The organism is Acetobacter tropicalis (assembly GCF_030644465.1).
Classification (GTDB): domain Bacteria; phylum Pseudomonadota; class Alphaproteobacteria; order Acetobacterales; family Acetobacteraceae; genus Acetobacter; species Acetobacter tropicalis.
The window spans coordinates 1,721,662-1,779,332 of sequence record NZ_JAUYUW010000001.1; the positions used below are offsets into that span (position 1 = coordinate 1,721,662).

At 56.8% G+C, this 57,671-nt stretch carries 52 protein-coding genes and 2 tRNA genes (2 of these 54 only partly in view); 27 read left to right on the forward strand and 27 right to left on the reverse strand.

The features are described from left to right. On the reverse strand, positions 1-689 hold the 5' portion of the coding sequence (locus QWU00_RS07675; protein ID WP_035381519.1) for a tyrosine-type recombinase/integrase. The gene continues 646 nt to the left of window position 1, outside the view; 689 of the gene's 1,335 nt are visible here — the first part of the coding sequence; the start codon lies at positions 687-689; its stop codon lies beyond the left edge, outside the window. A gap of 991 nt (positions 690-1,680) precedes the next feature. On the opposite strand from QWU00_RS07675, the gene QWU00_RS07680 reads away from it, so the two are divergent. Next, positions 1,681-2,376, forward strand: coding sequence for a glutathione S-transferase (locus QWU00_RS07680; protein WP_035381521.1), 696 nt, complete (start codon positions 1,681-1,683; stop codon positions 2,374-2,376). Between the two features lie 334 nt (positions 2,377-2,710). Next, positions 2,711-3,169, forward strand: a complete 459-nt coding sequence (locus QWU00_RS07685) for a DUF4186 domain-containing protein (RefSeq protein ID WP_045541838.1) — start codon at positions 2,711-2,713, stop codon at positions 3,167-3,169. 117 nt (positions 3,170-3,286) lie between these two features. On the opposite strand, the gene ubiM is transcribed toward QWU00_RS07685, so the two are convergent. The 9 genes from ubiM to QWU00_RS07730 all read right to left on the reverse strand — a co-directional run bounded on the left by ubiM (position 3,287) and on the right by QWU00_RS07730 (position 11,626). Then, on the reverse strand, positions 3,287-4,480 hold the full coding sequence (gene ubiM / locus QWU00_RS07690) for a 5-demethoxyubiquinol-8 5-hydroxylase UbiM (RefSeq protein WP_035382514.1): 1,194 nt from the start codon (positions 4,478-4,480) through the stop codon (positions 3,287-3,289). A gap of 5 nt (positions 4,481-4,485) precedes the next feature. Further along, positions 4,486-5,076: a nitroreductase family protein gene (locus QWU00_RS07695; protein WP_035382522.1), complete on the reverse strand. Its 591-nt coding sequence runs from the start codon at positions 5,074-5,076 to the stop codon at positions 4,486-4,488. A gap of 41 nt (positions 5,077-5,117) precedes the next feature. Further along, on the reverse strand, positions 5,118-5,492 hold the full coding sequence (locus tag QWU00_RS07700; RefSeq protein WP_035382524.1) for a histidine triad nucleotide-binding protein: 375 nt from the start codon (positions 5,490-5,492) through the stop codon (positions 5,118-5,120). Further along, positions 5,492-5,977, reverse strand: a complete 486-nt coding sequence (locus QWU00_RS07705; RefSeq protein WP_035382526.1) for a phosphoribosyl-ATP diphosphatase — start codon at positions 5,975-5,977, stop codon at positions 5,492-5,494. The genes QWU00_RS07700 and QWU00_RS07705 overlap by 1 nt, the downstream gene beginning before the upstream one ends. Continuing rightward, the gene (gene hisF / locus QWU00_RS07710; RefSeq protein ID WP_035382528.1) at positions 5,974-6,762 is read right to left on the reverse strand and encodes an imidazole glycerol phosphate synthase subunit HisF; all 789 of its coding nucleotides are present in this window, start codon (positions 6,760-6,762) and stop codon (positions 5,974-5,976) included. Before hisF ends, QWU00_RS07705 begins: the two co-directional genes overlap by 4 nt. Continuing rightward, positions 6,762-8,096 (reverse strand): 1-(5-phosphoribosyl)-5-[(5-phosphoribosylamino)methylideneamino]imidazole-4-carboxamide isomerase, encoded by a 1,335-nt coding sequence (hisA, locus tag QWU00_RS07715; protein WP_035382530.1) that lies wholly within the window; start codon positions 8,094-8,096, stop codon positions 6,762-6,764. The genes hisF and hisA overlap by 1 nt, the downstream gene beginning before the upstream one ends. Continuing rightward, entirely contained in the window at positions 8,096-8,758 is a 663-nt protein-coding gene (gene hisH, locus QWU00_RS07720; RefSeq protein ID WP_035382532.1) for an imidazole glycerol phosphate synthase subunit HisH, read from the reverse strand. Before hisH ends, hisA begins: the two co-directional genes overlap by 1 nt. Positions 8,759-8,883: 125 nt before the next feature. Then, entirely contained in the window at positions 8,884-9,480 is a 597-nt protein-coding gene (gene hisB / locus QWU00_RS07725; RefSeq protein WP_035382652.1) for an imidazoleglycerol-phosphate dehydratase HisB, read from the reverse strand. A 64-nt stretch (positions 9,481-9,544) separates the two neighbouring features. Continuing rightward, a complete protein-coding gene (locus QWU00_RS07730) occupies positions 9,545-11,626 on the reverse strand; it encodes an NAD(+) synthase (RefSeq protein WP_052051585.1) in 2,082 nt (693 codons plus the stop codon). Between the two features lie 160 nt (positions 11,627-11,786). Here QWU00_RS07730 and QWU00_RS07735 point away from each other — a divergent pair. Beyond that, positions 11,787-11,861: transfer RNA gene (locus tag QWU00_RS07735), tRNA-Gly, on the forward strand. Positions 11,862-12,085: 224 nt separating this feature from the next. Here the strand turns inward: QWU00_RS07735 and QWU00_RS07740 are convergent. Further along, positions 12,086-14,542, reverse strand: a complete 2,457-nt coding sequence (locus QWU00_RS07740; protein WP_052051586.1) for a glycosyltransferase — start codon at positions 14,540-14,542, stop codon at positions 12,086-12,088. Positions 14,543-14,724: 182 nt separating this feature from the next. Here QWU00_RS07740 and QWU00_RS07745 point away from each other — a divergent pair, with 182 nt between their 5' ends. Together QWU00_RS07745 and QWU00_RS07750 are read left to right on the forward strand one after the other, a co-directional pair. Continuing rightward, complete coding sequence (locus tag QWU00_RS07745) at positions 14,725-17,601, forward strand: glycosyltransferase (RefSeq protein ID WP_035382536.1); 2,877 nt, start codon at positions 14,725-14,727, stop codon at positions 17,599-17,601. 374 nt (positions 17,602-17,975) lie between these two features. Then, positions 17,976-19,409, forward strand: a complete 1,434-nt coding sequence (locus QWU00_RS07750; RefSeq protein WP_035382538.1) for a beta strand repeat-containing protein — start codon at positions 17,976-17,978, stop codon at positions 19,407-19,409. A 193-nt stretch (positions 19,410-19,602) separates the two neighbouring features. Here QWU00_RS07750 and QWU00_RS07755 read toward each other — a convergent pair whose 3' ends face one another. Next, positions 19,603-20,529 carry a rhamnan synthesis F family protein gene (locus tag QWU00_RS07755; RefSeq protein WP_052051587.1) on the reverse strand — a complete coding sequence of 309 codons (927 nt, stop codon included), beginning with the start codon at positions 20,527-20,529 and terminating at the stop codon, positions 19,603-19,605. Positions 20,530-20,642: 113 nt separating this feature from the next. Between QWU00_RS07755 and QWU00_RS07760 the strand changes: the two genes are divergently transcribed. Beyond that, a complete protein-coding gene (locus tag QWU00_RS07760; RefSeq protein ID WP_006557723.1) occupies positions 20,643-20,912 on the forward strand; it encodes an HU family DNA-binding protein in 270 nt (89 codons plus the stop codon). 133 nt (positions 20,913-21,045) lie between these two features. On the opposite strand, the gene QWU00_RS07765 is transcribed toward QWU00_RS07760, so the two are convergent. From QWU00_RS07765 to QWU00_RS07780, 4 genes are all read right to left on the reverse strand, one after another. Next, the gene (locus QWU00_RS07765; RefSeq protein WP_035382540.1) at positions 21,046-22,296 is read right to left on the reverse strand and encodes an MFS transporter; all 1,251 of its coding nucleotides are present in this window, start codon (positions 22,294-22,296) and stop codon (positions 21,046-21,048) included. A gap of 50 nt (positions 22,297-22,346) precedes the next feature. Then, positions 22,347-23,279: a methylisocitrate lyase gene (gene prpB, locus QWU00_RS07770; RefSeq protein WP_035382543.1), complete on the reverse strand. Its 933-nt coding sequence runs from the start codon at positions 23,277-23,279 to the stop codon at positions 22,347-22,349. Beyond that, the gene (gene prpC / locus QWU00_RS07775; protein ID WP_006557720.1) at positions 23,276-24,448 is read right to left on the reverse strand and encodes a bifunctional 2-methylcitrate synthase/citrate synthase; all 1,173 of its coding nucleotides are present in this window, start codon (positions 24,446-24,448) and stop codon (positions 23,276-23,278) included. Before prpC ends, prpB begins: the two co-directional genes overlap by 4 nt. A gap of 79 nt (positions 24,449-24,527) precedes the next feature. Further along, positions 24,528-26,108: an MmgE/PrpD family protein gene (locus tag QWU00_RS07780; protein ID WP_035382545.1), complete on the reverse strand. Its 1,581-nt coding sequence runs from the start codon at positions 26,106-26,108 to the stop codon at positions 24,528-24,530. A gap of 119 nt (positions 26,109-26,227) precedes the next feature. Between QWU00_RS07780 and QWU00_RS07785 the strand changes: the two genes are divergently transcribed. Beyond that, entirely contained in the window at positions 26,228-27,646 is a 1,419-nt protein-coding gene (locus QWU00_RS07785) for a helix-turn-helix transcriptional regulator (protein WP_035382547.1), read from the forward strand. A gap of 28 nt (positions 27,647-27,674) precedes the next feature. Here the strand turns inward: QWU00_RS07785 and QWU00_RS07790 are convergent. The 5 genes from QWU00_RS07790 to QWU00_RS07810 all read right to left on the reverse strand — a co-directional run bounded on the left by QWU00_RS07790 (position 27,675) and on the right by QWU00_RS07810 (position 30,274). Next, positions 27,675-27,749, reverse strand: a tRNA-Gln gene (locus QWU00_RS07790). Positions 27,750-27,823: 74 nt separating this feature from the next. Beyond that, on the reverse strand, positions 27,824-28,468 hold the full coding sequence (locus tag QWU00_RS07795; protein WP_035382548.1) for a TetR family transcriptional regulator: 645 nt from the start codon (positions 28,466-28,468) through the stop codon (positions 27,824-27,826). A 100-nt stretch (positions 28,469-28,568) separates the two neighbouring features. Further along, positions 28,569-29,390: a pyrroline-5-carboxylate reductase gene (gene proC, locus QWU00_RS07800; protein WP_035382549.1), complete on the reverse strand. Its 822-nt coding sequence runs from the start codon at positions 29,388-29,390 to the stop codon at positions 28,569-28,571. Continuing rightward, entirely contained in the window at positions 29,390-29,890 is a 501-nt protein-coding gene (locus QWU00_RS07805) for a type III secretion system chaperone family protein (protein WP_035382550.1), read from the reverse strand. Before QWU00_RS07805 ends, proC begins: the two co-directional genes overlap by 1 nt. Before the next feature lie 93 nt (positions 29,891-29,983). Beyond that, positions 29,984-30,274, reverse strand: coding sequence for an accessory factor UbiK family protein (locus tag QWU00_RS07810; RefSeq protein WP_035382658.1), 291 nt, complete (start codon positions 30,272-30,274; stop codon positions 29,984-29,986). 428 nt (positions 30,275-30,702) lie between these two features. Here QWU00_RS07810 and QWU00_RS07815 point away from each other — a divergent pair, with 428 nt between their 5' ends. Further along, positions 30,703-30,846, forward strand: a complete 144-nt coding sequence (locus tag QWU00_RS07815; protein WP_166443814.1) for a hypothetical protein — start codon at positions 30,703-30,705, stop codon at positions 30,844-30,846. Beyond that, entirely contained in the window at positions 30,843-31,772 is a 930-nt protein-coding gene (locus tag QWU00_RS07820; protein WP_035382554.1) for a DnaJ C-terminal domain-containing protein, read from the forward strand. Before QWU00_RS07815 ends, QWU00_RS07820 begins: the two co-directional genes overlap by 4 nt. A gap of 100 nt (positions 31,773-31,872) precedes the next feature. Here the strand turns inward: QWU00_RS07820 and QWU00_RS07825 are convergent, their stop codons facing one another. Then, a complete protein-coding gene (locus QWU00_RS07825) occupies positions 31,873-32,289 on the reverse strand; it encodes a hypothetical protein (RefSeq protein ID WP_145912797.1) in 417 nt (138 codons plus the stop codon). A 179-nt stretch (positions 32,290-32,468) separates the two neighbouring features. On the opposite strand from QWU00_RS07825, the gene QWU00_RS07830 reads away from it, so the two are divergent. Further along, a complete protein-coding gene (locus QWU00_RS07830; protein WP_035382558.1) occupies positions 32,469-32,765 on the forward strand; it encodes a hypothetical protein in 297 nt (98 codons plus the stop codon). A 109-nt stretch (positions 32,766-32,874) separates the two neighbouring features. Here QWU00_RS07830 and QWU00_RS07835 read toward each other — a convergent pair whose 3' ends face one another. The 5 genes from QWU00_RS07835 to QWU00_RS07855 all read right to left on the reverse strand — a co-directional run bounded on the left by QWU00_RS07835 (position 32,875) and on the right by QWU00_RS07855 (position 39,306). Further along, positions 32,875-33,633 (reverse strand): 2OG-Fe dioxygenase family protein, encoded by a 759-nt coding sequence (locus QWU00_RS07835; protein WP_035382560.1) that lies wholly within the window; start codon positions 33,631-33,633, stop codon positions 32,875-32,877. Further along, positions 33,626-36,280 carry a mechanosensitive ion channel domain-containing protein gene (locus QWU00_RS07840; RefSeq protein WP_392388304.1) on the reverse strand — a complete coding sequence of 885 codons (2,655 nt, stop codon included), beginning with the start codon at positions 36,278-36,280 and terminating at the stop codon, positions 33,626-33,628. The genes QWU00_RS07835 and QWU00_RS07840 overlap by 8 nt, the downstream gene beginning before the upstream one ends. 33 nt (positions 36,281-36,313) lie before the next feature. Further along, entirely contained in the window at positions 36,314-36,958 is a 645-nt protein-coding gene (locus QWU00_RS07845; protein WP_035382562.1) for an RDD family protein, read from the reverse strand. 68 nt (positions 36,959-37,026) lie between these two features. Next, positions 37,027-38,274 (reverse strand): bifunctional glutamate N-acetyltransferase/amino-acid acetyltransferase ArgJ, encoded by a 1,248-nt coding sequence (gene argJ, locus QWU00_RS07850; protein WP_035382564.1) that lies wholly within the window; start codon positions 38,272-38,274, stop codon positions 37,027-37,029. A 75-nt stretch (positions 38,275-38,349) separates the two neighbouring features. Beyond that, on the reverse strand, positions 38,350-39,306 hold the full coding sequence (locus QWU00_RS07855) for a peptidylprolyl isomerase (protein WP_035382566.1): 957 nt from the start codon (positions 39,304-39,306) through the stop codon (positions 38,350-38,352). Positions 39,307-39,542: 236 nt separating this feature from the next. On the opposite strand from QWU00_RS07855, the gene secA reads away from it, so the two are divergent. The 17 genes from secA to thiD form a co-directional block, all read left to right on the forward strand. After that, complete coding sequence (gene secA, locus QWU00_RS07860) at positions 39,543-42,266, forward strand: preprotein translocase subunit SecA (RefSeq protein ID WP_035382567.1); 2,724 nt, start codon at positions 39,543-39,545, stop codon at positions 42,264-42,266. Between the two features lie 39 nt (positions 42,267-42,305). Then, a complete protein-coding gene (locus tag QWU00_RS07865; RefSeq protein ID WP_035382568.1) occupies positions 42,306-43,055 on the forward strand; it encodes a YebC/PmpR family DNA-binding transcriptional regulator in 750 nt (249 codons plus the stop codon). A gap of 2 nt (positions 43,056-43,057) precedes the next feature. Beyond that, complete coding sequence (gene ruvC / locus QWU00_RS07870) at positions 43,058-43,564, forward strand: crossover junction endodeoxyribonuclease RuvC (protein ID WP_035382570.1); 507 nt, start codon at positions 43,058-43,060, stop codon at positions 43,562-43,564. Further along, positions 43,561-44,169, forward strand: a complete 609-nt coding sequence (gene ruvA / locus QWU00_RS07875; RefSeq protein WP_006557694.1) for a Holliday junction branch migration protein RuvA — start codon at positions 43,561-43,563, stop codon at positions 44,167-44,169. Before ruvC ends, ruvA begins: the two co-directional genes overlap by 4 nt. Further along, positions 44,166-45,245, forward strand: coding sequence for a Holliday junction branch migration DNA helicase RuvB (ruvB, locus tag QWU00_RS07880; RefSeq protein WP_006557693.1), 1,080 nt, complete (start codon positions 44,166-44,168; stop codon positions 45,243-45,245). The genes ruvA and ruvB overlap by 4 nt, the downstream gene beginning before the upstream one ends. Further along, the gene (gene ybgC, locus QWU00_RS07885; protein WP_035382572.1) at positions 45,242-45,655 is read left to right on the forward strand and encodes a tol-pal system-associated acyl-CoA thioesterase; all 414 of its coding nucleotides are present in this window, start codon (positions 45,242-45,244) and stop codon (positions 45,653-45,655) included. Before ruvB ends, ybgC begins: the two co-directional genes overlap by 4 nt. 95 nt (positions 45,656-45,750) lie before the next feature. Next, the gene (tolQ, locus tag QWU00_RS07890; protein ID WP_176364784.1) at positions 45,751-46,491 is read left to right on the forward strand and encodes a protein TolQ; all 741 of its coding nucleotides are present in this window, start codon (positions 45,751-45,753) and stop codon (positions 46,489-46,491) included. 3 nt (positions 46,492-46,494) lie between these two features. Next, positions 46,495-46,926 (forward strand): protein TolR, encoded by a 432-nt coding sequence (gene tolR, locus QWU00_RS07895; protein WP_035382576.1) that lies wholly within the window; start codon positions 46,495-46,497, stop codon positions 46,924-46,926. A 27-nt stretch (positions 46,927-46,953) separates the two neighbouring features. Next, on the forward strand, positions 46,954-47,946 hold the full coding sequence (locus tag QWU00_RS07900; protein ID WP_035382578.1) for a hypothetical protein: 993 nt from the start codon (positions 46,954-46,956) through the stop codon (positions 47,944-47,946). Between the two features lie 25 nt (positions 47,947-47,971). After that, positions 47,972-49,336: a Tol-Pal system beta propeller repeat protein TolB gene (gene tolB, locus QWU00_RS07905; protein ID WP_006559844.1), complete on the forward strand. Its 1,365-nt coding sequence runs from the start codon at positions 47,972-47,974 to the stop codon at positions 49,334-49,336. A gap of 437 nt (positions 49,337-49,773) precedes the next feature. Beyond that, positions 49,774-50,250 (forward strand): peptidoglycan-associated lipoprotein Pal, encoded by a 477-nt coding sequence (pal, locus tag QWU00_RS07910; RefSeq protein ID WP_035382583.1) that lies wholly within the window; start codon positions 49,774-49,776, stop codon positions 50,248-50,250. Between the two features lie 152 nt (positions 50,251-50,402). Next, complete coding sequence (locus QWU00_RS07915; RefSeq protein ID WP_052051597.1) at positions 50,403-51,275, forward strand: tol-pal system YbgF family protein; 873 nt, start codon at positions 50,403-50,405, stop codon at positions 51,273-51,275. Between the two features lie 89 nt (positions 51,276-51,364). After that, complete coding sequence (gene tilS, locus QWU00_RS07920; RefSeq protein WP_081939164.1) at positions 51,365-52,594, forward strand: tRNA lysidine(34) synthetase TilS; 1,230 nt, start codon at positions 51,365-51,367, stop codon at positions 52,592-52,594. A gap of 177 nt (positions 52,595-52,771) precedes the next feature. Then, positions 52,772-54,718 (forward strand): ATP-dependent zinc metalloprotease FtsH, encoded by a 1,947-nt coding sequence (gene ftsH, locus QWU00_RS07925; RefSeq protein WP_035382664.1) that lies wholly within the window; start codon positions 52,772-52,774, stop codon positions 54,716-54,718. Between the two features lie 70 nt (positions 54,719-54,788). After that, positions 54,789-55,823: a dihydropteroate synthase gene (folP, locus tag QWU00_RS07930; RefSeq protein ID WP_035382666.1), complete on the forward strand. Its 1,035-nt coding sequence runs from the start codon at positions 54,789-54,791 to the stop codon at positions 55,821-55,823. Positions 55,824-55,958: 135 nt separating this feature from the next. Further along, positions 55,959-57,317 carry a phosphoglucosamine mutase gene (gene glmM, locus QWU00_RS07935; RefSeq protein WP_035382668.1) on the forward strand — a complete coding sequence of 453 codons (1,359 nt, stop codon included), beginning with the start codon at positions 55,959-55,961 and terminating at the stop codon, positions 57,315-57,317. A 5-nt stretch (positions 57,318-57,322) separates the two neighbouring features. Continuing rightward, positions 57,323-57,671, forward strand: the 5' end (the start) of a protein-coding gene (thiD, locus tag QWU00_RS07940) for a bifunctional hydroxymethylpyrimidine kinase/phosphomethylpyrimidine kinase (protein ID WP_052051590.1). Its footprint extends 497 nt past the window's final position; 349 of the gene's 846 nt are visible here — the first part of the coding sequence; it begins with the start codon at positions 57,323-57,325; its stop codon lies beyond the right edge, outside the window.

The window sequence follows — 57,671 nt, forward strand, 5'->3', positions numbered from 1 at the left end:
CAGGCGGCTCGCCATACCGCGCCCAATTCAGCATCGGTCAGCACCCGGTCACGGGAGACTTCGCGGCCTTCTATTACCACATTGGTAAACGGGTTTTCCTCAACCAACTGCCGTTTAACGGCCCAGCCGTACATGGCACGGCCATATGCCTGTAGGCGGCGGGCCGTGGTGGGGTGTTTTTCCGCGACTTCATCCAGCCGGTTCTGCACCTCAGCCACGGTCAGGGCATGGGCAGGGCGGTCCAGCATGTCCGCAAAATTGAAGCGCAGGCGGCGTGGAGCCTCCGTGCTGTGGCTTTCGCTGCTGTCTCGGAGGGCGTTGCTGGCCCAGCGTTCCGTGAGCACCTGAAAAGTGAGGGCATTAACAGCGGCCTGTTTGGCTTCCTCAATCGCCTGTTGCTGGAAAGCGTGTGCGGCTGCTTTTTTGTCCCCGGCAGGGTCGCCCCCGGCCAGAACCTTCCCGCGTGCTGCTTCTGCCAGTTTGCGGGCTTGAGCCAAGGTTAATTCGCCATACTGCCCAAATATCAGACGCCGGGGCTTACCGGCAAAGCGGTAGTTAAACAGAAAAGTTTTGCTGCCCGTGGCGTTCACCCGAATGGCAAAGCCTTTTACCTCGCTATCCGTGAACATGACATCCCGCTTTCCCGGCGGGCAGGTGAGGGCGTCTATTCCCGGCTTGGTAAACTTCATGCCACGGCTCCTATACACCTTATACACCTCACAGAACCGTGAGGTGTATAGTCTGGAGCGGCGAAAAACCCAATAAAATCAGTAATATATCTATGTGTTATACACCTATACACCTTATACACCCTGTTTTGGTGTATCCCCCGCTGCCATTTTCCCATCATCACCCCCTGACCGAGTTTTCCGGAGTCAATCCGGAGTCATTTGGAATAGTAATCCGTGCATCTTCATGCGTCACGCTGCGCGAAGCCACCCTCTAGTCACTAGGAAATATAAGGGGTTTTGCGTCTCTATGCATTTCCGTGCGTCTTGAGTGTACATTGGCTGCACTGTCTCTTAATCAGCGGGTCCAAGGTTCGAGCCCTTGTGCGCCCACCAATTTTTTCAAAAAATCAGGTGGTTTAAAGACTTTAGGGTCATTCATCCTTATGGCGTTCTAGAGTCATCTGAACGCTGCTTTTAGGTTCGTAGGGTAGTTTCTACCTACACCGATACCGGCTCTTGGGGGCCAGTCGTTCCTCACAATCCTTTATTTTGCGTAGATATAGCTTTTCTCGGCAATTTCGCAGGTATGATTTACCTTTGGCGCGGTCCGGGTGGCATGGTCGCTAGAGACTTTAGACCATCCCTAAAGCGTAAAAATAGACCAGCCAGAACCTGCATCGGCGGGAGGCTAATTGAGCGTCTGGTTCGTTTTGGGTTGATGGACATTCAAAAGCTGCTCGTTGATCTCTTGGCGCTTTTAGACCTTAAATTTTCTATGCTTTCACCCAAGATAGCAGGCAGAAAACGCAGATCATACCCGCAGGATAACGGGAGAGTTCTGCCTGTAGTCGGCCGGTGTGCCGTTTTGGTATGTGGAACCAAAGAGTGCGTGACGTCCTTTAGCTGGTATCAACGCCGCCCAAAGTGTCTCCGGCATAGGCTGTCTGCCAAGGCAGGTAAGTAAGGTCGGGCGGGGTCTTCATACCTGTTGGAGGAAGGAGCTCATCTTATGATTACCGTGCATCATCTGGATAATTCCCGTTCACAGCGGGTTTTGTGGCTGCTGGAAGAACTGGAACTTCCCTATGACATCCAGTTTTACAAGCGTGACCCTAAAACCATGATGGCCCCAAAATCTCTGCAGGCCATTCACCCACTGGGCAAGTCTCCAGTAATAACTGACACGGACGGGAACGTGACGCTGGCAGAAAGCGGGGCGATTATGGAATATCTTATCAATAAATACGGCAATGGCCGACTGGCTCCAGCGCGCGACACTCCCGAATATGTTCGCTTCATATACTGGCTGCATTATGCAGAAGGATCAGCCATGCCTCCGCTATTGCTCAAACTGATATTCGGGATGCTGCCAAAACAGGCTCCTTTGCCTTTTCGTCCTTTTGCTTTCCTGATTTCAAAAGGAGCACAGACGGGGTTCATAAATCCACAGGTCAAACTGCATATGGATTATTGGGAACGTAGGCTGTCGGAAAGCGAATGGTTTGCAGGGAGTGATTTTACCGCAGCAGATATTCAGATGAGCTTCCCTCTTGAAGCGGCGGCGGCACGTGCGGGGGCAACGGATAATCGGCCGCATGTCAGAGCATTCCTGCGCTGTATTCATGGCCGTCCAGCCTATCAGCGCGCTCTGCAGCGCGGTGGGGCATATGTTTACGCCAGTGAGGGCCGCACCTCCTCATCCTGAGTTATGAGGGGACATGTGTTCTCATGCTATGAGTATGACCGTACAGGCGGAAAGAATCGCCCTGATATATTTGTGGAATACGGAGTGGGAACGAATTTCTGGATGAGGCAAAAACCTCACTCTGCTCAAAAAATAGATAGGGTAACAAAGGACAGAACCATCACTCATGGTCGGCTAAGTCTAAAATCCGACCATCAGGGGTTTACACAACGGTTTTCTATCCCTCTTGAGTCGAGGTCTTGTATGCCTATCCTTTTTCAGACTAAAAATTGAGTATTCTTTTTTAAGAGAAGCATGATCTGTTTTGTCTGGGTTTTCAGAAAAAATGACGTCTGTGTCTCAAGGGGATCTGTTTCCTCTTGCGCTTGATCTACCGGAGGTTGACCCTACGCTATGGCAGAAACTGGCGCGCTCTGCGTTTCGGCAGCAGTTTCATTTAAATACATCTGATCGGGCATATTTGGAAAAAAAGGGGCTGACGGCTGTTCTGGAGCATGGAGCCGATTTTATTGCGAAACGGCTTGCTCCTGCTGAACCAGAGAAAGACGGTCGGCAAACACCGTGGAAGGGGCACCCAGTCTTTGTGGCTCAACATGCTACGGGAACATGTTGCAGGTCTTGCCTTGAAAAATGGCATCATTTTACCAAAGGGCTACCGTTAACCTTTGATCAGCAAATCTATATTCTGGCGGTTATAGGGGCATGGCTGGAACGGGAAGAAAAAATGCCCGTAAGTGTGGAAGAAAATGCTCCCGTCAGGCTTTACAAGCGAAAATACCGCCGCAACCTGTAGCCCTGTAGCCCTGTAGCCCTGTAGCCCTGTAGCCCTGTAGCCCTGTAGCCCTGTAGCCCTGTAGCCCTGTAGCCCTGTAGCCCTGTAGCCCTGTAGCCCTGTAGCCCTGTAGCCCTTTTAAGGGGCTGTGGTATGGCGATCCATCAGGAGAGTGGTGACGGCATTTTTAAAGGGTGTGAAGGCATCTGCCAGCCGAAGCCCGGTTTCCCGAAGATGTCGGAAAGGGGCTCCATCATGCGTGTAAAGTGTCGCAATCCCGTTGGTACCTGCAAAGAGCGGAGCGGTTGCCAGACGGTGCTTCTGTTCAAAACGGCGTAGTCCCTGTGCCAGACCAGCATCCCCGTTTGTAGAGACGTTGCGAGTGACTTCCTGAGAGAGAATTTCCTGTCCGCGTAGACCCAGATTGAAGCCGTGGGCTGTAATGGGGTGCATTCCCACAGCAGCATCTCCTACAAGGGCGAGACGGCGTGCTGTGAAGCGATGCGCATAGACTCCTTTCAGGGGATAGGCATGGCGGGTGCTGACAAGCCGCATTGTGCCCAGACGGTTGCCAATGCGCTTCATGATTTCTGCATTGAAAGCATCACGTGGGGCTTCCAGAAGGCGTTTAATATCATCTGGTGGCAGGGTGAGCACCAGAGAGGATGCCATGCCATTGACCGGCAGGAGGGCGACGGTCTGGCCTTCATCAAACCACTGCGTGGCAATGTTGTGATGAGGAGAATCATGCGCCATGCGACACACCAGCATGGTGCGCTTGAAATCATGAATAATGGCGCCAATTCCGGCACGCCGACGAGTTGGGGAGAAGCGTCCATCAGCCCCTACAACCAGTTGCGCCTGCAGTTGCCCTTTTGAATGATGCACCACGGCCTGCGCGGGATTTTGCCGGACGGTTTCAACCGTAACGCCATCAAGCAATGTAATTCCGGGGCGGGTAGCCGCAGCAGCGTACAGCGCGCGACGGATGTGATTGTTTGAAACCAGCCACCCTAGAGCATCCACCCCTCGGCCATGCGTATCAAACGTAAGGGGATGGCGAAACTTTCCTGTTTCTACACGCGCTTCCCGAAGCGGGCAGATTGCGGAGTGGGGAATATGATTCCACGCTCCGTTTTCCTGCAAAATGCGGACAGAATGATGTGTAAGGGCAATTTCCCGACCATCGAAGGACGGTTCTTCCCACACGGTTGCTGGTGCACGTTCCAGAACAGTGACGGAAAGCCCAACGCTTTCAAGAGAAAGTGCCGTGGCAAGCCCAACAGGGCCTCCACCAATAATGGCAACATCAGTCTGCTCTGCAGTCTGCATGGTGATCAGTCCTTATCTGCCGCAAAAGTAACAGGGGTGCCGGTCCAGTAGGCTGTAAAATCCGCTGGGTCTGGCCTGCGGGGAGAAATCGGTTTGCCAGAAGGTGTGCCGATAAAAAGGAAACCAGCCAGTTTATGTGGCGCAGGGAAACCGAGTTCAGCGGCAAGAACCGGATCATCCACCACATCGCCGGAAACCCACACACCCCCAAAGCCGGTAGCGTGTAGGGCGTTCAACACGTTCATGGTAGCGGCAGCAACTGCCATTTCCTGCTCCCATAACGGGATTTTGTGTTCCGGCCGGAGATGCATGCCCAAGGCAAGGATCATGGGCATGGTTGAAAACCGCTGCCGACGCTTGGTAATTTTTGCGTCAGGAACATCAGCATCAATGCGTTGCATGCTGGCGATGATCCGTTCCGCCATAAGCGGTCTGGCCTCTCCTTCAATGACAACGTAGCGCCAGGGCCGGAGTTTACCATGATCTGGCGCACGCATGGCTGCCGCCAGAATGTCAGAAAGCTGTGCTGCTGAGGGCGCAGGTTCCGCCAGATGGTCTGTGGAGGCTCGGCTGAGAAGCATTTCCATGGGGGTCATGATCGGAAACTCCAGCTTGGGGAACGGATATTTGGTTTTAATCAGACAGGAAAAGGCGGAAGGGCTTTGCCCCCAAGCAGATGCAGATGGAAGTGCGGTACTTCCTGCCCTGCATTCTGTCCTGCATTGGTGATAACACGATATCCGCTTTCTTCCAGTTTCAGGTCAGCGGCAATCTGCCCTGTGGACTGCATGACAGCGGCAATTTCATCAGCGCTGGCATTTTTGCTGAAATCAATAAAAGAGACGTACGGTTTTTTGGGAATGATGATGACATGCACGGGTGCTTTGGGTGCAATATCATGAAACGCCAGCACCCAGTCGTTTTCAAAAACCTTCTTGCATGGAATATCACCACGCAGAATTTTTGCGAAAATATTGTCCGGATTGTAGGGACCTGTTCCGTTAACAGCCATCACTTATCCTTTTTTGCAAAAGTTTCTTTAGGACGAGCTGCTTTTTCAGCAATACCGCTTACACCCTCACGGCGGCGCAGTTCAGCCCAGACTTCCTCCGGGGTAACGCCTGCATCAACCCACAGAACAACAAGGTGGTAAAGTACATCAGCACTTTCTCCAACAAGAAGGTCCTTGCGGCCTGCTACGGCTTCAATCAGACATTCAACGGCCTCTTCACCAAATTTCTGCGCAATCTTGTACGTGCCACGAGAGAGCAGACGTGCGGAGTGGCTAACGGAAGGATCTGTGTCTTTCCGGCTGAGAACCACATCATACAGTCGGTCCAGAACAGTCTTGTCAGCAGGTTCGTTCAGAAGATCATCCTGCACGATCTCTGCTTTGGTTTCCGCCTGTTTTGCTGAAGCAGCCTTTTTGGACTGACCTTTGCCAGTAGCCTTTGAAGCGGTTTTGGCGCTGGGTTTGGTGCTGACTTTCTTGATCATGCGCGTAGGTTTGCCTGAAAAGGGGAGGGAGAAGGACGAACCGGCAGTCCGGCTTCAGCCAGCGCCGTTTTAACCTGGGAAACCGTAAACTGGCCAAAATGGAAGACGCTGGCAGCCAGAAGCCCTGTGGCGCCAGCCTGAGCGCCTTCCACAAAATGTTCAAGCGCGCCAACGCCGCCAGAAGCGACAATTGGCAGGCGGACGGCCTGTGTGGCGGCTTTCAGAAGGTCAAGATCAAACCCGGAGCGTGTGCCATCACGGTCCATGGAGGTGAGCAGAATTTCTCCCGCCCCACGTTCAGCCACTTCCTTGCACCACTCTATCGCGTCACGCCCGGTGGGGGTACGGCCCCCATGGGTATAAACTTCCCATTTGCCGGGAGCGGACTGCCGGGCGTCAATGGCCACAACGACGCATTGGCTGCCAAACTTGCGGGCGGCTTCATTGATCAGTTCGGGGCGGGACACTGCGGCGGAGTTCATGGCGCATTTGTCTGCACCAGCCAGAAGCAGGCGGCGCATGTCTTCTGTGGCGCGCACACCGCCACCTACCGTCAACGGCAGGAAAATCCGCTCTGCAGTGCGGCTGACCACGTCCAGAATCGTGTCACGGTTTTCGTGGCTGGCGGTGATGTCCAGAAAAGTCAGTTCGTCAGCGCCAGCGGCATCATACAGTGCCGCCTGTTCAACCGGGTCCCCCGCATCGCGCAGGGAGACAAAATTGACGCCTTTGACAACGCGTCCGTTTTTGACATCCAGGCAGGGAATAACGCGCAGTTTGAGCATCAGGCCAGAACCTTGAGCGCTTCTGCGGGAGAAACACGGCCATCATACAGAGCACGGCCTACAATCACGCCCTCAATACCGGGAGCCTGATCGGCGGCTTTGCGCAGGGCTGCCAAATGGTCGATCGAGCCAACACCGCCGCTGGCGATAACGGGAATGGTGACCGTATTGGCCAGAGCAACCGTCTGTTCCAGATCAAGACCTTCCAGCATGCCGTCCCGGCTGATCTCCGTGAAAATAATGGCGGCAACGCCTGCTTCCTGCATGCGCAGCGCCAGTTCCGTGGCCTGCATGTCTGAAACTTCTGCCCAGCCTTCCGTGGCGACGTGGCCGGAACGGGCATCAATACCCGCCACAATGCGGCCCGGAAAGGCGCGGCATGCTTCGCGCACCAGCGCCGGATTTTTCACAGCGACCGAACCAAGAATAACGCGCGTGACGCCAGCTTCCAGCCAGGAGGCAATGGCCTTCATGTCACGCAGTCCCCCGCCAAGCTGCATGGGGACGGTTGATGCTTCCAGAATGGCCCGTACGGCAGGCACGTTGGCGGACTGCCCTGCAAAAGCGCCGTTCAGATCAACGGCATGCAGCCATTTGAACCCGGCATTACACCAGGCACGAGCCTGTGCTGCGGGATCATCTGAATAAACGGTGGCATCTTCCATCTCGCCCCGGCGCAGGCGTACGCAGGCGCCATCTTTCAGATCAATGGCGGGGTAAAGCGTCAAAGGGCGGGAATAGGAGGATGTATATTCGGCGGGAGCAACGTCTGCCTGGGTCATGCGGGGTGCTTCTGCTGTTGCGGGACGGGCGTTATCAAGAAGTTTGGTAAAGAACAGGCCAGATACGGTCTGATCGCCAATGCGGGCATAGTGTGGATGGGTACCCCACTGTTCAAAACCCGCCTTACGGAACAGATCAATGGCGGCGGTCTGGGTTTCTGGCACATCCACGTTCAGCACACGGTAGCCCATGCTGCGGGCGGCGTTTTCCACCTCCTGCAACAGGAGGGTGCCTAGCCCCTGTTTCCGGGCATAAGGCGCAACAAACAGGTGCATCAGCGTGACGCACATGGCCTGAGCCTCGTTATTGCGGGCGGCGCGGACCAGTTGCGCACAGCCGACAATCACGCCATCCAGCCGCACGGCAAACAGCATGCGTTCGGGCACCAGAAGCAGCCCTTTGAAATAGCGCGCCAGAACCTGCCGTCCCTGCGGCTGTATCCAGCCAAAACCGCCACCGTCCAGAATGGCGGCATCTACGGCTTCACACAGGGCCTGAAGATCATCTTCATCCAGTTTAAGGATACGTTGAACGGGTTTTTTCCGAGACATCAGACCGCCCAGCGTGTTTCAGGCTGCCAAGCCAGAAAATTGGCCAGAATCCGCAGCCCGACGGTCTGGCTTTTTTCAACATGGAACTGCGTGCCCGCCACATTGCCGTTGCAGACAAAGGCGGGCACGGCCCCTCCGTAATCCGTGGTGGCGATCAAGGTCTCCGGCACGGCTCCCTGCAAGGCATAGGAATGCACAAAATAACCGTGCGGAGCGGTGCCCAGTCCTTCCGTCAAGGGGTGGGGCTGGGTGAGGTTGAGTTCATTCCAGCCCATCTGTGGCAGCCGCAGGCCGGGGGCCTCCATGGGCGCAATGTCTCCCTTTATCCAGCCAAAGCCGGGGGTGACGCCGTGTTCCAGCCCGCGCTCGGCCATAAGCTGCATGCCCACGCAGATACCTAGAAAAGGCGTGCCGTTGCGTGTGGCGGTGAGCAGCGCATCCTTCAGGCCCGGCTGCGTATCCAAACCTTGCGCGCAATCCGCAAAGGCCCCCTGACCGGGCAGGATGATACGGTCGGCCTCCAGCACTGCGGAGGGTGAATTGGTAATGGTAACTGTGGCCGCAATGCCAGAGAGTTCGGCCGCGCGTGCTGCTGCGCGTGCTGCGGAAGCCAGATTGCCGCCTTCATAATCAATAACGGCAATGGAGAGAGACTGGGTCATGGGACCTCGCACTTATGGTCCTGTTTGGAAAACGGGCTGGCATACCCCGGAGGGACAGCGCCCGCTGGATCATTCTGAAACAGGCTGAGCAGGCAGCCACGGCGTGGCGCCTGACCCGGCCCTGTTTACAGCACTCCCTTGGTTGAGGGAATGGCCCCCTGCGCCCGAGGGTCCATCTCAACTGCCATGCGCAGGGCGCGGGCAAGAGCCTTGAACGCGGCTTCTGCAATATGGTGGCAATTTTTACCTGCTTTTTCCGTCAGATGCAGGGTGATCATGCTGGACATGGCAAAGGCGCGGAAAAATTCTTCCACCAGTTCGGTATCCAGTTCACCAATGCGGTCGCGGTCAAAAGTGGCGTCAAATGCCAGAAAGGGACGGCCGGAAAGGTCAACCACAGCTTCACACAGCGCTTCATCCAGCGGCACAAGCGCGTGGCCAAAGCGGCGCACACCCCGTTTGTCGCCCAGCGCCTGCCGCAATGCCTGGCCCAGTGCTATCCCGGTGTCTTCCACGGTGTGATGACCATCAATATGCAGGTCTCCCCGCACTTTTACCGTCAAATCCAGCAGGCCATGTTTGGCCAGCGCTGTCAGCATATGGTCAAAAAAACCGATGCCGGTATCAATGTCTGCCTGTCCTGATCCATCCAGATCAAGAGTGACGGCAATATCTGTCTCGCTGGTAACGCGATGAAGGGTGGCTTGGCGCGGAGTGCTCATGATGCGGAGTCTATAGCCGAAGAGTGCGGCAGATACCATCATGCATGCGGTGGGGCAGAACCTCTCAGGGAACGTTCTGTTCCAGTTCCGTCAGCCAGAGTGTGGCATTGCCATCAGACGGAGCGCGCCAGTCTCCACGGGGAGAAAGGCTGCCGCCAGCCATGATCTTCGGCCCGTTGGGCATGGCGGAGCGCTTGAACTGGCTGGTGGCGAAAAAGCGCCGTAGGAAAACGCGCAGCCAGTGTTTGATGGTGGGCAGATCATACGTCTTCCGTTCGGCCTGCGGAAAGCCGGGTGGCCACGCGCCTGCATCGGCGTCCTGCCATGCCTGTTGCGCCATGTAGGCGATACGGGAGGGGGTGAAGCCGTAGCGCAGCACGTAAAACAGGGTAAAATCATGCAGGGCGTAGGGACCAATAATGTCTTCCGTGCTCTGGATGCTTCCATCCGCGCCCGCAGGCACCAGTTCTGGGGAGATTTCCGTGGCCAGAATGGTGGAGAGCAGGGGTGTGACATCAGCCGAGAAATGGCCCGAGACGATGGCCCAGCGAATGATGTGCTGGATAAGGGTTTTTGGCAGGCCCGCATTCACATTGTAATGGGCCATCTGATCGCCTACGCCATAGGTGCACCAACCCAGTGCAAGCTCCGAAAGATCGCCGGTGCCAATCACCAGTCCATTATGCATATTGGCCAGCCGGAACAGGAAATCCGTGCGCAGTCCTGCCTGCACGTTCTCAAAAGTGATGTCATGCACGGGCTCGCCTTGGGCAAAGGGATGTTTGATTTCCTTAAGCATAAGGGTAGCTGCGGGGCGGATATCCAGAAGCTCGTTGCCTGTGCCAAGAGCCGCCATAAGGGCCTGCGCACTGGCGAGGGTTTTTTCCGTCGTGCCAAAACCGGGCATAGTGTAGCCCAGCACAGCGGAACGCGGCCAGCCGAGTTCATCTGCGGCACGCACGGCCACCAACAGCGCCTGCGTGGAATCCAGCCCCCCGGAAATGCCGATGACCATGGTTTTGGCGCCACTGGCGCGCAGGCGTTGCTTGAGGGCGGTTACCTGAATGGTAAAGGCTTCAAAACAGTCCTGCGCCAACCGCGCGGGATCACTTGGCACAAACGGAAAACGTGCAAGTGGGCGGCGTAGTCCCAGATCTGCCTGTGGTGGGGCGAGAGTGAAGGATATTCGCCGCCAGTCTGGCGCGTTGGCTGCCATGGCTTGCGCGTTGGCCGCAAAGGAGCCCATGCGCAGGCGTTCCTGCCGTAACAGCATGAGATCAATATCTGCCGTGACGGTCTGAGCCGTGGAGGGAAAGCGTTCGCTCTCGGCAAGCAGGACACCATTTTCAAAGATGGAAATCTGTCCATCCCACGCCACATCGGTTGTGGATTCGCCAGCGCCTGCGGCGGCGTAAATATAGGCCGCAACGCACCGCGCAGATTGGGACTGGCACAGAAGTGTGCGTGTCTCCGCTTTGCCGACTGTGATGTCACTGGCGGAGGGATTGGCGAGTAGCGTAGCCCCCGCCAGTGCTGCCAGCGTGCCGGGCGGGACGGGCACCCACATATCCTCGCAAATTTCCACTCCCAGACAGAACCCGGGTAGATCTGTGGCATCAAACAGCAGATCCGCGCCGAAGGGCACAACCCTGCCATCAAGAAGGATGCTTTGCCCACGGACTCCTGCACCCGGGGTAAAATGCCGGGCCTCATAAAATTCGCGGTAATTGGGCAGGAAGCTTTTGGGCACGATCCCCAGAATGGTGCCGCGATGCAGAATGACGGCACAATTATACAGGGTGTTGTTGTGGCGAAGGGGAGCACCCACAACCAGAACGGACAGGAGAGATGCTGACGCGGCGGCAAGGTCTGTCAGCGCTTTTTCCACAGCGTTGAGCAGAGCTTCCTGCTGGCGCAGATCATCAATGGCGTATCCTGACAGCCCAAGTTCGGGGAAGACGCACAAAGCGCATCCTTCTTCAGATGCTGTTTGGGCTGCGGCAAGAATACGCTGCACATTGGTGGCCGGGTCTGCCAGAGAAACAGGAACAGTACAGGCCGCCACACGGGCAAAGCCCTGATGATACAGGACGTGAAATGGGGAAACCGGCATGAACTGCCCTCCTGAACCTGAAACGGGCGTCATGATTACAGACAAGCCTTTTTAACGCCAATATGTAGGCGAACCATCCCTCCAAATGGTGATGAGGGAAGGGAGGCAGAGAGGGCTGAAACAAAAGCATAAAAAAATATCAAATACCCCCTTGCGCGTTTTCTCTTTCCCTCGTAGAAGGTGGCCATCCGATGCGGGCGTAGCTCAGGGGTAGAGCACAACCTTGCCAAGGTTGGGGTCGTGGGTTCGAATCCCATCGCCCGCTCCAGATTTTCAAAAAATCTAGGCGGTAAGCATCAAGGTCGCGAAAGCGGCCTTTTTTGCGTTTTAGGGACGTTTAAAGTGCCAGATATAGAGGTGCTGCAGGCTGTGTGGTTCCATACGTCCTGCGTGTTTGTGCCCGATGGTTCTGCATCGGGCGGCTTTTCTTTTTTTCTCACCTGTCCGAATTTTCTGTCCGTTTATTCCGTTGCTGCTCGTGTAAATGCGTTTTTATGCGGGAGCATCGTCTCTGGGGGCGGCATGCGGCGTGGTCAGGCGCAGCCAGGGGTGACGTGCTTCCAGCAATGTCACCACCCGCGGTTTATGGCTGGGTGTTTCTGTGACCCCATTGGTCATGGAGGACCCGTGGCGACGATATTCAGCTAGAATTTCCGGTACATGCACGCCTGTGAAGCCGCGTTCCGCAAAAAGGCACCACAGATCAAAATCTTCCCAACCCATGGCGTCTCGCTGCACGTAGTAGCCACCGGCTGCGGCCCACGCCCATTTGGCAACCATGGCCATGGCGTCAATATAGTTGCCGGGCATAAGGGCAAGGGGCTGAAACGGACGGTCACCCAGAACATCAGTCAGGATATGCGTTCCAAACTGTTGAATTGTTGGGTAAGCAAACGCTGCATTTTCTACCTTCATGGCGTGCAGAAGATGTTCACACGCGGCGGGTAACAGCTTGTTGTCCGCATCCAATTGCATGGCGTAAGGGGTTTCCGTTGCTGCCATGCCGATATTCCGTGCGCCGCCTAAGCCCGCATTGGCAGCGGAGCGCAAGACAAGCAGACGGTTGAAGCGATGGGTATGCTTTTCCGCCCACGCCACAATCAGGGACAGAGACCCATCGGTTGAGCCGTCATCCACGACAACAAGATCCAGTACATGCAGCGTCTGAGCGGCCACACTTTCAAGCGCTTCCAGAATGAAATGTTCATAGTTGTAGGACGTGATCACTACACTCACGTCTGCCTGGTCCAGATGGTCGTGCAGAAAAAGTGTTTCACTTTCAGGCACAACAGGAATGAGGGGCGTTGTGTCCTGGGTGCGGGCAATCAATCGGGCATTGGCCTGAGCGGACTCCGTGCCTTGCCCCATGGACAGCACAGCGTCACGAGCCAGGAAGCTCAGACGTTCAGGGCCAAAAAACCACAAGGCACAGTGAAACGCATTGCGGGCCAGTTTCTGGCGCAAAGCCGGATCCTGAATGAGCATAAGCAGGACGTTGCGCCATTCCTCCGCCGTGCTGGCAAGGAACCCGTTTTGGCCATGCTGGATAATCCGCCGGAACGGGCCGGTGGGGGAGGCTATGGAGCAGACATTCCCAAGGGCTGCTTCAAAGAACTTGATCTCGCTTTTGGCTTCACAGAACACATTGCCGGCTTCAAGTGGAATGATGGAGATATCAAACCGCGCCATTTCAGCAGGAAGATCGACAAGCGGAACAAAGGTGCGCCATTCAATCTGATCTTCCAGTCCATTCAGTTCCGGAAATTCCTCCGTAAGGAGAAGAGGAAGAGTGTCATTCAGCGTGAACAGAACAAGCCTCAGTCGGTTATCTGCGCGCAACAGGTCGGCCATTACCTGTGAGACCAGCTTGAAATCACGCTGATGCGTGCGTGAGCCTGCGGCGTATCCAATACGGATAAGGCCATCAGGCCCGATAAGCTGCTTGCGGCGGGCGGCAAGGCGGCCCCGCTGCTGGGTTTCATGGTCAAAGGTGTTGGGGAGCACCAGAATGGGGTTCACCCCGGTCCGAAAAAGCTGATCAAGCAGTTCCACGGTTGTGGTGAAAGCCATGTCGCAGTCTTCAGCAGTTTTATGAAGATCTGTGAAAATCTGGCAGGTTGTTTCTTCCGTAACGGTGGCAGCGTGCCGAATGCCGTCAATAATCTCTATTTTGGCGAGATCTGGCCGGAAGACGAGATCATCAATGTCAAAAATGGTGGGTTTTCCCTGTTCCCGGAACAGGCGCAGCATGGTGCTGACATGCGGGCTGATCCGCGCACGCCAGATAACAAGGGCATCAGCCCAAAGAACATCATCCGGTCCCACAACTGGACACTCAAGCACGCGAACCTCAACGCCAGCCGCAGCAAAGGCTGCCGCCATACGTTCACACCGATAAATACGGCCGGTTGTGTCCAATTCTCCTGCCACAAACAGGATTTTGCGTGGTCCGGTGTGAGCTGCGGGAAGAGGCAGGGACGACGGTGGTTGCGGTAGAGACGGAGGGAGGGGGGGGAGGGCTTCCAGAGCAGGTGCTTCAGGTAAGGCAGGGGAAACGGGTGGATATCGCAGGGTGCGCCAAAGGCGGCGCAGGCGGGATGGATGAGGGGTAAGCGTCCGGGTTGTTTCCAGGAGAGCCTTCTGGTGTTCGTTCAACTGGGTGGTGATGCGCTGAAAAGCGCGTTCATGTTCCCCCAGCGCCTGCTCAAGTTTTTGAATACGCCGTTCCTGCTCCACATTTTTGTGGCGGGAGGCCGCGAGTGCAGCCAAGGCATCTGCCAAGGCGATTCTGAGTGCACGGTTTTCGACCGTGCTGTTTGTCTGGGGGCTATTGGCGGGAGCCTGCGCCCGAAGAGGGAGAGAACCAGACTCTGGACGGGCAGGAAAAGGAGACGCCGTTTGCTCTGGCGGAAGGGCGGCAGAAACAGAGGCAGAGGGACGCTGAGGCATTCTCTTCTTTTCACTTTGAAAAAACGGCAAGCTGGATCTGAAATCAAACAGACCAAATATCTCAGATATATATAAATCGTCAGAGAGGTCCGTCAAAGTATGGGTTTCGGCAGGGTGGTCTGACATATTTATACGCACTCCCAGCCCGTGTGGCTGGGGTGCTACAGGCGTATCGTGTTTGTGTGGACAGTTTTGAGGAAGAACGGCATGATTCCGGCATGACAGACATAACGCACGATCCGCTTTCTTTGCAGGGTGTTAGAGAAAAGTCTCCGGAGGGGGAGGCTTCTGCCATTGATACCGCCCGGCTCCAGAAACAGCTTCAGTTGGCGGAAGATCTGGTGGTGGGCTATCGGGCGAGTGCACGACTGCATTCCCTCCGGTCAGATGGCATGTTTTCCGCTCTGGCATCCGAGCGCCATTACCGGAATCTGGAACGTACATCTCTGTCATGGAAAGTAACCATTCCCCTCCGGGCGGTCAGGTCTCTTGCGGCGGGGCGCATGCCCTCATCCGGACGTCCCGTGAAGGAGGTTGTTCAGCGTGTGCGTGAAATTGCGCGTACGGAAGGGTGGCGCGGTGTTGCGGAGCGTCTTCATGCCCGGTTGCCGGAAATGCCTCGTGTGGGGTTTTTCGGGCGGAGGTCCGAGCGCTCTCTTTCTAAAATAACTGAAAAAGAAAGCCGCAAGCGGGCGGAAGAGGTTTATCTTCACCCGCTTCCAGACCGGGTAACGGATGATTTTCAGCCGCTATTTCTGATTATTGCCGAACTTTCCATACCACAATGCGCCAAATACCGCGTGTGGCAACGTCAGGAGGAGCTGGAGAGCCTCGGTTGGCGTGTGGTTGTAGTGGAATGGTACGATATCGCACGGGCTCTTTCCCTGTTGCAGGTCTGTACCCGGGTGGTTTTTTACCGTGTGCCCGGAAACAAGGATGGCCTGCTTCTGATAGAAGAGGCGCATCGGCTTTCCCTTTCCCCATGGTGGGAAGTGGATGATCTGATTTTTGATCCTGAATCCTATGAAAAAAACACCAATCTGAAGACACTTTCTGCCTCTGAACGGCGAAATGTGCTGGAGGGTGTGGTTTATTACAGAAAAGCGCTTCTGGCATGTGGTCGGGCCATAGCGTCCACACGGGGCTTGGCAGATGCCATGCGACAGGCTGGTGTGAGCGATGTTTCTGTAATTGAGAATGCGCTGGATGGGGAAACCCTTACGGAAGCAACGGCTCTTCAGGCACAGGCTGGGCAGAAGAAGGCAGAGGCCCAGAGTAGTATTCTTGTCTTCTACGGGTCTGGCACCAAAACACATGATATGGATTTTCGGGTTGCTGCTTCCGGTATTTTGGCGGCAATGCAGACAGACCCGCGCCTGCGATTGCAGATTGTTGGTGATTTGACCCTTCCATCTGAATTTGAGGCGCTGGGAGACCGGGTGGAAAAGCTGCAAGGACGGTCTTATCCTGCCTATTTGCAGCGTCTTGCGCAGGCGGATATCGCTATAGCTCCCTTGGAGCCAGGGCTTTTTAATGATGCAAAAAGCAACATAAAATATCTGGAAGCGGCAGTGCTCGCCATTCCTTCCGTTTGTTCCCCCGCTCAGGCATTTACGGATGTTATTCAGACGGGGGAAAATGGATATCTGGCAGCCTCGCCAGAAGACTGGAAAACGGCTTTGCTGGCTTTGGCGGATGATGCGGCGCAGCGTCAGGCGATTGGCGAAAAAGCACATACGGACATCTTGGCGCGATACAGCCCTCAGGCCGTGGCGCAGCAGCAGGTTCTTCCTGTATTCGGCTCCCCGGTTCAACCGGTTTACACAAAGCCGCGGGTTATGGTGGTCAATGTGTTCTTTGCTCCCCGTTCCTTTGGGGGGGCGACACTGGTTGCAGAAGAAATGGCAAAAGCCATGCAGCAGCGTGGCATGGATGTTGCGGTTATGACGTCCCGTCCTTCTCTGGCGGGGCTGCCCAACTCTGCTCTGCGCTATCAGGTGCAAGGCATGCAGGCGCTTTCCGTTCCGGTGGAGGAAGACCCTATTTCCGGACTGGATAACCCGGCCATTGCTGAAGTTTTCAGGAGTTGGGTCAAAGCCTGGCAGCCGGATATTGTGCATTTTCATGCTACTCAGGGGCTAGGAGCCTCCGTGGTGCGGGTCTGTCAGGAACTGGGGGTGCCGTATGTTGTCACGTTGCATGATGCCTGGTGGCTGTGCGAGCGCCAGTTCATGGTGCAGAAAAACGGACGGTACTGTTTCCAGAAAACAATCGATCTTCGGGTGTGTGAAGCCTGTGTGCCCGGTGTAAGGCATCTGACGGAGCGTGCGCTCATGATGCAGGAATGCCTGAAATATGCAGCCCGCTTGCTGAGCCCCAGTCTGTCTCATCTTGAGTTGTATGCGGCAAATGGCGTGCCCCCTGATAGGCTTGTTGTGAACAGAAACGGATTCGTCTGGCCTAAACGTCCGCATCTCAAGCGTAAGCCGGGCGCTCCTCTTCGGTTCGGGTATGTTGGGGGGAATGAAGCCGTAAAAGGGTTTCCGCTCATACGGGAGGCGTTCGAGTCTCTTGAAAGAACAGATTGGGAACTCGTGCTGGTCGATAATACGCTCAAGCTCGGCTTCAAATCGATTGATACAAGTTTATGGAGAATTGGCGGCAAAGTGGATGTTATCCCGTCTTACCCATCAGACGAGAGTGATGATTTTTTTGATAGAATCGATGTCCTTCTCTTTCCCTCCCAGTGGAAGGAAAGTTTTGGCCTGACCGTGCGTGAAGCATTGGCGCGCGATGTCTGGGTTGTGACAACCTCTCCGGGCGGTCAATCGGAAGATGTGGTGGATGGCGTAAATGGCACCTTCATAGAGCTTGATGGGCGGCCAGAAGGATTGAAACACGCCATCAGCACGTTGCTTGAGAAAGCAGCCACGCTGGAAAATTATGAGAACCCTCTCAAAAGCGCTCTTCCCACTTACGAGGCTCAGGCGGATCAACTCCACAGTCTGTATCAGGCGGTTATCTCCGAGGAAAAAGCGGAGACAAAGCGCCTGTTCTGATGGGGAAAAACAGCATTCTGTAATGTTTGTAATGTGTTTAGGCCCTGATGTCGCAGTGATGAATGGATGCTGAAGGCACGTTGATGGTACTATTATTCGCGTATTCGCATCTGTTGTTTGTACAGTGAAAAAAAATAGCCCTGCATCTTGTTCCAATATTGTACACAGATGCTTTGTAACGTACGGTAAAAAAGTGCTCACCGCTGTATCTGTTGTGAGACACCAGTGTTAAAAAAGAGAATATACAGGGCAAATACTCAAAATATGCTTGCAAGCTCGCCGATGATTCGCCTAGAACCAAACATGACAGAAGTATGCCGCTGTGAAGGTAAGGGTTTTTCGCGCCGCAGCGGAGAGTGAGAAGGACGAAATAAATGGCGATTATCACCGTTGTCGGTGCGTCAGGCGGGCAGGTACAGGTTACCGTTGATGGTTCGCAGAACTCGACGTTCGTTAAGCAGGCCGAAGCTCTTTCTTCCAAGCTGAGCAGCGTTGTTGATACGCTTGATGTGCGTCATCTGACGCCAGGCACGAACAATGGCCAGGCAGGAAGCAACCAGGCTGGCTATGGGGTGATTACCTCTGCTGGTTCCTACAATGTTGCAGGCAACACCGAATGGCTGTCCGTCGGGTCTGATTCTGTTGCTCAGCCGGGTTCGGCGCTGGCAGGATGGGTGAATGTTGATCTCACCAAGGACACGGCACAGAACGTAACGGTTCTGGGCGGCACTGAAGCCGGTATCTCCTTCCGTGCAGGAAGCCAGAGCGGCACGTTCTTTGCTGGTTCCGGTGATAACCGCTTCCAGGGTAGCAACCTCAACAATGCCGGTAACTGGAACATCCTGACCGGTGACGGCAATGATGTTATCGATACGGGTGCAGGCAGCAACACGGTTGCAGCAGGCGCTGGTGATAACACCATCACACTGGGTACGGGTGTTAACTACGTCCATTCCGATGGTCAGGACACCATCACCGCAACGGCAGGCACGCAGAACATCACCCTGAATGGTGCTAGCTCTGTTGTGCAGGTGGGTGCAAACTCCCTGGTTGTTGATAACAGCGCAGATGGTGAGCAGATCACTGTTGGCGGCGGAAGCACCGTTATCGGTGGTTCCAACGGCAATGATCCGACGGTTCAGCACACTTCCATCAACCTTGCCGGTTCCACCGGAACGGTTATTGGCGGCCAGCTGAACACCATTTCTGCTGCTTATGGTGACTTTGAAGTCTCCAACACCAATGCGGCCAATGTAGATGTCAGTGGTTCTCTGACCTTTATCCGTGGCACGGGCGTTACCACCATCACGGCTGGCCAGACCACCATCTTCGGTGCAAATGGTCTGGACGCGGTTGTCAACTCTACGGCTGGCACGTCCCTGTTTGTTGCAAACGAAGGCAACGAAACGCTGGATGGCGCTTCTTCTGCATTCGGTATTCATGCATTCGGCACCACCACCGGCACGGGCAACCAGCTTTTCATCGGTGGTTCTGCTAGCGATACGCTGGTTGGCGGTGTTGGCAATGCAACCCTGCAGGGTGGTTCCGGCGCAGCAAACGTGTTCGGCTTCCGTGACGGTATTGCCGGCGCTGACTACACCATTTCTGACTTTGGTAGCGCTGCAGGCAACTCTGTGCTGCTGGTTAACTATGGTTATACAGACGCAGATCTGCAGAAGGTTCTGGATAGCGCCTCACACAAAGATGGTAACACCACCGTCACGCTGTCTGACCAGAGCCAGATTACGTTTGTTGGCGTTGATAGCCTCAACACCAGCCAGTTCAATATTGCTAACAACGTTAAATAAAATCTCAGTTGAGGTTTTGAACGTTGTAGAAACCGGGCTTAACAGCCCGGTTTTTTTGTGAGTATTTCCTGAAAATAGAAAGTTTTAGTATTATAGAAGAACGTTTTGTATTTTTTCAAAAAAGAAAAAGTTTGATGATTTTCAAATAGTTTACAAATAAAAATAAGAAAATTTTTATTCTAAAAAGAAATAATTACCTGAAATTATCGAGCATGTTCATCATTTTATAAAGTGCCCGCCCTTTCCATGTTGAGCTTTTCTGGAGGGAGCGGGGGGGATGCTGGGCAAGGTATGATTCAATCCAGTCTGGGTCAAAACCGCTTTTGGCAGGGATGAGGGAACGCCAGTTTTTTATTTCCGGCAGAGCAAAGGGATTATCGCGCAGTAATTCCTGTTTGAGAAACGGAACACGACCGGACCGAACAAAGGACCGCCAGTGAGAATGCATGGGGTTGGTGGGAAAGAGGCGTGCGAATGCATTGTTTTCATCCGTCCATAAGGCGTGATGAGACAAGCCTGCGGAGCGCAGGGCAACGGATAACCCAAGTTCCCCATGCCAGATAATTTCTTCCCGTGTCATGCTCTCATAGGGGAGAGAGAATACCCTTTGTACGGCATCCTGTTCAAACGTCGTGCGGGAAAGACCGACAAACCAGGATTGTAAGTGAGGTGTAACGGCACGGGAGGCAACAAGCCCCCATGCAGGCTGTGTATCGGCCTGCAAGGTTCGGAGGAGTGGGGGAAGAGGGGCGAGGGGCCCAAAAACACTATCATTGGCAAATAGAATATAGGGTGCTGCCCGTGTAATGCCTTTATCAATTAGAAAACGCCATGCACCAAAATCAAGCCCCCCATTCGGGCGGTGCCACACGGTAAAAGTGTGTCTGTAACAAAACTGACGTGTTTTTTCTGTTATAACTGAGCAACCCGAGAGTACAACATGCACATTCAGACCGCATAGTTTGAGATTTTTCAGGTAAAAACAGGTATATGGCGGCAAATTACCATTTGGCGCATAGGCGGCAAACAGGCACACTGAACCTGCTGGAAGAGGGGCTGAGAGAGCCCTTTCGACCTGGTTTTCGCTGATGGCTGCGGGAGAAATCGAAACTGAATGCATTTTTAAGTTGGTTTTTTCGTAAAAATATGACTACAAGCCGCGAGTGTTGTTGGTTATCCTAACCGAATAATTGTTACTCACATAGTTCTGTCTGAAAGGGAGATACGGTCTCAATGAGCAAGGCCTTTATTGCTGCGGTGATCCAGGATTCGATCAACTGCACCGGCGTGGCCGCCAATCAGGCAGCGAACGATCTGATGGACGCGATCATAGAAGAACTGAAGCGGGAAGGTGGGTTTACCCTACCTTCTTTCGGAACGTTTACTGTGCGCAAAACCAAGGCTCGCAAGGCGCTGAATCCGCGCACGGGTGAGCCTGTCAAGGTGAAAGCCGGCAAGACCGTTCGTTTCAAAGCCAGCCCCAACCTGAAAAAGGCGGTCTGAGCTTTATCCGCCGGTAATTAGGAAACAGTTTAGTTTTAGTACAATGTTTCTTGAGCGAAACAGCCTGGAGGGGAAACCTTTCAGGCTGTTTTTGTATGGGTGATCTTGATCGCGTTCGATGTGTGGATCACGGCTAGTCCGGTTTGATGTCTTCCAGCCGATCAAGTTGCCTGAGACCGGGGAACATGATCATCCACAGGCCCGTAATGGCCAATGTCCCCAAGCCTCCAATCACAACGGCAGGGACGGCGCCGATCAGGCTGGCCAGCATGCCGCTTTCGAATTCGCCAAGCTGGTTGGATGAGCCAATAAACAGCATGTTCACGGCGGAAACGCGCCCACGCATTTCATCTGGTGTGCCTAACTGAACAAGAGAACTGCGGACCATCACGCTGATAACGTCCGCCCCGCCCAGAACCGCCAGCGCCAGAACGGAGAGCGGAATGGAGCTGGAAAGGCCAAACAGAATGGTGGCAACGCCGAAGATGGCGACGGAAACAAACATCCACTGCCCAGCGTGCCGCCCCAAGGGGTAGCGGGCCAGCACAGCGGCTACGCCTAACGCCCCAATGGCAGGGGCTGCCCGCAGAAGACCCAGCCCCCATGGCCCAGCGTGCAGGATGTCCGTGGCGTAGAGAGGCAGCATGGCGGTGGCTCCCCCTAACAGCACAGCAAATAGATCAAGCGAGAGTGCACCCAGCATGGTGGGACGGCGGCGCAGGAAGGCGATACCCCCAAAAACCGCCGCCAGGCTCGCTGGTTGTCTGGCACGGGCGGGAAAGCGGAGTGTCATGGAAAAGGTGGCGAAGGCCGAGACGGCAAATCCAATGGCGCAGAGGGCGTAGCAGACGTCGGCTCCCAGCCCATAAAGCAGCCCGCCTAAAGATGGCCCCGCGATGGATGCCACCTGAAAAAGGGAGGAAGAAAGTGCTGCCGCCTTGGGGAAAACCGCCGCAGAGACCATGGAGGGCAAAAAGGTCTGCTGTGCGGGCATTTCAAAGGCGCGGCACATGCCAAACAGGGCGACCAGCCCATAAATCATGCCTGGAGCAAGATGATGGGTGAAGGAGGCCACTGCCATAAAAGCGGCTGCTATGGCTTCGATGGTCTGGCAGGTGATGACAATCCGGCGTCTGTCATGCTGGTCCGCCGCGTGGCCTGCGGGAAAAATGAACGCAACCATGGGAAGGAACTGTGCCAGCCCCACAAACCCGAGCGCAGCGGCGCTGTGAGTGAGGGCATAAATTTGCCAGCCCACGGCCACGGCCTGCACCTGAGAGGAAAAAGCAGACAACGTGCGCGCTGTCAGAACGGCTTTCAGGCCGGGTAAAGCGAGAAGAGGCGTAGAAGCCGCCGGATGATCTGTCATGATGAGGCTGTTCATAGCAGGATAACAGTGCCGGAACAGCCTCTGGCGTAAAAACGGCTGTGTGATCAGGCCGCTTTAGGAGTGCCTGCCCGTGTTTCTGGCAGGACGGTGGTGATGATGCTGGCATCCAGCGCTTCGTACTCGTGATAGCGCAGGGTTTTGTAGAGTTCTTCCCGAGTCTGCATGCGGCTCAGCATGGCTTCCGTGCTGCCGTTCTGGGCCAGTGTGGCGTACAGGTCCGCCTGCGCCTTGTTTGCGACTCGTAATGAACTGACAGGCCAGATGACCATGCGGTAGCCCATCTCCTGGAACTCCGACGCTGTGAAAAAGGGCGTGCGTCCAAATTCCGTCATGTTCGCCAGAAGGGGTACATCCGGCAGGCGGCGGGCGAATTCGCGGAACATCTCCGCCGTTGTCAGCGCTTCGGGGAAAATGGCATCTGCCCCGGCTTCATAATACAGGCGGGCGCGGGCAACGGCCCCGTCCATGCCTTCCTGTGCGGCGGCATCCGTGCGGGCAATGACCACCATGTCCCGCCGGGCTTTGGCGGCGGCGGCCACTTTCAGCGCCATATCATGCGGTGTGCTGAGCTTTTTATCGTTCAGATGGCCGCATTTCTTGGGCAGAATCTGATCTTCCACATGCACGGCGGCGGCTCCCGCTTCTTCAAAAGCCCGCACCATGTTCATCACATTCAGAATTTCCCCATAGCCCGTGTCTCCATCCACCAGCAGCGGCAGTTCCGAGGCGCGGACAATCTGGCGGATGAAGAAACAGACCTCGTCAACCGTGATAATGCCCAGATCTGGCAGGCCCATGCTGGCTGTCATGGCGGCGCCGGAGAGGTAGAGGGCATTGAACCCGGCATCCTTTGCCTGCAAGGCCGCTTGCCCGTTATGCGCACCGGGCAGTTGCAGAATGCCTGGCTGCGCCAGCAGTTGCCGGAACCGTTGGCCAGCAGGAATGGTGGGCTGCGTTTTGCCTGTCAGGTACGTCATGCTGCGTTCTCCAGTCCATCCCGTTCATGCAGGGAAGGGAATCGGCGGTTTTCGGGGCCGGTATAGGTGGCGGAGGGGCGGATGATCTTTCCGTCCTGCCGTTGTTCCAGAACATGCGCGCTCCATCCTGCTGTGCGGGCGATGACAAACAGGGGCGTGAACATGGCGGTGGGAATGCCCATGTGGCTGTAGGCCACGGCACTGAACCAATCGAGATTGGGGAACATCTTGCGCTTGTGCGCCATCACCCCCTCAATCCGTTCGGCTACATTATAGAGGCGGCGTGACCCGCTTTTCTGCGCCAGCTTCAGGGCGGCCCGCTTGATGATCTCGTTCCGGGGGTCCGAGATGGTGTAAACTGGGTGCCCGAAACCGATGATTACTTCCTTGGCGTCCAGCCTGCGGAGAATGTCGGTTTCGGCGTCTTCTGGGCTGGTGTAGCGCTGCTGGATTTCAAGCGCGACCTCGTTCGCCCCACCATGTTTGGGGCCACGAAGCGCACCGATTCCCGCCGTAATGGCGGAATAAATGTCCGATCCTGTGCCCGCCACCACACGGCAGGTAAAGGTGGAAGCGTTGAACTCATGCTCCGCATAGAGAATGAGCGAGCTGTGCATGGCGTTCACCCAGTGTTTGGGCGGCGTGCGTCCGTGCAGCAGGTGCAGGAAGTGCCCGCCAATGCTGTCATCCTCCGTTTCCACGGCAATCCGGCGGCCATGGTTGGAGAAATGGTACCAATACAGCAGCATGGACCCCAGACAGGCGATCAGCTTGTCCGCTATGGTGCGGGCTCCAGCACTTGGGGTATCCGGCCGTTCGGGCAGAACACAGCCCAAGGTGGAAACGCCCGTGCGCAGAACATCCATGGGGTGTGTTGCGGCTGGCAGGGATTCCAGAACGCGCATTACGGCATCGGGCAGGCCCCGCAGGCTGCGGAGGCGTTCTTTATAAAGCTGTAGCTCAGCACTATTGGGCAGATGCCCATGAATCAGTAGATGGGCGACTTCTTCAAAGGAACAGGCTTCGGCCAGATCCTGAATGTCATATCCCCGGTAGTGCAGATCATTCCCGCTCTGGCCGACGGAGCACAGAGCGGTGTTGCCTGCTGAAACGCCAGAAAGAGCCACGGATTTTTTCTGGCGGGGATGGAGCGTCGTGGTGTTGTCCATATCACGGGTCTCCCAAATTGCGGGTGCCTTGACGGCACTTTTGATCTTGTTGGTGGCGATGTGGTCAGGCTGATAAGGGTCAGACCGAAGTGGCCAGAGCCGGGGTTTCTCGTGCAGGTGCGTCCGATGGGTTCTGGCGCGTTGCACTTTGGCTGAAGTCAAAAATGCCGGGGTTGAGATTCCGCGAGATACGGTTGGGCGGCACCACAAGGTCCAGCGCGAGCAGATCGGCCGGTTTCAGATCAGGCAGCCTTTGCACCAGTTCCAGAAAACGTTCGGATTCGGAAGGCGAGATCAGATCTTCCGTCAAAGTCTTGAACTTGCGGATGTAGTCTGCTCGCTGCCAGGGCGTTCTACCCAGCGGATGGGCATTGGCCACAGCCTGCTCTTCTTCCAGAACGCGTCCGTCTTTCATGCGGATGATGATCTTGCCGCCAAACGCTTTTACGGCCGGGTCTTCTGCATGGTAACGCGCCGTCCATTCCGGTGTTTCCACGGTGCGGATCTTGCGCCACAGGCGCACGGTATCCGGGCGTTGAGCGCGTCCGGGCTCGTAGGAATGGACGTGGTGCCAGCGACCATCCTGCAGGGCCACTGCCACAATATACATGATGGAATGGTCGAGCGTTTCACGCGATGCCGTGGGGTCAAATTTCTGTGGGTCGTTTGAACCGGTACCGATCACATAATGGGTGTGGTGGCTGGTTTCGATCAGAATGTCTGCCACATCCTCAAAGTTTTCAATCTGCTTGCCTAGACGGAAGGCCAGATCAATCAGGGCCTGACTCTGATACTCAGCAGAATGTTCCTTGGTGAAGGAGGAGAGGATGGCCCGTTTGGGCTCGCCGGGTGCGGGGAGGGGTACGGTGTAGTGCGCGTCCTTCCCGTCCAGCATCCAGGCAATCACGCTGTCTTCCCCTTCATAGATCGGGCTTGGTGCGCCTTCCCCCCGCATGGCGCGGTCCGTGGCTTCCACGGCCATTTTTCCGGCATGGGCCGGGGCAAAGGCTTTCCAGGAGGAAATCTCGCCCTTGCGGCTCTGGCGGGTTGCGGTGGTAACGTGCAGAGCCTGCCCAATGGCCTGATAAATAACGGCGGGCGGCAGTTTGAGCAGTGTGCCAAGGCCAGACGCTACGGAGGGACCAAGATGCGCCACGTGGTCAATCTTGTGCTTATGCAGGCAGATGGCGCGGGTGAGATCAATCTGGATTTCGTAGCCGGTGGCAACGGCTCGGATCAAATCCGCACCGGAGGAGGCGCATTGTTGGGCTACCGCCAGCAGGGGAGGGATGTTGTCTCCCGGGTGGGAGTAGTCCGCTGCCAGAAAGGTATCGTGATAATCCAGTTCGCGCACGGCAGTTCCGTTGGCCCACGCGGCCCATTCTGCGTGCACGCGGATATCCGGCCCCAGTCCGAACAGGGTGGCCCCGCCGGGGTGAGCGTGTGCGACAGCCTGAGCCCGCGCACTCATGACCGGATGCCGGTTGAGAGACGCCAGAGCGACGGAGGCGTTATCAATCACGCGGTTGATGACCATTTCCGCCACCTCGGGTTCCACCGGCACAGGGTCAGCAGCAACTTCGGCAATTTTCCATGCCAGTTGTTCTGTGCGGGGCAGGCGGTCGGTTTCGGGGTGAACGGTGACATGATGAGACTGCATGGTCAGACCCTTTGATTTGTATCCTTGGCCTGAGTGTTGCAGAGTAGCCCCCCAAGAAAGAAGCTGGATAAAAGCGGAAAGAGGCGAAGAAAAACGCCCGCATTGCAAAGATTGCGAACATGAAAAAACCAGCCACAAAGCTGTTTGTAGGAAGCCGTTTGAACACCCTGCGGCAGCAGGCCGGACTGACTCAGGCCGTTCTGGCGCAGAAGCTGGGTATTTCAGCCAGCTATCTGAACCAGATAGAACGGGATCAGCGTCCATTGCCGGAGCGGCATCTGGAAGATGTATGTCGGGTGTTTGGCGTAAGCCCTGCATATTTCAGCGATATGGAAGAAGTGCGTCTGGTTCAGGCTTTGCGGGAAGTTCTGGCAGACCCCCTGTTTGACGCAGCCCGACCGAATTTTTCAGAAATGCTCACAGCCGCGCAGAAAGCACCCGCACTGGGGCATGCAGTTATGCAGCTTTACAGTGCCTACAGAAATGCACAGGAGCAGGCTGCATCTCTGGCGGATGCACCGCCGCAGCCCGTGATCGAGCCGTATGAAGCTGTGGGGGACTGGGTGCAGGCCAATCACAATTATTTTCATGCACTGGATAGTGCGGCTGAAGCCCTTTACGGCAAGCTGGCCCCGAAGGAAGGATGGTTGCACCCCGCACTGATACAGTATCTGCAGGATGAGCACCGCCTTCAGATTGTAACAGATCACGCCCTGGAGCAGCGCGGCGTGCGGTGGCGTCTGGAGCAGAAAACCAATACTCTGTTTCTGTCTCAGGATGTTTTAGCAGAAGATAGTCTGTTCTGTCTGGCGCAGGTGGTAGGGCAACTGGAGCAGGGGGCCGTGATGGACCGTATTCTGCGGCGGTCCGGCCCTAAAGGGGAGAACGCCCGCGCTCTGGCCCGGCTGTATCTGGGCAATTACTTTGCAGGAGCCCTTCTGCTGCCTTATGAATTATACAGAACGGCGGCAGTGGAAATGCAGCATGATATAGACCGGCTGCACCGTCGGTTTGGTGTCAGCTTTGAGCAGGCCTGCCACAGGCTAAGCACGTTTCAGCGCCCCGGGGCGGAGGGTATCCCGTTTTACTTCATGAAACTGGATATTGCAGGAAATATTCTGAAAAGTTTTTCAGCAAACCATTTCATGCAATCACGTTTTGGTGGTCCTTGTCCTTTGTGGAACATCTTTCGGGCCTTCACCACACCGGGGCAGGTGCAGGTACAGCTTTCCCGCATGACGGATGATGTTGTCTACCTGAACGTCGCGCGCACCGTGCGGCATAGCAGCATGTCCTACTTTGACCGTCCCCGGCAGGTTGCCGTGGTGCTGGGGTGCGATATTCGGCATGCTGGGCGGATGATTTACGCTGCCGGGCTGGATGTGGCCGACCAGCGCAACGCCGTGCCTATTGGCCCTGGTTGCCGGGCCTGCGCACGGGATGATTGCCGCCATCGTTCACTGCCGGTTTCTGGCCGAGGTATAGATGCTGGCAGCGAGGAACGCGGCGTGGTGCCTTACCGTGCAGCGCGCACGTAAATGGTAATTATGGAAATATAGGAAAAGATGGCTGGGGCGGGAGGATTCGAACCTCCGCATGGCGGAATCAAAATCCGCTGCCTTACCGCTTGGCTACGCCCCACCAGAAATGCGGTTGGCCTCTATTAAGACCAACCAGCACGGTTCGTAAAGATGCTGGATGCGCTGTTTTTGCTCTTACAGCGTATTTTCAGCATGCGGGGGCTGGGGAGGCTCGGGTTCAGCAAACTCCAGATCGGGCAGGCCGCCCTCACTCAGTCCGGTATCAGCCGGGAACAGACGGAAGCGGGCGGCCTTGTCCAGTGCCTGATCCAGTGCGGCCATGGTGGTGCCCATATCTTCACTGTCATCTTTTTCCCACGTGCGGAGGGTGTGGGTCCAGACACCCACCACCATGTTCACGCGCACAAGGCCGCCCAGCCCTGTGGTGCTGATTCCCGCAGCATCGGCCATCCAGCGCATGCTTTCCAGCGTGGCGCCACCCAGCAGAAGCGCAAGAGGGGGATCAAACGGCAGGGTGCGGAGCACAGCCTTGATTCCGTTGCGGTATTGCTGAAACACATCCAGACGGCGCATCAGCAGATCAAACAGGCGCTCCCGAGAACTGCCGGTGGCCGTATCATCCGCCAGTGCGGAATCATCGGCTATGCGGCCCAGACGCAGAAGCACAGACGCCCGAAACGGAAAGCGCTCCCGTGTTTCCGGCAGGGGCAGCCCAGCGGTGCGCGCAGCATCAAGAAGCGAAACGGAAGACCATCCACCCTGTTCTGCCTGCGCCATGGCAGCGGCCAGAAGGGTTGTATCAAAATCGTCAGTATCCATTGTGAAAGGCCTGTTAGCGGAGAAAATCAATCAGAGAGCGGCCCATTCTGTCCGGACACCATGGTGGTATGCGGGCAGAAAAGGCCAGCGGTCAGAAAAGTCAGGAAGAAAGTTCTTTGGCGCGGCGTGCCGCAGCCTGTATGGCTTTGGAAACCGTGGTAGGCCAGGCATCCGGGGCCATCAGAACAGCCAAAGCTGCAGCCGTGGTGCCTCCGGGGCTGGTGACACGTGTACGGAGTTCTGCCGCATCCAGTGGGGAGTGATCCAGCAGCGCGCCGGCTCCAAATATTGTTCGGCGTGCCAGTTTTCGAGCCGTTTCAATAGGAAGCCCCTGTTCCACGCCTGCCTTCTCCATCAGTTCAGCCAGCAGGAAAACATAGGCCGGCCCACTGCCAGAGACGGCGGTTACGGAATCGATCAGATCTTCCTGCTCCACCCATACGGTTTCTCCCACAGCCTGCAAAAGCTGGTCACAATACTGCTTTTGCTGATCTGTTACGGTGGGAGCGGCGTAGAGCCCGCTTATGCCTGCCCCAATGGCGCAGGGTGTATTGGGCATGGCGCGGATAATGGTTGGCTTGGCTGCACTGTTGGCCTCGCTGAAGCGTTGCGCCAGATTTTCAACCGTACGTCCCGCCATCACGGATAGCAGGGGCGTTGTGGGGAAGCGTTGCCCAAGTTCCCCCAGAACCTCATCGGCCTTCTGTGGCTTTACAGCCAGAATAATAATGTCTGGCGTGAAGTCTGCCGGAATATCGGCCAGTGTGCGGGCATGCTGGTGCGGCGCGGGTAGCGTGTGGTCATGACGATCCATGACCACAGAGGGAGCAAGCCCATGGCGAATCCAGCCTTCCAGCATGGCTCCGCCCATTTTGCCGCATCCAACCAGCAGTACGGATGGCAGAAGAGAACTGGTGTTCATCAGGCTTCTCCCACGCAATCCAGCATGGCGGCTGCCAGTGCGTCTGCCGGGTTCTGCCCACCCCAGAGGAAAAACTGGAATGCGGGATAAAAACGCTCACACTCTGTCAGGGCGATGTCGATCAGGTCTTCAAACATCTCTACGGAAAGGTGTGCGCCGCGCAGAAGCAGGGCGTGGCGGAACAGCAGGACGCCGTCTTCCTGATCCAGACTGAAATGCCCGATCCAGATGCGTTCATTGGCCATGCCGATCAGTTCATACAGGGTGCGTTGCTGCGGGGCCGGGGCCTTCAGATCAAACGCACACGTAAAATGAATGGCACCCAGTTCGGCCGACCATGAGAAGAACAGCCCGTAGTCACACCATTTTCCGGGTGCTTCCACGGCCATTTCTGTCAGGTTGCAGCGTTCAAAGTTCCAACCCAGGCCGCCAATAACCTGTTCCATCAGATCAAGCGGGTTGGCGGGGGACAAGGTGGTATCAGTGCTTAACGCGGGCATGGCTCACTCTCAGCTGCGGGGGGTGATGCGGGCAGATGTTCTGGCCGAATGGCAAAAGCGTGCTTTCGCCATTCCCGGAAAAAGCGGAACGGTTCAGGCCTGATGGTGAGTGTGGGTACCGTGAGCCTTGTGCTCCAGTGCTTCCACACGTGCTTCAAGGGCTGCAATGCGGCGTTCGGCTTCTTCCTGCCCGATGCGGGCCTGCGCTGCGAGTTCGCGCGCAACTTCAAATTCTTCACGGCGTACAACCTGAAGGCTGCTCAGCACTTCATCCACGCGGCTGCGCACAATGGCGTTGATTTCTTCCCGCACACCGGTCAGGGCTGAAAAAGCGCCACCGGCTACGCCGGCCAGATCATCAAAAAAGCGCGGTTTGTCAGTCATCACCGGTTCTCCACTCAAAAAGTCGCTTTGGCAGGTTGGTTTTTCTGTCAAAGCTGTTCAGTCTCCTTAGGCTTATAGTGAGTATGATGGCCTGAGGCTATTGGTTCTTTGGAAATGTCTGAATGGTCTGTTGTTCAAATACGGCATTGCCCGACAATTCCTGCGTGGTGGCGAAAGCAGTTTCCCTTCGCATCAGGCTTGTGCATGGGCAGAAAAGGTGGAGCATTTCTGGCAGGCAAGGTGAGAGTATTTGCCAACGCGGGATGAGGGGCTGGTGATCGTCCTTGTCCATTGACCATGGGGGAGCCCGTTCCCATTATTATTATCAAGATATTGAAACCATTGAAGGTACGCAAAAAAACAGGGCGCACTTTCAAAGAAGATGTGGAGAACGTGACTATATGAACACGCTATCGGCGGAGGCTTTTTTGAAACCTCGGCTAGAAGCTCTTGTTGCGGAGGCAGAGAAAGCCGGGTTTGCTCAGGATGTGACCATCGCTCTTCTGATCAGTCTGCTTGATACGGACAACTTCGCACCGGCTTCTGATACAGCACAGGGAGACAAGGCATGAGTGCGCGTGATCCGTATGAGGTGCTTGGCGTCTCAAAAACGGCCAGTCAGGATGATATCCGCAAGGCGTATCGGAATCTGGCCAAAAAATATCACCCCGATCTGAACCCCGGGGATAAAAAGGCGGAAGAGCAGTTCAAGGCCATTGGTCAGGCGAACGAGCTTTTATCTGACCCTGAAAAACGTGCCAGATTTGACCGGGGTGAAATTGATGCCTCCGGGCAGGAGCGTATGCATCCCGGTTATGGCGGTGGCGCAGGTTATCGTGATTTTGGGGAAGGCATGGGGGGCTTCCGTTATGGTGGCCCTGGCGGTCCCGGTGGGCCGGGTGCTGGTGGTTTCTCGGAAGAAGATCTGAGCGATCTGTTCGGGGGGATGTTTGGCGGGGGCGCACGGGGCCGCCGTGCTGGCCCGCGTAAGGGTGCCGATCGGTCCTATTCCCTCAAGGTCAGCTTTCTGGAAGCAGTGAATGGCGGCACGTCCCGCATTACGTTGCCAGAAGGTGCCACGCTGGATGTTAAAATCCCGCCCGGCATAGAAGACGGACAAATGCTGCGTCTACGTGGCAAAGGGGAGCCCGGAGCGCAAGGTGCGCCGCATGGGGATGCCCTGATTACCGTAACGGTGCTGCCAGATGCCCGCTACACGCGTGATGGATTTGACCTGCACGAAACATTGCCGGTGGACTTGAAAACAGCAGTATTGGGCGGCTCCATTACCGTGCCAACCCCAACAGGGGATGTGAAAATGAACGTCCCTGCCGGGTCTGACAGTGGCAGCAAGCTGCGTTTGCGCGGCAAAGGGGTGCAGGCTCATGGCTCCCGTGCAGCAGGCAATCTGTATGTCACGTTGCAGATCAAGATCGGCAAGGCAGATGCGGCATTGGAAGAGTTTTTGAAAAACTGGACACCGGAAACGGCATCCTGAGACCCCAAGCTGTTTTGAAATCTGCTCCGTCTAACCAAAAACGGCTCCCGTCTTAAAAGTAGGGGAGCCGTTTTTTTGAGGGGGCTCGGTTCTGCTGGCTTCAGTCATCGCGGTAGAGAGGGAGATCCATCTTGTGGTTGTCCTTCCCGGTAATATGGATCTGTGCGCTATTTTCTGAAATCAGGGAAAATGTGAGCGTTGCGTCCGCTGTCGTGCCTTTCCAGGATGTGCCGGACTGACGGGCGAGCGAAAAGCGATCCTGCCCAACAATTTTCTTGAGGGAATCCGGCAGTGTCACCAACAACCGGGCCGCCGGTCCAAACGCCTTGTTGGCCGCTACGGTCACAGGGCTCATGGCCATGATGGCCCATTGCCCTTCAAACAGGCTGGTGGGGTATTGCGTATGGGCATCCGCCAGCGGCGGAGGAGCATCTGCGGCATGCCCAGTGGAGGGCAGGGCGGCACTGGTGCCCAATGCAGCTACGCAGGCAAAAGACAGAGCAAACAGGCGTTTCATGGCAGGCTCTCCAAAAAGATGGCTTCCTTTCATGTGCCTGCCTGGACGCGGTTCGTCCATACCCTGAGGGTGGGAGGCGGGCGCTCACTATTTGGCAAGCGCCCTTGACGGAGGGATGATTGATCACCAGATCAGTGTGTATTACAAGTCTGTATTGCAAAAAATGAAAGGGTTTTGCCATGACAGGAACAGAGTCATCTTATGATGCATCCGTCCCCATGCAGCCCTTCACGCCGCAGCAGGAACCGAGTGCACATGACGCAGCGGTGGAAGAAACACGGAACACGGTAACGGCAGAAACCTCCGCCGAGATGGCGGACCCCGTTATTCCTGTAACACCTGCCCCCGTTCAGGCGGCCCCAGTGAAGGATCATGACGTTAGTATGAAAGAAATTGTTCAGATGGTGGGCGCAATGGCGTTTGTGTTTGGTTTTGCCGCCCTTGGCCTACACGCTATTTCTTATGTAGGATATTGATCCTGTTCTGAAGAAATAGAATCTGGATTTTACGTCAGTGCTCTCTGTGTGACGTTTCAAGTTGCTTCTTACATCCCATAAACAGTAGGCGGCTGCCTTAAACGGCACCTTATTGGTGCCGTAGAGTGACAACCAGAACATCTCGATGCGCCGGGCGGGATGCGTCAACGGGTTTCACGGGCGTTACCCCGTGATAAACCCGGCTATCATTAACAAAAGCGGTATCCAGCGGATGGGTCAGGGTAAAGCTGCCCACCGTCTTGCGATTGAGATCATGAATGGTGGTCTCCCCGCTCGCAATGTTTTCACGGCTCACCATCAGAACACACACCCAGTCCACACCGTCCCGGTGAAGTCCTTCTGGCGTTGGCTGACCGGCGGAGTCCGGGCTTGCCTCAATGCGGAACTGGTGCACTTCCGCATGCCATGCATGTGGCCGCTGTTCTGCGGGGGTGAGGTCTGAGGCAATGCGATGTGTCAGTTTCAGAATTGCCAGCAGTGCCGGGTGGTGGCCCGTTGCGGCGGTGACTGGCTTGAACCAGCGTTCAATTCCTCCATTCAGGGTATTGTAGTCTCGGCTCTGGTAATGGGGCTGGTGGGGCTTACGCAGAATCTCGTCCTGCGTGAGGGAATATGTAGCGTAACGGCGGCGGCGGTAACGCCCGCCATCCGCCATATACCGATCTACTCCCAGATGGTTCCAGCTTTCGGCAAAGTCATTCCATTGCTTCAGGCCAAACTGTTCCAGCAGGGGGCGCATGAAGGCCTCCTGCTGGTAAGTGAACCCCGTCTCAGCCAGCGGGTCTTCCAGAGTTTTGACCATTTGCAGGATGGTCTGACCAGAAGGACAGTCTGTATCATCAGGCATGAGCTGGACCTTGAGGTGAGGGTTTGCCCTGAGGCTTTTCGTCAGAAGGCGAGACGGCCTGAGTGGGCTGCGCATCCGCCAGGGAGGCGGCTGGTGCTGAGTGTGCGGCAGTTGATCCTGTGCCTTGTGGCTGGGGTGGTACCCATTCCGGCATGGCGTCCATTGCCAGATGCATGGCGTTGCCCGGCGGCGTGGTATAGTAGGACGTTGGCGTGTAGAATTTGACCCCGGCTTTGGCCATCCGATTTGCCAGACGGCGATAGAATTCGCGCTGGACCTTCCACTTCATCATGGGAGCGGTGCGGATGGTGCCGATTAGCACAGCACCGTTGCCGTCGCTGCTGTCTACGCCGAGGTCATTATAATCAGAGAAAATAATATGACGGAACGCTTCTTCTGATCGCATTTCCTTGATCACAGTGCTCATAATATAAGCCACTTTTTGAGAATCTTCCGTCAGGTCAAGTGTCTGTCGGACAATGATCTGATTAAAACCTTTGCCGGTATTGGCGATGGAGGTAACGGATGAGAACGGGATGATGTGTAGATCTCCATCAAAAGATCTGACACGAAGTGTTCGGATCGAAAGCTGTTCCACTGTGCCTGCAACACCGCTGGTTGTGACCCAGTCCCCCACCTGAATGGCGTCTTCCGCCAGCATGAAGAAGCCCGTGATCACGTCTTTCCACAAGCTCTGGGACCCGAAGGACAGGCCCACACCCAGAATTCCGGCACCTGTCAGCAGGGGTGTGACATTGATCCCGATTTGGGAGAGCGTTGTGACGGTGACAATCACCACAATAAACACCAGCAGCACGGTACGGATAATGGGCAGAATGGTGCGTAGCCGCGTGGCCCGAGCTGATTGGGAGGATGTTGTGTAACGGTCAATCTGCTTGTTCAGCAGACCGTTGATAACTTCCCACGCCACGGAGGCGATGACCAGACCCAGTGTCAGGATCACGGCGGCGCTGACCAGACGCGAGCCAAGCGGATTTTCAAAGAAGAAATGGAAGCTGGGGATGTTCCAGCTTTGCGCAATGCTGATGGCGGCGACAAAGACGATAAAGACCGTCAGCATGCGCCGCACGAAGGGATAGTAATAATCCGCCCGTTTTTGCAGACCGGGATATTCGGCCTCCACGGCATCGCTGATACGGAACAGACGATCCTGCAACCCGTAAGCCAGCACAGCGATCAGACGCGCGAGTACCAAGCAGACAAGCGTGAGCAGGGTGCCACGCAGGATCCACTGATAGCCGCCCTTCAGGTGTGCGGCCCACACAAACCACAGAGCAATATCCAGGAACAGGACGGGAATCCACCAGAAACGCGCCATGGCCCCGACAAAGGCCCAGAAGGCATTCTTACGGAGTTCAGGGGACGGCTGGAGCGAATTGGCCACAATATGGCGCACCCGCCAGATAAAGGCGGCAATGATCAGATGCTGCACCAGCACCACAGCACGGAGCATGGCTTCCGTGCCGCGGGGGGCCAGATTGAATTCGCTGCCCAGTGTGGAAAGACAGATGACCAGAGAGGGAGCAGCAACTAGTACGTTCCACCACCGGGTCAGCATCCGGGCCGTGTTGTCTTGCGCAGGGATAAGTCGGATGGCCGGAGAACGGGGGGCGAGCCCTGTTTCCAGAAGCAGGTAGAGGCCGCGTGCCACAACATAGGCGTTTGTCAGCGTGATGGTGACGGTGCGTGCCTGCGATGTGGTGGTCAGAAATTCTGCACCCAGATAACCAATGGCCAGAGCGACAACCACAGGCAGCAGTTTGAGCAGGAAGTGCAGGAAATTGTAAGGCACACGCACCAGATAGCGCATGACCTCATTCCGCCGTCTCTGATCATCCGCGCGGGTTTGGGTGTTGTCTCCATCTGGTGTGGAAGTGGCTGCCTGAACAGATTCGACTGCGGCCGAAGCTTCCTGTTTGCGTTCGCGGGCTTCCGCATGAGAGGTGACAGCGGTAAGCGGCTTTTTCAGCATCAGGCTGGTGCCGCGTTCCAGAGCCAGAGCTGCCAGCAGAATGATTGCGGCGCGGCTGAAGGCGTCCAGCAGGGTTTTCCGGGTTTCCGGATTGCTGATCTGGCTGCGGAACCATGAGCCGACAAACCCCAAATCCTTGAACAAACCGGCAAAGTTCTGAACATATCCCTGCATGGATGATGTCAGATTATCCAGCTCTGAATTGACATCGCTATCTACAACGGCTGGTGCGGAGGAGGCGGGTTTGGCTGCTGGCGCTGCGGCAGGCAGGCCTTTTGCCATCAGGGAGAGTGTGTGAGTGAAATCCTCGCGCTTTTTCGGGTCATTCAGCACGTTCAGAAGCTGTTGGGCATCATCCTTGCTGAGCGAGCCTGTTGCGCTGGAGGCTGAGGCCGGGGTCGTATCAGCCGCGTGCGCCAGAGGGGCGAAACCGGGTGCCAGACCTGCCAGAAGCAGGCAGAGGCAGCAGAGCGTAAAGAAAGATCTGCTCCATAAAGATGAAGACGAAGAAAAAGCAGATTGAGTTCTGGTCGAGCCCCGCTCCAGGCTTGTTGCCGCCATGGCGTGCCGTCTCCTTGTATTCAGCGCGATGAGAGAATGGGCGGTGAATGCCCGATAAGTGCGCTCAAGGGTAGGGGGCAATTCCGGCAGTATCAAGACCGCCGGAGGGCAGGGATGGCCGGCGTTTCAGGAACGGGGTTCGAAAGTCACAACCTGTGCAGTTTCAGACCGGATAACCAGCGTATCCGCAATCAGGTCATGCAGCGCCTGTTTGTGGCGGGTGAAAGCCACCATCAGCACCCCGATGTAAAAAAACGGGAACGAGATGAAGGCCTTTACCAGAAAACGCACCGTCGCCCGACCAATGGAAATCTGTCTGCCGCGGGTGGTGGTGACTTCCAGACGGCATAGCCGTTTGCCCGGTGTGGCGCGGAAGGAGGACGATTCAAAGAAAATGAAATACAGGGCCGGAAGCAGTGCCAAAAACAGGCTGGGCAGATGCCAGTTGCCTGCATGAATATGCGGAATAAGGACGGAAGCCGCTTCCGGCTGCACGAAGGAGGCGATATCCAGAACATCCATGGTCTGGCCGGATGCGTCGGGAATTGGGGTTTCCTCCCATTCCACTTTCAGGTCAGGCAGCATGAAGAAGCCCAGCACGCCATCCACCACGCTCAGAATGACGCTATCAATTATAAAAGCCCACACACGCCACCAGAAGCCAGCGTAAATCCACATCGGGCGGCCAATGCCCTCCTGCGGCGTATAGAAACCGTTATCCGAATGTTGCGACGGGCCTCCCCAGCCGGGCGGCAGATCAGAAGCGGACATCAGGCCTGTTCCTTAAAAACTGTTGCTGGCGAAGCAGCGAACATGAACCGTCCGTGTGGGCGGCAGGGCTAGCTGCGGTAGGAGCCGTTGATATCAATATAGCCGTGGGTCAGATCACAGCTCCAGACCTGAGCTGATCCTGTGCCAAGGCCAAGGTCAACGGCGATATCAATTTCCTGCCCCTTCATATGGGCAACCACGGGGGTTTCATCATAGTCCGCCACAACCGTGCCATCACGGGCAATGCAAACACCGCCTATGGAAACGGAAAGTGTGTCACGGTCTGCCGGTTCGCCGCATTTGCCTACGGCCATGACAACGCGGCCCCAGTTTGCGTCTTCTCCCGCAACAGCGGTTTTCACCAGCGGGGAATTGCCAATGGCCATGCCAACACGCCATGCGGACGCATCAGAGACTGCACCCGTCACCCGAATGTTCATGAGCTTGGTGGCCCCTTCTCCGTCCCGAATGACGAGAAGTGCAAGGTCATGCAGCACCGCTTTCAGGGCTGCGCGGAAATCTGCCAGTGCGGCGTCATTCAGGGCGTCAATTTCTGCTGCAACAGGCGGATTCTGCGCCGCACCTGTGGCGAACAGCAGAACCATGTCTGAGGTGGAGGTATCAGAATCGACCGTGATGCAGTTGAAGGTGGTTTTGACATCTGCTGAAAGCAGGCTTTGCAACACAGGTGCCGGAAGAGCGGCATCGGTCGCTACGAACGCCAGCATGGTGGCCATGTCTGGCGCAATCATGCCGCTGCCCTTGGCAATGCCCTGAATGGTCACAGTGGTCCCGTTCAGCGTGGCAGTGCGCACAGCGGCTTTCGGAAACGTGTCAGTGGTCATGATGCCGCGTGCTGCGGCTTCCCACCCGGTTTCGCTGAGTGCAGTGTGCAGCGCGGGCAGCGCATTTGTAATGCGCTCATGCGGAAGAATCGCCCCGATCACACCAGTGGAGGCCAGATAAACGGCATCCAGCGAACATCCTGCCAGTTTGGCTGCGGTTTCCGCCGTGGCTTCACAGGTTTCGCGGCCTGCGCGACCTGTAAAGACGTTGGCGTTCCCGGCATTGACCACCAGCGCCCCTGCCTGTCCGTGCGGTAGCACGGAGCGGCACCAGTCAACCGGTGCGCCAGCACATTTTGTCTGGGTAAAGACACCCGCCACTGTGGTGCCGGGGGTAAATTCGGCCAAAACCAGATCTGTCCGGCCTTTGTAACGGATACCTGCTTCCGCCGCGCCAAGGCGCACCCCGCGAATAACACCAAGCTCAGGAAGAGGCCGGGCGAGAGGAGAAACGGGGAGGGCGTGTGCCATAACGCTTTATGTCCTTGAAACGGCAGAACCGCCATGCAGGAGGCATGGCGGCTGGAAGAGGGTGGGCAGGTTAGATTATTTTTTGGCAGGAGCAGCCGGTGCCGCACCCGGTGTGCCGGGAGGAGGTGCATCAGGAAGCTGCTTGCCGGTTGAGGGATCAAACCGGACAATCTTGACATTACTGGTGGCTTTGCCAACGGCTTCACGCACGTATTTCTGGATCAGAGCCTGACGGATCTTGTCTTTCACGCTGTCCAGGGACGGCACGGGATCGGTGCGGGTATCAAGCACCTGAATGACATGGTAGCCATACTGGCTCTTGACCGGCGTGCTGCTGATTTCGCCTTTTTTCATGGCGAAAGCGGCGGTTGAGAAGGCCGGAATCATGTCTTCCTTCTTGAACCAGCCCAGATCACCACCGTTCTGCTTGGCGCTGCCGGTATCGGTTGAAACTTCTGCAGCCAGCTTGCCAAAGTCTGCGCCAGCTTTCAGCTTCTTGATAACATCAGTAGCTTCAGCTTCGGTCTTGAGCAGGATGTGGCGGGCATGCACTTCCTGTTCCGGCGGCTTGCCTGCGTAATTCTGCTGGTAATACTGCTCAATGGCGGCATCCGTCAGTTGCGGCGTAACCTGTTTGGACAGCCATGCATTCTGCAGCGCATTGATGGAAGCAGCATCCATCATTTTCTTGACGTCTGGCGTCTTGTCCAGACCTTCCTTGCGGGCAACAATCTGGATGGCTTTCTGATCAGCCAGCTGATTGACCAGCATCGGGAAGATCAGGTTTGGCGGCAACTGACGCATCTGCGGCGGCATGTTGGACAGGGCGTCCTGCACATCAGACACCGTGATTTTTTCACCATTCACGGTTGCGACCACGGCATTCGGGTCTACCGGCTTTGCTGGAGGAGCTGCTGGTGTGGCAGGAGCTGCTGCCGGTGCGGCAGGAGCCGCAAAAGAAGAAGCAGAAAAGGCAGTGGAGGCAAGCAGGGCCGTAGCTGCAAGAGCGAAGGCCTGTTTGGTAAACCGCATGAGGACAAACCCTAAACTAAGGACTAAACAGTGTTACCTCTATGAAGGAGGCTCCCCAGCCCTGCAAGCCCTCTTGCCGGGTGCAAGGCAAGAAACCGGGGTGATTGGTTGACCGCAGGCGGCCTCGGCCCTATTTTGCCCCCGAGCCACTCCATGCTGATGCCTTGTTCTGTCTCCGCCGGTCTGGTTCCGGATGGAAGGGGGAAGGGGTCGCGCATTGTTCCGGAAAGGTTTTCATGCTCGCAAGCTTCGTCCGCGCCCTGTTCGGCACTGCCAATGATCGGACGCTCAAGATGTTCCAGCGCCGCGTGCCGGAAATCAACGCCCTGGAACCCCAGATGCAGGCGCTGGATGACGCCGCGCTTGCAGCCAAGACGGGAGAGTTTCGTGAACGGCTGGCCCAAGGGGCCACGCTAGACAGCCTCCTGCCCGAAGCGTTTGCCGTAGCGCGTGAGGCATCCCGCCGCGTGCTGGGTATGCGGCATTTTGACGTGCAGCTTATTGGCGGCATGGTGCTGCAGGCTGGCCGTATTGCCGAAATGCGCACCGGCGAAGGCAAGACGTTGGTGGCAACGCTGGCAGTGTATCTCAGCGCTCTGGCCGGCAAAGGCGTGCATGTGGTGACGGTGAATGATTACCTCGCCTCGCGTGATGCTGCCGAGATGAGCAAGCTCTACGGTTTTCTTGGGCTGACCACGGGCACCATCGTGCCCAATATGCCTGATGAAGCCCGCCGCGCGGCCTATGCGGCAGATATTACCTACGGCACCAATAACGAATTCGGCTTCGATTACCTGCGCGATAATATGAAATATCGCCTGGAAGAGATGGTGCAACGCCCCTTCTACCACGCCATTGTGGACGAAGTGGACTCCATCCTGATTGATGAAGCCCGTACACCGCTCATTATTTCCGGCCCGGCGGAAGATAGTTCCGAATTGTATCGGGCGGTTGATGAAGTGGTGGTCCGGCTGGTGCAGGACCCCTCCACTTACGATAAGGACGAAAAATTCCGCAGCGTTGTGCTGACGGATGCCGGGTCTGACAAGGTGGAAGACCTGCTGCGGGAGGCAGGCGTGCTGGATGAAGGCGGGTTGTATGACCTGCATCATGTGGCTGTGGTTCATCACGTGCAGCAGTCTCTGCGCGCCCACACCCTGTTCTCGCGTGATGTGGATTACATCGTGCGGGGCGGCAAGGTGGTGATTATTGATGAATTCACCGGCCGCATGATGGAAGGCCGCCGGTATTCGGATGGCCTGCATCAGGCGCTGGAAGCCAAGGAACATGTTGAGGTCCAGCAGGAAAACCAGACGCTGGCCTCCATCACCTTCCAGAACTTCTTCCGTCTTTATCCCAAACTGTCTGGCATGACCGGCACGGCCATGACCGAGGCCGACGAATTTGCGGAAATCTACAAGCTGGATGTGGTGGAAATTCCCACCAACCGGCCAGTTGCCCGTAAAGATGAAGATGATGAGATCTATCTGACGGAAGCGGAGAAATTCGCGGCTGTCACGCGTCTTATCCGTGAGGTGCATGAGCGCAACCAGCCTATTCTGGTGGGCACGACCTCCATTGAGAAAAGTGAAGCGCTTTCCGCCCTGCTGAAGCAGGAAAACATTCCCCATAATGTGCTCAATGCCCGTTTCCATGAAATGGAAGCCAAGATTGTGGCGCAGGCGGGGTCTCCGGGTGCTATCACCATTGCTACCAACATGGCCGGACGTGGGACGGACATCAAGCTGGGCGGCAATGTTGACATGCTGATAGAGCAGCAGCTTGAAGGCATGGAGCCGTCACCGGAACGGGATGCGGCCGAGCAGGCCATTCGGGACCGTGTGAGCCGTGACCATGAGATTGTGAAGCAGGCCGGTGGCCTGTTTGTTATCGGCACCGAGCGGCATGAAAGCCGCCGGATTGATAACCAGTTGCGGGGTCGCGCCGGCCGTCAGGGTGATCCGGGTAATTCGCGGTTCTTTATCTCCCTGCAAGATGACCTGATGCGCATTTTCGGGTCTGACCGTATGGGCGGCATGTTCCAGAAAATGGGCATGAAAGAAGGCGAGGCCATTGTTCACCCCTGGCTGAGCAAGGCGCTGGAACGGGCGCAGAAAAAAGTTGAAGCCCGCAACTTCGACATGCGCAAGAACACGCTCAAATATGATGACGTGATGAATGACCAGCGCAAGGAAGTGTACGCCCAGCGCCGGGAATACATGTCTACCGAGGATGTGTCCTCCATCATTGCGGAAGCGCAGGAAGATGTGATTGACGCCATGGTGGCGCGCCATATTCCTGAAAAATCCTTTGCGGAACAATGGGATGTGGACGGCCTGCATGCGGCTGCAAACAAGACATTCGCACTTGATCTGCCGATTGCCGAATGGGCGAAGGAAGACGGCATGGATGCGGAGCAGGTTGCTGAGCGCATCAGTCAGGCTGCTACGCAGGCACATGCCGCCCGGGCTGCCAATCTTGGCCCGGATCTGATGCGGTTCATTGAAAAACAGGTCTTGCTGACCACCTATGATGCCGTTTGGAAAGAGCATCTGCATGCGCTTGATCAGATGCGTCAGGGCATCGGGCTGCGGGCATACGGCCAGAAAGATCCGCTGAACGAATACAAGCATGAGGCCTTCCAGCTCTTCACCATCATGCTTGAAGAAATGCGTGAACGCGTTGTGTCTCTGGTGGCGCGTGTGGAAGTGGCTCCGGCTGGCACGGTTGATCCGTTTGCGGATACAGCAGAAGTTCACGCAAACCCGGAAATTCCGGGCTTTGAGTCCGAACCTGGGCCGGGATTGTCTCCGGGTGCTGCGCCTGAAATGGCAGTACCCATCGGGGCCAGCGCCATCATGCCGGATGATCCGTCAAGCTGGGGCGAAACACCGCGTAACGCGCCATGCCCCTGTGGTTCAGGCAAAAAATATAAACATTGTCATGGCCGCCTGATCTGAGCAGGCGGGAGTGTGGACGGGACAGTTAGGTAAGGAACTATGGCGGGTCATTCCCAATTTAAGAACATCATGCACCGTAAAGGTGCGCAGGATGCCAAGCGGGCCAAACAGTTTGCCAAGGTTATTCGTGAACTGACGGTTGCTGCCCGTTCCGGCCTGCCTGACCCTGCGTCCAACCCGCGCCTGCGGGCGGCTATTGCCGCCGCGCGTGATGTGAACATGCCCAAGGACAATATTGACCGCGCCATCAAAAAGGCGACGGGCGCTGCGGGCGGTGAAGATTATGTGGAAGTGCGCTACGAAGGTTACGGCCCGGCTGGCGTTGCTGTTATTGTGGAAGCCCTGACCGATAACCGTAATCGCACGGCATCTGATGTGCGCGCGGCGTTCTCCAAATATGGTGGGTCTCTGGGGGAAACCAATTCGGTCTCCTTCATGTTCCGTCGCCTTGGTGTGATCACCTATCCGCTTTCTGTGGCATCGGAAGATGACATGCTGGAAGCCGCCATTGAAGCAGGGGCTGAAAATGTTGTGTCTTCCGACACAACGCACGAGATCACCTGTGAAGTGGAATCTTTTTTTACCGTGCGGGATTCGCTGGAAGCCAAGTTTGGTGAGCCAGAAAGCGCCAAGCTGGACTGGCGGCCGGAAAACAGCGTGACGCTGGATGAAGAAAAAGCCACCAGTGTGTTCAAGCTGCTGGACGTTCTGGAAGACAATGACGACGTGCAGAACGTTTACGCCAATTTTGATCTGCCGGATGATCTGGCCGAAAAACTGTCTTCCTGACAGTGGTGCGCCTGCTCGGCATTGATCCCGGCCTACGGTTTACCGGTTGGGGTGTGATTGATGTCGAGGGTAACCGGTTGCGGCACGTTGAAAACGGCGTGATTGCAACCAACAGCGCGGATAGCGTGCCAGACCGGCTAAAGGTGCTGCACGAAAACCTGACATTGCTGATAGACCGTCTGGCTCCGTCTGAAGCGGCGGTTGAAGAAACTTACGTCAACCGTAACGGCACAGCCACGCTCAAATTGGGATACGCGCGTGGCGTGGCCCTTCTGGCTCCGGCTTTGGCCGGGCTGGAAGTGGCGGAATACGGCGCGTTGTCTGTTAAAAAATCTGTTGTGGGCACAGGCTCTGCCGATAAGGATCAGGTGGAAATGATGGTACGCCGTCTGCTGCCTGGGGTTAAGGTTTTGCGGGCAGATGCGTCTGACGCATTGGCGGTGGCCATTTGCCATGCGCATCATCGGGCCAGCGCCCGCCACATTGCGGCCGGGGTAAGAATGGCATGATTGCGTTTCTGTGCGGGTTGGTCATTCAGGTTGAAACAGGATCGTGCGTTATTGATGTGAACGGCGTGGGATATCTGGTCTCGGCGTCCACACGCACCTTGGCGGCGCTGCCCAATCCGCCGGAAAAAGCCCGCGTGCTGATTGAAACAGTGGTGCGGGAAGATGCCATTCTTCTGTACGGCTTCATGGAAAGCGCGGAACGTGAATGGTTCCGGCTGCTGACCAGCGTGCAGGGCGTTGGGGCCAAAGTGGCCTTGGGGATTCTGTCCACACTTTCTCCGGGTGAACTGGTGGCTGCGCTTTCCACAGCGGACAAAGCCAGCCTGACCCGTGCACCGGGTGTAGGGGGGCGTCTGGCCGACCGAATCCTGACGGAACTGCGTGATAAAGCGGGTAAAATGCCCGGTGGTGGCGGTGGGATTGTGTTCCCTGCTGCGGCCACACCTGGCGGCGGGATTGAGGCAGATGCCTTGATGGCGCTGGCCGGTCTGGGGTTCCGCCGTTCGGAGGCTGTGCCGGTTGTGCGGCGCTTGCTGGACGAACGCGGCGCAGCCGCCACCCTGGATACAGTGCTGCGGGATAGCCTGAAGGAGCTGGCCCGATGAGCGGTGCTGACTTCACGCCTGAACGGGAAATCGACGCCGGCCGCCACGAGGATGATGCGGGAGAAGGGTCGCTTCGCCCGCAAACTCTGGCGGATTTTACCGGGCAACGTGCGAGTCGGGAAAATCTGGCCGTGTTTATTGCCGCTGCCCGCCAGCGGGGAGAGGCACTGGACCATGTTCTTCTGCATGGGCCACCGGGGTTGGGCAAAACCACACTGGCGCAGATTGTCTCTCGTGAACTCGGGGTCGGGTTTCGGGCAACATCTGGCCCGGTTATTCAACGGGCTGGTGACCTGGCGGCCATCCTGACCAACCTTCAACCGCGGGATGTGCTGTTTATTGATGAAATTCATCGCCTGCAGCCCGCGATCGAGGAAATTCTCTATCCCGCAATGGAAGATTTCCAGCTTGATCTGATTATTGGGGAAGGCCCGGCCGCACGGTCTGTGCGGATTGATCTGCCCCCCTTTACCTTGGTGGCGGCAACAACCCGTGCGGGCCTTTTGGCCACCCCCTTGCGGGACCGTTTTGGTATTCCGCTTCGGCTGGTGTTCTATACGCCGGATGAACTCCGGCTGATTGTGGCGCGCGGGGCGGAAAAGCTCGGCTTTGCGCTTAGCAGCGAGGGGGCGGAGGAAATTGCCCGCCGTTCCCGTGGCACACCCCGTATTGCGGGGCGTCTGCTGCGCCGGGTGCGGGATTTTGCGCTGGTAAGCGGCAAAGGCACGGCTCCCGTCAGTCGTGAGGTTGCGGATGCGGCTCTCAGTCGTCTGGAAGTGGATGCACTGGGGCTGGATGCCATGGACCGCCGTTACCTGCGCCGCATTGCGGAATATCACCATGGCGGCCCGGTTGGCGTAGAGACACTTGCTGCCGCCTTGGCTGAAGCGCGGGACACACTGGAAGACGTGATTGAGCCTTATCTGATTCAGGAAGGGCTGATTATGCGTACCAGTCGGGGGCGCATGCTTGGGGAGCGGGGCTGGCGGCATCTGGGTCTGACCCCACCGGCCAGACCGGATGAGCCGCGTTCAGCCCAGATGGATCTTCTGCCGGAAGATGAGGAGGGCGAATGACCACGCATAGCATCGATTTTCGCATTTATTATGAAGATACAGATGCAGGGGGCATTGTGTATCACGCCCGGTATCTGGCGTTTGCCGAGCGGGCGCGCACGGAGGCCATTCGCAGCCTGGGCATGCCGGCGGCCAGCCTTTTGTCAGAGTTCGGGCTGGTGTTTGTGGTGCGGGATGCCACGATCAATTACCGGGTGCCGCTCACGCTTGATGATATTGCAACTGTCACCACGCGCCTGCTTGAGCAGAAGGCGGCAAGTTGCAGGCTTGAGCAGGTTTTTACCCGCGGTAATGAATTTTGCGCGCGCGTTGACGTGGTTCTGGCCTGCGTCAAAGCAAAAGATGGTCGTCCTGCCCGATTTCCGCCGTTATGGCGTGATCTTTTACGCCGACTTGAAGCGGAAGAGTAGAGGCCCTCTTCTGCTTTCGCACGGAAGACAGTAAAAACGGTGCAGTTGGGCAGCATAGGTAAAAGCCCGAGTCGGTGACTGGTTGCCCACTATGGGTGCAGAGGCAGGAGGCGTTTTTGGATCGTGCGGTTGACGCGGCAAATCTCGGCGTAGCAGCGGCGGGAGATCTGTCGGTATGGGGCATGTTTATGAATGCCTCCTTTATGGTCAAACTGGTCATGCTGGGGCTTGTGCTGTGTAGCGTGATGGTTTGGGCCATTATTTTCGACAAGATTGTTACACTGCGGCGGATCAACAAACAGGCCTCAGCCTTTGAAGACCGGTTCTGGTCTGGCGGCAGCCTTGATGATCTGTATGAAAGTGATGGCGCCAAGCCGGTGCACCCGCTGGCTGCCGTATTTGGTGCCGCTATGGGGGAATGGCGGCGTTCTGCCCGTATCCCCGGTGTGGATCTGGTGCGCGGCGGCGTGAAGGAACGTGTTGACCGTGCCATTGGCATTACGGTGACGCGTGAAATGGATCGCCTGCGCCGTTGGGTGATTTTTCTGGCAACAGTGGCGCCCGTTGCACCGTTTGTCGGCCTGTTTGGCACGGTGTGGGGGATCATGCATTCCTTTGCGTCCATTGCCGCCATGCACAACACCAATCTGAGCGTTGTGGCCCCCGGTATTTCAGAAGCCCTGTTTGCAACGGCCATTGGCCTGCTTACGGCTGTACCTGCTTATGTGGCCTATAACGTGATCAGCAACAGCCTTGATCTGTTCCAGGACCGTCTGGAAGGGTTTGGCACGGAATTTGCGGCCATTCTTTCCCGCCAGTCCGAAGAAAGGGCCTGAGCCATGGCGATGCCGTCGGGAGGAGGAGGGCGCCGCAGGCGGCGTCCGATGGCCGAAATCAACGTGACGCCTATGGTGGACGTCATGCTGGTTCTGCTTATCATCTTCATGGTCACATCCCCCATGTTGACAAGCGGCGTGAACGTGGACCTGCCCAAGACCGATGCCCGGCCCGTTAATTCAGATACCAAACCCATAACGGTGTCCATCAAGTCTGACGGAACGCTTTATCTGGGAGATTCCGAAGTCTCGCCGGATCAGTTGGTGACGCAGCTCAAGGCTGCTGCCAATAACGATGCGGAACACCGTATTTTTGTCCGTGGTGATGCTCATATTGATTATGGGCGTGTCATGCAGGTGATGGGGCAGATCACCGAAGGCGGCTTCACCCACGTGGCCCTGCTGGCGCAGCAACCCGCCAGCAGCGGGCACTAAATTCTCCCACGCGGAGAGGACAAACTCATGGTGCGGCCACGCCGTTCCGAACAGATTCTGCTTCGGCGGTCTCTCTATCTGTCAGGCGGAGCGCACATTGCGCTTCTGTTGGCGCTTCTTCTTTCCCTGCCTGCCCCCAAGCCGCCGGAGGAACCTCCTCCGGTTGTGGAAATGCAGTTTGAAAGCGCTGACAGTGGCGGCTCCACGGCCAAGGCTGACAAGCCTTCCCCGACACCTGCGCCCGCTCCGGCCCCTGTGCCGAATGATGCGCCCCCTACGCCGGAACCGCCCAAGCCTGTTCCGAACGAGGAATCGCCACCTCCGCCACCCCCACCGCAGCCTATTCCGCCACCGCCTGTGCCAGAAGCGGAAAAGCTGCCTGATACGCCCATTCCGCCCAAAGCGGATGAGCCTTCTCCGGATGTGGTGAAAACGCCGCCGTCTCCGCCGTCGCCCCCAAAAGCGACGCCGAACGTGGCGCCGCCTTCTCCTGTGACTGAACCCACGGATACGCTGCCTGATACGCCTATTCCGTCGCATATCACGCAGCCGAACAAGGCGAAGAAAACCCAGACGGACAGCCATTCTCTGCTGGAGACACTGGATTCATTCCGGTCGGACCAGAAGCAGACGCATGCGCCCACGGCAAAGGCCAACCCCGTGCAGGGTGGTGCGCCCAATGGGGGTGGGTCACCCACCGGGGATATTACGCGCAGCCTGAGTGTGGGTGAGCAGAAGGCCATCGGGGGAGCAGTGCGGCGCTGCTATACGGAAGATACGGCCGCAAAGAATTACGCGACCTTTGTGGCGCACCTGATTGTGACGGTGGATGCCACAGGGGAGGCGCGTATTGTGCAGTTTGCTCCGCAGACACAGGCACAGATGAACGCTGATCCTTCCTATCGTGCTCTGGCGGAACGGGCGCGGGCGGCGGTTTTGAGCCCTACCTGTTCCAAGCTGCCAATTCCCAAAAACCTTCTGGGTCAGACCCGGCAGTTGAAATTTATATTCAGGCCTTGATTCAGGCCACAGGGAGAAAAAACGTATGCTGACGAATACCCGGCCGATTATTTCTGACCAGGATGCCGACAACCTGAAGTCTTTTCTGGGCCGCCGTACCGTGATGGGAGCCGGGCTGGCAGCCGGGGGGCTGCTGGCAACCCCGCTTTCCGCCATGGCTGCCGCTGCCGCGGCACCAGAAGCGGAAATTACCGTTGATCAGGCCCGCACGGCACCGATCCCCATTATCCTGCCCAATTTTGGCGGTGGATTGGGTGCTCAGATTGCAGAAGTGCTGAGCAATGATCTGACCAATACAGGCCTGTTCAAGGTTCTGCCGGGTGGGGCCTCCACGGGCGCGCCAGATTTCTCTACCGCAAAAGCAACCGGTGCACGGGCGCTGGTAACAGGTACAGTTTCCGGCAGCGGGTCCGTCCGGGTGGAAATGCGTCTGTGGGATGTACTGACACAGCAGCAGATTCAGGGCACGGCCTACACAACCTCTTCCGCCAACTGGCGGCGGATCGCCCACATTGTGGGGGATGTGATCTATGAGCGCATGCTGGGTGAAAAAGGGTACTTTGATACCCGTATCGCCTTCATTTCCCGCTCTGGCGCGCGGGCCCATCAGCGTACACGCCTTGCCATCATGGATCAGGACGGTGCGAACGCCCGCATGTTGACGGCAGGCAACTGGCTGACCCTGACACCGCGCTTCAGCCCGGTGAAGGATCAGGTGGCCTTCATGTCCTACGCCAATAATCGTCCGCGGGTGTATCTGTTTGACCTCGGCAGTGGCCGCCAGCAGATTCTGGGTGAGTTTGCGGGGATTTCCTTCGCGCCCCGTTTCTCTCCAGATGGTCGCTCCGTTGTTCTGTCCGTTACCCGTAATGGTGGGTCAGACCTGTTTGTGGTTGATCTGGCCTCTGGCTCGCGTCGCCAGATCACGGCATCCGGCGCCATTGACACCAGCCCCAGCTACAGCCCCGATGGCTCACAGATTGTTTTCAACTCTGACCGTGGCGGCAGCCCGCAGTTGTACATCATGAGTGCGTCTGGCGGCGGGGCACGCCGTATTTCTTACGGCAATGGCACGTATGGGTCTCCGGTATGGTCTCCGCGTGGGGATCTGATTGCCTTTACCCGCATTGCCAATGGCAGCTTCTCTCTGGGGGTCATGAACCCGGATGGCACGGGTGAACGGATCATGACTGAAGGCTTTACAGTGGAAAGCCCGAGTTTCTGCCCCAACGGTCGTGTTCTCGCCTATTGCCGCCAGACCCGTGCGGGTGCCGGGGGCGCAGGTTTTAATTCAACCATCGGTATGGTGGACATTACGGGCTTCAATGATCGCGTCCTGCCAACACCCGGTCAGGCGTCTGATCCAGCATGGTCACCCCTTAACGGGTAACGGTTCGGGTTTGCGCCATTAAGGCACGAGCCAAAGCCAATGAAGGCGGACGGGAAAAAACCCCGCTCCGCCTTTTTTATGCCGTATTGAGGCGGATAATAGGAAAGTGACGGTTCCGACTCCCCAAAGAGAAGGGAGCGTCTTTCTAAATAAAAATCCAGATTTGCGATTCGATTACTTCGCATGCTTAGTAAACTGCTGCCTTTGATGCCATTATGTGGCTATTTGGCATCGGTTTGCGAATGGCTGTCATCTAAATCTGAGATGTCGCTTGACCGGAAGAATAAGCTATGGCTTAGGGCAAGGTGGTCTCCAAAATTCGTCGGCTCTTCGAAGGCTTCGGAGAGGAGCAGAAGAATACGCGGGGATGCAAGCACTTAAGTTTGTTTTTTCTCTCCGAATAGTTCTCATATTGAACTAATCTCAGGATCCGACACATGAGACTGAAGTTTATCGCTGCACTTGGTATGGTTGCCCTTCTTTCTGCCTGTGCGCATGAAAAGGCCGATACCGGTGCGTCCACGGGTGCAGCAACGGCACAGCCGAGCGGCCCTGTTCCCGGTAGTGAAGCCGATCTGGTCGCCAACGTTGGGGACCGCGTGTTCTTTGATCTGAACAAGAGCGGCCTGACCTCTGACGCCCAGACCACCCTGCAGAAGCAGGCCTCCTGGCTGGCTCAGTACCCGCAGGTCAACGTTGAAGTTGCTGGCAACTGCGATGACCGTGGCACGGAAGAATACAACATTGCTCTGGGTCAGCGTCGTGCCAATGCGGCACGTGACTTCCTGGTTGCCAAAGGTGTTGCATCTTCCCGCATTTCCACCATCTCCTACGGTAAGGACCGCCCGACCGCAGTTGGTGATGATGAAAGCGCATGGGCCCAGAACCGTAACGCGATTACTTCTGTCAAATAAGTTTCGAGTTCGTTCATATTTGGTCTGAAAAAGCAGGCTGGGTGGTTTTCGCCCAGCCTGTTTTTGCGTTCAGGCTCTTGTTTTCCGGGCTGGAATGATGAAATCCTTGCCCGCTTTTTTAAAAGGGTGAGGTCTTTATGAAACGCCTGGTGATGACATCAGTTTCCGCCTGCGGGCGCATGGCCGTGCTGGGTCTTCCGTTGGCTGCCGTGCTGGCCGCCAGCACACCGCTTGCGCATGCGCAGGAGGTTTCCAGCCGTGAAGGGCTTGCTCTGCAAAACCAGATCATGGCGCTTCAGCAGCAGTTGAGCCAGATCCAGTCTTCAGGGGGAAGTGGCGCACTGCCTGCGCCATCCGCTACCCCCGCGCCGTCATCCGGTGGCGGTGGGGATCTCACAGCCCAGCTTCTGGAACGTGTGAACACGCTGGAACAGCAGCAGCGTGAAATGCGGGGTGAGATCGATCAGCTTACCAATGATCTGCAAAAGCAGACAGCCGCGCTTTCCAAACAGGTAGCGGATGCACAGTTTGCCGCGCAGAACGGCGGCGGCGGGGCTGCTGCTGGTGCCGCAGCGGGGGCGGCAACTGCTGCGACCGCGTCCGCAGCAAGCGGAAGTGGAGCGGATGCTGCGGCCAAGCCGACAACGCCTGACGCCATGCTGGCCGCTGGGAAAGCTGCCTTGCAGAAGCGTGATTACGCAACCGCTCACGAGAACGCCGAGGGCGCTTTGAAAAACGCCAAAGGCAGCTTCAAGGTCGATGCCCAGTTCCTGCTGGCACAGTCTCTGGCCGGGGAAAAGCAATACCGCCAGTCTGCGGTAGCGTATTATGACGCGTACCGTCAGGCTCCCAAAAGTGCACGTGCGCCGGATGCCCTGCTGGGTGTTACGGCTTCCCTGCTGGCGTTGGGGGACAAAAAGGCGGCGTGTCAGGCGCTGGGAAAACTGAAGTCAGAGTTTCCCTCACCAACACAGCGCGTTTCTCATGCTGCTGAAATTTATGCCGGTCGGGGCGGCTGCCAGTAATTTCTGGACTGACCGCCTTTGAAGGGGAGGGACTCCGGCAAGCCGATGGTGCTCTGGCTCCTCCTTCTCCTTTTTCTGACACTCCTGTTTTGCCCGCGCAGTTTCAGGCCATTATCACACGCCTTGGGCCATGGATGCCGGATGATCCCTCCTTTCCACCCATCGCACTTGCGGTATCTGGCGGGGGGGATAGTCTTTGTCTGGCGTGGCTGGCATCGCGCTGGCGCAAGCGACTTATTGCGTTTGTGGTTGACCATGGATTGCGCCCCGAATCCGCAGAAGAAGCCCGTTTAACGGTAAGTCGTCTGGCGAATCTGGGCGTGCGCGGACGTATCCTGACCCTGACAGATCTGGCAAAAGGCCCGCGCATGGCAGAGCGTGCCCGGCAGGCGCGCTATGCGGCGCTGGCACACGCATGCCGGGAGATGGGCTGCCTTGATCTCCTCTTGGGGCATCAGGCGGATGATCAGGCCGAAACTGTTGCCATGCGGCAACGTGCAGGCAGCGGTCCAACAGGGCTGGCGGGGATGGGGTGGAGCACGGTGCTGCCCGATATGCGGCTGGTGCGTCCTCTGCTGGGGTTTTCTCGCGCGGCGTTGCGCAACACATTGCGGCAGGCCGGTGTAGCGTGGGTGGATGATCCCTCCAACGAGGATACCAAAGCGGAACGGGTCCGTGTCCGGCAGGCTTTGCTCACCGGAGATAGGCGAGACACCTTGTGGCAAGAAGCCATCCGCTATGGTCGGGCGCGCATGCAGCAGGAAGCGGATTACACGCAGTATCTGGCGCAGAACGCAGCGTTTCTACCGGAAGGGTGGGTGTGTCTGGGGTCTACCTTGCCGAAGCCAGCGCTGCTTTCTCCCCTTATCCGGAGCGTGGGCGGATTGCCTTATCCTCCATCTCCCTCTGCCGCCGCGCGCCTGTGTGAGGAAGCGCAACCAGCTACGCTGGCGGGGGTACAGATGCTTCGGCATAAAGGGCAATGGATTTTACTGCGTGAGGCAGCAGCCATGCAGGGTCGTGTGATCGCACAGAATGGAAGCCTATGGGATAACCGTTTTGTGTTGCACCTGCCTTCAGAGCTTGAGGCGGAAGGATTACGGGTGGGTGCGGCAGGGATAGGCGTGCCCCGCGCCAGCCGCGCCGGGTGGCCCGCGCGCTTATGTGCAACCCTGCCAGCCCTGTGGCGCGAGGGGCAGCGTGTTGCTGTGCCTCATTTAAATATATGGGAAGATCCGGCCCTGTGTGGAGCACGGTTTACGTTCCGGCCACCTGTTCCGGTTTCCGGCAGCGGTGTGTATGGAGAGTTGCCAGAGTAGGGCAGGAGAAAAAAGCGCTGCGCAGGTCCCCAAACAGGCAGAAAAAACTGTTTGCGGGGTAGGAATATCCGTACAGCGTCCCATTTATAACAGCAGAGGTTGCATTTTCCGGCATCTGCCGCTCAGATTGGGGGCTCTCCGGCGCTCTCGCACGATAAGTATGGAAACACAGCCAAGATGAACAATTTAGGCCGCAATTTGGCTCTCTGGGTCAGCATCATCGTGCTGCTGCTTTTGCTGGTGGATGTTTTCCAGCCGGGGAGCACACAGCATGCGGCCCAGCAGCTTGCCTATTCAGATTTCGTGGCAGACGTGGATTCAGGCCATGTCCGCTCCGTTGTGATGCAGAATCACAATATCTCCGGCACTCTGACCGACGGGACCGCCTTTGAGACGTTTGCGCCGCAGGATCCTTCACTTGTCAGCCGTATGGTCGGCAAGGGAGTTGAGGTTGTGGCCAAGCCGCTTGATCAGGAAGGCAGCCCGCTGCTGCGCTACTTCCTGAACTCTCTGCCCATTATCCTGCTGGTGGGGGCATGGCTGTTCATGATGCGCCAGATGCAGGGCGGCGGCGGTCGGGCCATGGGCTTTGGCAAATCCCGCGCCAAGATGCTGACGGAAAAGCATGGTCGCGTCACGTTTGAGGATGTGGCCGGCATTGATGAAGCCAAGAGCGAGTTGCAGGAAATTGTCGATTTCCTTAAAGACCCGCAGAAATTCACCCGTCTGGGCGGTAAAATCCCTAAAGGGGTTCTGCTGTGTGGTCCTCCGGGCACAGGTAAGACGCTGCTGGCGCGCGCTATTGCGGGTGAAGCCAATGTGCCGTTCTTCACCATTTCCGGCTCTGACTTTGTGGAAATGTTCGTAGGTGTGGGTGCTTCCCGCGTGCGTGACATGTTCGAGCAGGGCAAGAAAGCTGCACCGTGCATTATCTTCATTGACGAAATTGACGCCGTAGGCCGCCACCGTGGGGCTGGCATGGGCGGCGGTAACGATGAACGCGAACAGACACTCAACCAGATGCTGGTTGAAATGGACGGCTTTGAAAGTAACGAAGGCGTTATTCTGATTGCGGCCACCAACCGTCCTGACGTGTTGGACCCGGCTCTGCTGCGTCCCGGCCGGTTTGATCGTCAGGTTGTGGTGCCGAACCCGGATGTGTCTGGCCGTGAAAAAATCCTGCGTGTTCACATGCGCAAGGTTCCGCTGGCATCTGATGTGGACCCTCGCATTATTGCCCGTGGCACGCCCGGTTTCTCCGGGGCTGATCTTGCCAATCTGGTGAACGAGGCCGCTTTGGCTGCTGCCCGTCTGGGCAAGCGCACGGTTGCCATGCGTGAGTTTGAAGACGCCAAGGACAAGGTGCTGATGGGTGCTGAGCGTCGTTCCCTTGTCATGAGTGATGAGGAAAAGAAGCGCACGGCGTATCATGAAGCTGGCCATGCCATTACGGCTGTGCTGGTGCCGGAAAGTGAACCCATTCACAAGGCGACCATTATTCCGCGTGGGCGGGCACTGGGTATGGTGATGCGTCTGCCTGAAGGTGATCGCCTGTCCATGAGCAAAAAGAACTGTATTGCTCATCTGGTGGTGGCCATGGGTGGCCGCGTGGCAGAGGAAGTTGTTTACGGCAAGGACAACATCTGCAACGGCGCGATGGGTGATATCCAGATGGCGACCCGTGTTGCCCGCAGCATGGTGACCGAATGGGGCATGAGCGAAAAGGTTGGCATGATCGCCTTTGCCAATGATGATCAGGGTGGTGGCATGGGCTTCTTTGGTGGGGCTGCCAAGAATTTCTCTGAACATACGGCCAAGGAAATTGATGCTGAAATCAAGCGCCTGATTGATGAGGCTTATGATCAGGCCCGCAACTACATGCACGATCACGTGGATGAACTGCACCGTCTGGCCGAAGCCCTGCTGGAGTTTGAAACGCTGACAGGCGAGGAAATTCGCCAGATCATGCGTGGACAGCCGATTGAACGGGTGGAGATTGATGACTCTGCTCCCGTGAACCGTCGGTCTTCCGTGCCTCAGGTTTCTGGGCCGGACATCACACCGCCCGGTTCCAAGCCGGAAGGGGATGAGGGTGGCATGACACCCGTGCCTCAGCCGGGCTAAGAGCAGGATGAGCTATGGTTAAGGGAAGGCGGCAGCAATGCCGCCTTCTTTGCGTTTCGGGGGGAGAGTCATGGATTTCAGGCGGTTGGTGGAGCCCGCAGGGCTGCTCTATGGTGTTGCCGCGCAGGAAGCGGTGGAACGAGGAGATGCCTTACCACTTGCGGGTGGTCCCGCAGCGTTTACCTGTGTGGATCTGATAGAAGATAATACCCGCAGCGGCTTTATGCCTGTTGCTGCCGTCCCTGCCGGGTGGGAGAAAGAACTGGTGTGGGTTGCCCAAAGGCCCGTCAGTGGAAAATTACCCGAGAGGCCTTTGGTCATGGGTATCCTTAACCTCACACCGGACAGTTTCAGTGATGGTGGAACCCACCTTGAAACCAGCAAGGCTGTAGAGGCGGGGCAGGCAATGGTTCGCGCCGGGGCCGATGTGCTTGATCTGGGGGGAGAAAGCACACGTCCGGGGTCCTTGCCTGTCACTCCGCAGCAGGAATGGAACCGGATAGGCCCCGCCCTCCGCGCACTAAGGAAGCAGTCTCCAGATGTGGTTCTCTCTGTGGATACCCGTAATAGCTTTGTGATGGAGCAGGCTCTGGCCGTTGGGGCCGATGTGATCAACGATGTTTCAGCTCTGGCGTACGATCCAGATGCTTTGCCGCTTCTAGCCGAGCACGAGTGTGGTGTGGTGCTGATGCATATGCGTGGTGTTCCAGAAACCATGGCGCAGCATGCGGTGTATGAGGATGTAGGTTACGAGGTGGTGCGGGAGTTGGGCCAGAGAGTGCAGGCTGCCTTGGATGCGGGCATTGCACGCGAACGTCTGGTGATTGACCCCGGTCTGGGGTTTGCCAAAACGACCGAGCAGAACCGGGAAATGCTGGCACGTCTTCCCCTGCTGGCTAATCTGGGGTGCAGGGTGCTGCTAGGTCTTTCCCGCAAACGTATGATCGGGGAATTGACGGGGGTATCAGACCCGGCACGGCGAGACCCTGCCACTCAAACGGCTACGCTGGAGGCCTTGCCTTTGGGGAATAGTATTTTGCGTGTGCATGAGGTGGAGGGCATGGTGCAGGCCGTCACGGTGTGGCGGGCTGTGCATGTCGCTTGAAAAAAGAAGGTCGGTGCAGGTCTTCGCGGTTTCTTCAGACCCTGAATCGTTTTAGGGAGAAGAGAAGAAGGAAAAAAGCCATTTTTGGGCGTCACATCGTCTGCAAAATGGCCCGACGGCATGGAGAGAGATGACATGAGCAGGACAAGACGTCTTTTCGGAACAGATGGCATCCGGGGGACTGCGAACATTGCTCCCATGACCGTGGAAACTGCTCAAAGGCTGGGGCAGGCTGCCGGACTGCGCTTTACACGCGGTGATCATCGGCACAGCGTTCTTCTTGGTAAGGATACGCGTCTGTCCGGCTACATGATTGAAAGCGCACTGGTTGCTGGTTTTCTGTCTGCCGGAATGGATGTAACGCTCGTTGGTCCGCTCCCCACACCGGCCATTGCCATGCTGACCCGTTCGCTCCGTGCTGATCTGGGTGTCATGATCTCGGCGTCTCACAATCCGTTTGGAGACAATGGTATCAAGTTGTTTGGCCCAGATGGTTTTAAACTGTCCGATCATGATGAAACGGATATTGAAGACCTGATGGAGGCTGATCTGACTGGGCGCCTGGCAACGCCGGAGAAGATTGGCCGTGCCTCCCGTCTGAATGACGCTGCCGGACGGTACGTGGAGAGTGCGAAAGCTTCCTTTCCGCGTAAACTGCGGCTGGATGGCATGAAAATTGTGATTGATTGCGCCAATGGCTCGGCCTACCGGGTGGCTCCGACGGCCTTGTGGGAACTGGGAGCGGAAGTCATCCGGATCGGGTGTACGCCTGATGGGGTGAACATTAATGAAGGATGTGGCTCCACGCATCCGGAGGCGCTGTGTAAAGCCGTGGTCCAGCATAAGGCGAATCTGGGCATCGCGCTGGATGGCGATGCAGACCGCGTTCTGATTGCGGATGAAACGGGCCGTCTGATTGATGGTGACCAGATTCTAGCCTTGATTGCGCAGTCCTGGGCACGGGAAGGGCGACTGATTGGCGAGTCGGTTGTGGCCACAGTCATGTCCAACATGGGCTTGGAGCGTTTTCTGAACACGCTGAATGTAGGTCTGGAGCGTACGGCGGTTGGAGATCGCTACGTTGTGGAACGTATGCGGGAACTGGGCAGCAATATTGGCGGTGAACAATCTGGCCATATGGTGCTGACAGATTTTGCAACCACTGGAGACGGCCTGATTGCTGCTCTGCAAATTCTGGCCGTGCTGGTGCAAGATGGACGCTCCGCCAGCGAAGTCTGCCGGATGTTCAACCCATTCCCTCAGAAGTTGCAGAATGTGCGTTTTACGGGCGGCAGCCCGCTTGAAGCGGACAGCGTTCTGGCCAAACAGAAGGAAGTAGAGCAGAAACTCTCAGGCCGTGGACGGTTGGTTCTGCGCAAGAGCGGCACGGAACCGTTGGTGCGCGTGATGGCGGAAGCTGAGGATGCAGCGCTGGTGGATGAGGTTGTCACCCAGATGTGTGACGCGCTTCAGGCTGTGAGCGAACCCGCCTGAGTACGATGACGGTACCAGAACCCTTGATCACCGGATCGCAGCAACGCGCTCCGGCGCGGGTACTGTCCATTGCGGGAAGTGATTCGGGCGGCGGAGCCGGTATTCAGGCGGATATCAAAGCTATTACGGCTTTGGGTGGTTACGCCATGACAGCCATTACGGCTTTGACCGCCCAGAATACTTTAGGTGTGCAGGGAATTTACCCTGTAGATCCGGACTTTCTGCGCCTCCAGATTCGGAGCGTTCTGAATGATCTGGGCACAGATGCGTTCAAAACCGGTATGGTGGGTGGTCCGGCTGAAATCCGTGTGGTGGCGCAGGAAATTACGGCCTATCGCCAGCAGAACGTCCAGA

Bases quoted from the DNA above. Each gene is read 5' to 3' on its own strand.
- QWU00_RS07680 (WP_035381521.1), top strand. From the start codon at position 1,681: ATGATTACCGTGCATCATCTGGATAATTCCCGTTCACAGCGGGTTTTG.
- ubiM (WP_035382514.1), bottom strand. From the start codon at position 4,480: ATGCAGACTGCAGAGCAGACTGATGTTGCCATTATTGGTGGAGGCCCT.
- QWU00_RS07695 (WP_035382522.1), bottom strand. From the start codon at position 5,076: ATGACCCCCATGGAAATGCTTCTCAGCCGAGCCTCCACAGACCATCTG.
- QWU00_RS07700 (WP_035382524.1), bottom strand. From the start codon at position 5,492: ATGGCTGTTAACGGAACAGGTCCCTACAATCCGGACAATATTTTCGCA.
- QWU00_RS07705 (WP_035382526.1), bottom strand. From the start codon at position 5,977: ATGATCAAGAAAGTCAGCACCAAACCCAGCGCCAAAACCGCTTCAAAG.
- hisF (WP_035382528.1), bottom strand. From the start codon at position 6,762: ATGCTCAAACTGCGCGTTATTCCCTGCCTGGATGTCAAAAACGGACGC.
- hisA (WP_035382530.1), bottom strand. From the start codon at position 8,096: ATGTCTCGGAAAAAACCCGTTCAACGTATCCTTAAACTGGATGAAGAT.
- hisH (WP_035382532.1), bottom strand. From the start codon at position 8,758: ATGACCCAGTCTCTCTCCATTGCCGTTATTGATTATGAAGGCGGCAAT.
- hisB (WP_035382652.1), bottom strand. From the start codon at position 9,480: ATGAGCACTCCGCGCCAAGCCACCCTTCATCGCGTTACCAGCGAGACA.
- QWU00_RS07730 (WP_052051585.1), bottom strand. From the start codon at position 11,626: ATGACGCCCGTTTCAGGTTCAGGAGGGCAGTTCATGCCGGTTTCCCCA.
- QWU00_RS07740 (WP_052051586.1), bottom strand. From the start codon at position 14,542: ATGCCTCAGCGTCCCTCTGCCTCTGTTTCTGCCGCCCTTCCGCCAGAG.
- QWU00_RS07750 (WP_035382538.1), top strand. From the start codon at position 17,976: ATGGCGATTATCACCGTTGTCGGTGCGTCAGGCGGGCAGGTACAGGTT.
- QWU00_RS07755 (WP_052051587.1), bottom strand. From the start codon at position 20,529: ATGCATTCAGTTTCGATTTCTCCCGCAGCCATCAGCGAAAACCAGGTC.
- QWU00_RS07760 (WP_006557723.1), top strand. From the start codon at position 20,643: ATGAGCAAGGCCTTTATTGCTGCGGTGATCCAGGATTCGATCAACTGC.
- QWU00_RS07765 (WP_035382540.1), bottom strand. From the start codon at position 22,296: ATGAACAGCCTCATCATGACAGATCATCCGGCGGCTTCTACGCCTCTT.
- prpB (WP_035382543.1), bottom strand. From the start codon at position 23,279: ATGACGTACCTGACAGGCAAAACGCAGCCCACCATTCCTGCTGGCCAA.
- prpC (WP_006557720.1), bottom strand. From the start codon at position 24,448: ATGGACAACACCACGACGCTCCATCCCCGCCAGAAAAAATCCGTGGCT.
- QWU00_RS07780 (WP_035382545.1), bottom strand. From the start codon at position 26,108: ATGCAGTCTCATCATGTCACCGTTCACCCCGAAACCGACCGCCTGCCC.
- QWU00_RS07785 (WP_035382547.1), top strand. From the start codon at position 26,228: ATGAAAAAACCAGCCACAAAGCTGTTTGTAGGAAGCCGTTTGAACACC.
- QWU00_RS07795 (WP_035382548.1), bottom strand. From the start codon at position 28,468: ATGGATACTGACGATTTTGATACAACCCTTCTGGCCGCTGCCATGGCG.
- proC (WP_035382549.1), bottom strand. From the start codon at position 29,390: ATGAACACCAGTTCTCTTCTGCCATCCGTACTGCTGGTTGGATGCGGC.
- QWU00_RS07805 (WP_035382550.1), bottom strand. From the start codon at position 29,890: ATGCCCGCGTTAAGCACTGATACCACCTTGTCCCCCGCCAACCCGCTT.
- QWU00_RS07810 (WP_035382658.1), bottom strand. From the start codon at position 30,274: ATGACTGACAAACCGCGCTTTTTTGATGATCTGGCCGGCGTAGCCGGT.
- QWU00_RS07820 (WP_035382554.1), top strand. From the start codon at position 30,843: ATGAGTGCGCGTGATCCGTATGAGGTGCTTGGCGTCTCAAAAACGGCC.
- QWU00_RS07825 (WP_145912797.1), bottom strand. From the start codon at position 32,289: ATGAAACGCCTGTTTGCTCTGTCTTTTGCCTGCGTAGCTGCATTGGGC.
- QWU00_RS07830 (WP_035382558.1), top strand. From the start codon at position 32,469: ATGACAGGAACAGAGTCATCTTATGATGCATCCGTCCCCATGCAGCCC.
- QWU00_RS07835 (WP_035382560.1), bottom strand. From the start codon at position 33,633: ATGCCTGATGATACAGACTGTCCTTCTGGTCAGACCATCCTGCAAATG.
- QWU00_RS07845 (WP_035382562.1), bottom strand. From the start codon at position 36,958: ATGTCCGCTTCTGATCTGCCGCCCGGCTGGGGAGGCCCGTCGCAACAT.
- argJ (WP_035382564.1), bottom strand. From the start codon at position 38,274: ATGGCACACGCCCTCCCCGTTTCTCCTCTCGCCCGGCCTCTTCCTGAG.
- QWU00_RS07855 (WP_035382566.1), bottom strand. From the start codon at position 39,306: ATGCGGTTTACCAAACAGGCCTTCGCTCTTGCAGCTACGGCCCTGCTT.
- secA (WP_035382567.1), top strand. From the start codon at position 39,543: ATGCTCGCAAGCTTCGTCCGCGCCCTGTTCGGCACTGCCAATGATCGG.
- QWU00_RS07865 (WP_035382568.1), top strand. From the start codon at position 42,306: ATGGCGGGTCATTCCCAATTTAAGAACATCATGCACCGTAAAGGTGCG.
- ruvA (WP_006557694.1), top strand. From the start codon at position 43,561: ATGATTGCGTTTCTGTGCGGGTTGGTCATTCAGGTTGAAACAGGATCG.
- ruvB (WP_006557693.1), top strand. From the start codon at position 44,166: ATGAGCGGTGCTGACTTCACGCCTGAACGGGAAATCGACGCCGGCCGC.
- ybgC (WP_035382572.1), top strand. From the start codon at position 45,242: ATGACCACGCATAGCATCGATTTTCGCATTTATTATGAAGATACAGAT.
- tolR (WP_035382576.1), top strand. From the start codon at position 46,495: ATGGCGATGCCGTCGGGAGGAGGAGGGCGCCGCAGGCGGCGTCCGATG.
- QWU00_RS07900 (WP_035382578.1), top strand. From the start codon at position 46,954: ATGGTGCGGCCACGCCGTTCCGAACAGATTCTGCTTCGGCGGTCTCTC.
- tolB (WP_006559844.1), top strand. From the start codon at position 47,972: ATGCTGACGAATACCCGGCCGATTATTTCTGACCAGGATGCCGACAAC.
- pal (WP_035382583.1), top strand. From the start codon at position 49,774: ATGAGACTGAAGTTTATCGCTGCACTTGGTATGGTTGCCCTTCTTTCT.
- QWU00_RS07915 (WP_052051597.1), top strand. From the start codon at position 50,403: ATGACATCAGTTTCCGCCTGCGGGCGCATGGCCGTGCTGGGTCTTCCG.
- ftsH (WP_035382664.1), top strand. From the start codon at position 52,772: ATGAACAATTTAGGCCGCAATTTGGCTCTCTGGGTCAGCATCATCGTG.
- folP (WP_035382666.1), top strand. From the start codon at position 54,789: ATGGATTTCAGGCGGTTGGTGGAGCCCGCAGGGCTGCTCTATGGTGTT.
- glmM (WP_035382668.1), top strand. From the start codon at position 55,959: ATGAGCAGGACAAGACGTCTTTTCGGAACAGATGGCATCCGGGGGACT.